Source organism: Vibrio sp. KUL80 (genome assembly GCF_059725495.1).
The window spans coordinates 1787467-1845137 of sequence record NZ_AP045842.1 but is presented as its reverse complement, the minus strand read 5'-3'; the positions used below and the strand labels follow the sequence as shown (position 1 = coordinate 1845137).

At 45.1% G+C, this 57671-nt stretch carries 56 protein-coding genes and 2 pseudogenes (1 of these 58 running past the window's edge); 27 read left to right on the top strand and 31 right to left on the bottom strand.

The annotated features are described in order from the left end of the window. The 3 genes from AC6I8U_RS24830 to AC6I8U_RS24820 form a co-directional block, all read left to right on the top strand. On the top strand, window positions 1-175 hold the 3' end of the coding sequence (locus tag AC6I8U_RS24830) for a hypothetical protein (RefSeq protein ID WP_498018918.1). Its footprint begins 458 nt before the window's first position; 175 of the gene's 633 nt are visible here — the last part of the coding sequence; the start codon falls outside the window, past its left edge; the stop codon is at window positions 173-175. Window positions 176-257: 82 nt separating this feature from the next. Further along, window positions 258-1046 (top strand): lipase family protein, encoded by a 789-nt coding sequence (locus tag AC6I8U_RS24825; protein WP_498018917.1) that lies wholly within the window; start codon window positions 258-260, stop codon window positions 1044-1046. 439 nt (window positions 1047-1485) lie between these two features. Further along, window positions 1486-2139, top strand: coding sequence for an EAL domain-containing protein (locus AC6I8U_RS24820; protein WP_498019655.1), 654 nt, complete (start codon window positions 1486-1488; stop codon window positions 2137-2139). Here AC6I8U_RS24820 and AC6I8U_RS24815 read toward each other — a convergent pair. After that, window positions 2136-2867 (bottom strand): hypothetical protein, encoded by a 732-nt coding sequence (locus AC6I8U_RS24815; RefSeq protein ID WP_498018916.1) that lies wholly within the window; start codon window positions 2865-2867, stop codon window positions 2136-2138. The genes AC6I8U_RS24820 and AC6I8U_RS24815 overlap by 4 nt on opposite strands. A 225-nt stretch (window positions 2868-3092) precedes the next feature. Between AC6I8U_RS24815 and AC6I8U_RS24810 the strand changes: the two genes are divergently transcribed. Genes AC6I8U_RS24810 through AC6I8U_RS24800 form a run of 3 tightly spaced genes read left to right on the top strand, consistent with a single transcriptional unit; the run spans window position 3093 to window position 4583 of the window. Next, complete coding sequence (locus AC6I8U_RS24810; protein ID WP_234496831.1) at window positions 3093-3785, top strand: AzlC family ABC transporter permease; 693 nt, start codon at window positions 3093-3095, stop codon at window positions 3783-3785. Then, window positions 3782-4102, top strand: a complete 321-nt coding sequence (locus tag AC6I8U_RS24805) for an AzlD domain-containing protein (RefSeq protein ID WP_042471481.1) — start codon at window positions 3782-3784, stop codon at window positions 4100-4102. The genes AC6I8U_RS24810 and AC6I8U_RS24805 overlap by 4 nt, the downstream gene beginning before the upstream one ends. Before the next feature lie 13 nt (window positions 4103-4115). After that, entirely contained in the window at window positions 4116-4583 is a 468-nt protein-coding gene (locus tag AC6I8U_RS24800) for a DUF3429 domain-containing protein (RefSeq protein WP_052412720.1), read from the top strand. 22 nt (window positions 4584-4605) lie between these two features. Here the strand turns inward: AC6I8U_RS24800 and AC6I8U_RS24795 are convergent, their stop codons facing one another. After that, window positions 4606-5013 (bottom strand): nitrous oxide-stimulated promoter family protein, encoded by a 408-nt coding sequence (locus tag AC6I8U_RS24795; protein ID WP_498018915.1) that lies wholly within the window; start codon window positions 5011-5013, stop codon window positions 4606-4608. Window positions 5014-5027: 14 nt separating this feature from the next. Continuing rightward, window positions 5028-5507: an NYN domain-containing protein gene (locus AC6I8U_RS24790; protein ID WP_498019654.1), complete on the bottom strand. Its 480-nt coding sequence runs from the start codon at window positions 5505-5507 to the stop codon at window positions 5028-5030. A gap of 128 nt (window positions 5508-5635) precedes the next feature. On the opposite strand from AC6I8U_RS24790, the gene AC6I8U_RS24785 reads away from it, so the two are divergent. After that, on the top strand, window positions 5636-6130 hold the full coding sequence (locus AC6I8U_RS24785; RefSeq protein WP_128650089.1) for a DUF4174 domain-containing protein: 495 nt from the start codon (window positions 5636-5638) through the stop codon (window positions 6128-6130). A 25-nt stretch (window positions 6131-6155) separates the two neighbouring features. Here the strand turns inward: AC6I8U_RS24785 and AC6I8U_RS24780 are convergent, their stop codons facing one another. Then, window positions 6156-6812 carry a potassium channel family protein gene (locus tag AC6I8U_RS24780; RefSeq protein ID WP_042471473.1) on the bottom strand — a complete coding sequence of 219 codons (657 nt, stop codon included), beginning with the start codon at window positions 6810-6812 and terminating at the stop codon, window positions 6156-6158. Between the two features lie 20 nt (window positions 6813-6832). Further along, window positions 6833-7351 (bottom strand): NUDIX hydrolase, encoded by a 519-nt coding sequence (locus AC6I8U_RS24775; protein WP_498018914.1) that lies wholly within the window; start codon window positions 7349-7351, stop codon window positions 6833-6835. A gap of 182 nt (window positions 7352-7533) precedes the next feature. On the opposite strand from AC6I8U_RS24775, the gene AC6I8U_RS24770 reads away from it, so the two are divergent. Together AC6I8U_RS24770 and AC6I8U_RS24765 are read left to right on the top strand one after the other, a co-directional pair. Next, the gene (locus AC6I8U_RS24770; RefSeq protein ID WP_498018913.1) at window positions 7534-8997 is read left to right on the top strand and encodes a DUF3943 domain-containing protein; all 1464 of its coding nucleotides are present in this window, start codon (window positions 7534-7536) and stop codon (window positions 8995-8997) included. A 157-nt stretch (window positions 8998-9154) separates the two neighbouring features. Further along, window positions 9155-9409 carry a putative hemolysin gene (locus AC6I8U_RS24765; protein ID WP_128650086.1) on the top strand — a complete coding sequence of 85 codons (255 nt, stop codon included), beginning with the start codon at window positions 9155-9157 and terminating at the stop codon, window positions 9407-9409. 114 nt (window positions 9410-9523) lie between these two features. Here AC6I8U_RS24765 and AC6I8U_RS24760 read toward each other — a convergent pair whose 3' ends face one another. After that, a complete protein-coding gene (locus tag AC6I8U_RS24760) occupies window positions 9524-10612 on the bottom strand; it encodes a ketoacyl-ACP synthase III (protein WP_498018912.1) in 1089 nt (362 codons plus the stop codon). Window positions 10613-10832: 220 nt separating this feature from the next. On the opposite strand from AC6I8U_RS24760, the gene trxC reads away from it, so the two are divergent. Beyond that, window positions 10833-11270 carry a thioredoxin TrxC gene (trxC, locus tag AC6I8U_RS24755; RefSeq protein WP_498018911.1) on the top strand — a complete coding sequence of 146 codons (438 nt, stop codon included), beginning with the start codon at window positions 10833-10835 and terminating at the stop codon, window positions 11268-11270. Window positions 11271-11298: 28 nt separating this feature from the next. On the opposite strand, the gene AC6I8U_RS24750 is transcribed toward trxC, so the two are convergent. Next, window positions 11299-12198, bottom strand: coding sequence for a helix-turn-helix transcriptional regulator (locus AC6I8U_RS24750; RefSeq protein ID WP_394151009.1), 900 nt, complete (start codon window positions 12196-12198; stop codon window positions 11299-11301). A gap of 98 nt (window positions 12199-12296) precedes the next feature. Here AC6I8U_RS24750 and AC6I8U_RS24745 point away from each other — a divergent pair, with 98 nt between their 5' ends. Further along, entirely contained in the window at window positions 12297-13679 is a 1383-nt protein-coding gene (locus AC6I8U_RS24745) for an MATE family efflux transporter (protein ID WP_498018910.1), read from the top strand. A gap of 77 nt (window positions 13680-13756) precedes the next feature. Here the strand turns inward: AC6I8U_RS24745 and AC6I8U_RS24740 are convergent, their stop codons facing one another. From AC6I8U_RS24740 to AC6I8U_RS24725, 4 genes are all read right to left on the bottom strand, one after another. Further along, window positions 13757-14671, bottom strand: coding sequence for an alpha/beta fold hydrolase (locus tag AC6I8U_RS24740; RefSeq protein ID WP_498018909.1), 915 nt, complete (start codon window positions 14669-14671; stop codon window positions 13757-13759). Between the two features lie 159 nt (window positions 14672-14830). After that, a complete protein-coding gene (locus AC6I8U_RS24735; RefSeq protein WP_498018908.1) occupies window positions 14831-18010 on the bottom strand; it encodes a response regulator in 3180 nt (1059 codons plus the stop codon). 121 nt (window positions 18011-18131) lie between these two features. Next, entirely contained in the window at window positions 18132-19007 is an 876-nt protein-coding gene (locus AC6I8U_RS24730; protein WP_498018907.1) for a YdcF family protein, read from the bottom strand. 9 nt (window positions 19008-19016) lie between these two features. Continuing rightward, window positions 19017-19415, bottom strand: coding sequence for an OsmC family protein (locus AC6I8U_RS24725; protein WP_498018906.1), 399 nt, complete (start codon window positions 19413-19415; stop codon window positions 19017-19019). Between the two features lie 127 nt (window positions 19416-19542). Here AC6I8U_RS24725 and msrB point away from each other — a divergent pair, with 127 nt between their 5' ends. Then, window positions 19543-20670 carry a peptide-methionine (R)-S-oxide reductase MsrB gene (gene msrB, locus AC6I8U_RS24720; protein WP_498018905.1) on the top strand — a complete coding sequence of 376 codons (1128 nt, stop codon included), beginning with the start codon at window positions 19543-19545 and terminating at the stop codon, window positions 20668-20670. Between the two features lie 123 nt (window positions 20671-20793). Here the strand turns inward: msrB and AC6I8U_RS24715 are convergent. Together AC6I8U_RS24715 and AC6I8U_RS24710 are read right to left on the bottom strand one after the other, a co-directional pair. Beyond that, a pseudogene (locus AC6I8U_RS24715) lies at window positions 20794-22098 on the bottom strand (TrkH family potassium uptake protein); the annotation flags it as partial. 59 nt (window positions 22099-22157) lie between these two features. After that, window positions 22158-22820, bottom strand: a complete 663-nt coding sequence (locus AC6I8U_RS24710) for a potassium channel family protein (RefSeq protein WP_498018904.1) — start codon at window positions 22818-22820, stop codon at window positions 22158-22160. Window positions 22821-23008: 188 nt separating this feature from the next. Between AC6I8U_RS24710 and AC6I8U_RS24705 the strand changes: the two genes are divergently transcribed. Continuing rightward, window positions 23009-24118 (top strand): mechanosensitive ion channel family protein, encoded by a 1110-nt coding sequence (locus AC6I8U_RS24705; RefSeq protein ID WP_498018903.1) that lies wholly within the window; start codon window positions 23009-23011, stop codon window positions 24116-24118. A 167-nt stretch (window positions 24119-24285) separates the two neighbouring features. On the opposite strand, the gene AC6I8U_RS24700 is transcribed toward AC6I8U_RS24705, so the two are convergent. After that, entirely contained in the window at window positions 24286-25125 is an 840-nt protein-coding gene (locus AC6I8U_RS24700; protein ID WP_498018902.1) for an isopenicillin N synthase family dioxygenase, read from the bottom strand. Between the two features lie 200 nt (window positions 25126-25325). Between AC6I8U_RS24700 and AC6I8U_RS24695 the strand changes: the two genes are divergently transcribed. After that, window positions 25326-25934, top strand: coding sequence for a DUF2238 domain-containing protein (locus AC6I8U_RS24695; protein WP_498018901.1), 609 nt, complete (start codon window positions 25326-25328; stop codon window positions 25932-25934). Here the strand turns inward: AC6I8U_RS24695 and cutA are convergent. The 5 genes from cutA to AC6I8U_RS24670 form a co-directional block, all read right to left on the bottom strand. Beyond that, window positions 25921-26244: a divalent-cation tolerance protein CutA gene (cutA, locus tag AC6I8U_RS24690; protein ID WP_042471445.1), complete on the bottom strand. Its 324-nt coding sequence runs from the start codon at window positions 26242-26244 to the stop codon at window positions 25921-25923. The genes AC6I8U_RS24695 and cutA overlap by 14 nt on opposite strands. Before the next feature lie 22 nt (window positions 26245-26266). Next, the gene (locus AC6I8U_RS24685; RefSeq protein ID WP_042471442.1) at window positions 26267-26518 is read right to left on the bottom strand and encodes a hypothetical protein; all 252 of its coding nucleotides are present in this window, start codon (window positions 26516-26518) and stop codon (window positions 26267-26269) included. A 2-nt stretch (window positions 26519-26520) separates the two neighbouring features. Then, complete coding sequence (locus tag AC6I8U_RS24680) at window positions 26521-28239, bottom strand: SgrR family transcriptional regulator (RefSeq protein ID WP_498018900.1); 1719 nt, start codon at window positions 28237-28239, stop codon at window positions 26521-26523. Between the two features lie 63 nt (window positions 28240-28302). Continuing rightward, on the bottom strand, window positions 28303-28488 hold the full coding sequence (locus AC6I8U_RS24675) for a DUF3389 family protein (RefSeq protein ID WP_498019653.1): 186 nt from the start codon (window positions 28486-28488) through the stop codon (window positions 28303-28305). 44 nt (window positions 28489-28532) lie between these two features. Beyond that, window positions 28533-28967, bottom strand: coding sequence for a hotdog fold thioesterase (locus AC6I8U_RS24670; RefSeq protein WP_498018899.1), 435 nt, complete (start codon window positions 28965-28967; stop codon window positions 28533-28535). Between the two features lie 97 nt (window positions 28968-29064). On the opposite strand from AC6I8U_RS24670, the gene AC6I8U_RS24665 reads away from it, so the two are divergent. The 4 genes and pseudogenes from AC6I8U_RS24665 to AC6I8U_RS24650 all read left to right on the top strand — a co-directional run bounded on the left by AC6I8U_RS24665 (window position 29065) and on the right by AC6I8U_RS24650 (window position 34534). After that, window positions 29065-29853, top strand: a complete 789-nt coding sequence (locus AC6I8U_RS24665; RefSeq protein ID WP_498018898.1) for a M48 family metallopeptidase — start codon at window positions 29065-29067, stop codon at window positions 29851-29853. Between the two features lie 239 nt (window positions 29854-30092). Beyond that, window positions 30093-31343, top strand: a pseudogene (locus AC6I8U_RS24660) (outer membrane protein transport protein). Window positions 31344-31365: 22 nt separating this feature from the next. After that, window positions 31366-33789, top strand: a complete 2424-nt coding sequence (locus AC6I8U_RS24655) for a VolA/Pla-1 family phospholipase (protein ID WP_498018897.1) — start codon at window positions 31366-31368, stop codon at window positions 33787-33789. A gap of 178 nt (window positions 33790-33967) precedes the next feature. Beyond that, entirely contained in the window at window positions 33968-34534 is a 567-nt protein-coding gene (locus tag AC6I8U_RS24650) for a PhnA domain-containing protein (RefSeq protein WP_234496856.1), read from the top strand. Between the two features lie 84 nt (window positions 34535-34618). Here AC6I8U_RS24650 and AC6I8U_RS24645 read toward each other — a convergent pair whose 3' ends face one another. Next, a complete protein-coding gene (locus tag AC6I8U_RS24645) occupies window positions 34619-35560 on the bottom strand; it encodes an endonuclease/exonuclease/phosphatase family protein (protein WP_498018896.1) in 942 nt (313 codons plus the stop codon). Between the two features lie 504 nt (window positions 35561-36064). Here AC6I8U_RS24645 and AC6I8U_RS24640 point away from each other — a divergent pair. From AC6I8U_RS24640 to AC6I8U_RS24630, 3 genes are all read left to right on the top strand, one after another. Further along, window positions 36065-37321 carry an aromatic amino acid transport family protein gene (locus tag AC6I8U_RS24640; protein ID WP_498018895.1) on the top strand — a complete coding sequence of 419 codons (1257 nt, stop codon included), beginning with the start codon at window positions 36065-36067 and terminating at the stop codon, window positions 37319-37321. A gap of 138 nt (window positions 37322-37459) precedes the next feature. Then, the gene (locus AC6I8U_RS24635) at window positions 37460-38896 is read left to right on the top strand and encodes a methyl-accepting chemotaxis protein (RefSeq protein ID WP_234496859.1); all 1437 of its coding nucleotides are present in this window, start codon (window positions 37460-37462) and stop codon (window positions 38894-38896) included. 262 nt (window positions 38897-39158) lie between these two features. Next, complete coding sequence (locus AC6I8U_RS24630) at window positions 39159-39371, top strand: TFIIB-type zinc ribbon-containing protein (protein ID WP_234496860.1); 213 nt, start codon at window positions 39159-39161, stop codon at window positions 39369-39371. Window positions 39372-39449: 78 nt separating this feature from the next. Here AC6I8U_RS24630 and AC6I8U_RS24625 read toward each other — a convergent pair whose 3' ends face one another. Together AC6I8U_RS24625 and AC6I8U_RS24620 are read right to left on the bottom strand one after the other, a co-directional pair. Beyond that, on the bottom strand, window positions 39450-40100 hold the full coding sequence (locus AC6I8U_RS24625) for an HAD-IA family hydrolase (protein ID WP_042471422.1): 651 nt from the start codon (window positions 40098-40100) through the stop codon (window positions 39450-39452). Window positions 40101-40224: 124 nt separating this feature from the next. After that, on the bottom strand, window positions 40225-40725 hold the full coding sequence (locus tag AC6I8U_RS24620; RefSeq protein WP_498018894.1) for a hypothetical protein: 501 nt from the start codon (window positions 40723-40725) through the stop codon (window positions 40225-40227). Between the two features lie 72 nt (window positions 40726-40797). On the opposite strand from AC6I8U_RS24620, the gene AC6I8U_RS24615 reads away from it, so the two are divergent. Next, a complete protein-coding gene (locus AC6I8U_RS24615) occupies window positions 40798-41277 on the top strand; it encodes a CreA family protein (protein ID WP_498018893.1) in 480 nt (159 codons plus the stop codon). A gap of 32 nt (window positions 41278-41309) precedes the next feature. On the opposite strand, the gene AC6I8U_RS24610 is transcribed toward AC6I8U_RS24615, so the two are convergent. Beyond that, complete coding sequence (locus tag AC6I8U_RS24610) at window positions 41310-42266, bottom strand: sensor domain-containing diguanylate cyclase (protein ID WP_498018892.1); 957 nt, start codon at window positions 42264-42266, stop codon at window positions 41310-41312. Between the two features lie 210 nt (window positions 42267-42476). Between AC6I8U_RS24610 and AC6I8U_RS24605 the strand changes: the two genes are divergently transcribed. Both AC6I8U_RS24605 and AC6I8U_RS24600 read left to right on the top strand, forming a co-directional pair. Further along, entirely contained in the window at window positions 42477-43784 is a 1308-nt protein-coding gene (locus AC6I8U_RS24605) for an inosine/guanosine kinase (RefSeq protein WP_498019652.1), read from the top strand. Between the two features lie 168 nt (window positions 43785-43952). Further along, window positions 43953-45701 (top strand): formate--tetrahydrofolate ligase, encoded by a 1749-nt coding sequence (locus AC6I8U_RS24600; RefSeq protein WP_498018891.1) that lies wholly within the window; start codon window positions 43953-43955, stop codon window positions 45699-45701. A gap of 80 nt (window positions 45702-45781) precedes the next feature. Here AC6I8U_RS24600 and AC6I8U_RS24595 read toward each other — a convergent pair whose 3' ends face one another. Next, on the bottom strand, window positions 45782-46408 hold the full coding sequence (locus tag AC6I8U_RS24595; protein WP_234496865.1) for an OmpA family protein: 627 nt from the start codon (window positions 46406-46408) through the stop codon (window positions 45782-45784). 145 nt (window positions 46409-46553) lie between these two features. On the opposite strand from AC6I8U_RS24595, the gene AC6I8U_RS24590 reads away from it, so the two are divergent. Both AC6I8U_RS24590 and bamJ read left to right on the top strand, forming a co-directional pair. Further along, window positions 46554-47177 (top strand): thiol:disulfide interchange protein DsbA/DsbL, encoded by a 624-nt coding sequence (locus AC6I8U_RS24590; RefSeq protein WP_498019651.1) that lies wholly within the window; start codon window positions 46554-46556, stop codon window positions 47175-47177. Between the two features lie 10 nt (window positions 47178-47187). Then, window positions 47188-47661, top strand: a complete 474-nt coding sequence (bamJ, locus tag AC6I8U_RS24585) for a BamJ family beta-barrel-assembly machinery protein (protein ID WP_498018890.1) — start codon at window positions 47188-47190, stop codon at window positions 47659-47661. 46 nt (window positions 47662-47707) lie between these two features. On the opposite strand, the gene AC6I8U_RS24580 is transcribed toward bamJ, so the two are convergent. The 3 genes from AC6I8U_RS24580 to AC6I8U_RS24570 form a co-directional block, all read right to left on the bottom strand. Continuing rightward, window positions 47708-48262 carry a beta-phosphoglucomutase family hydrolase gene (locus tag AC6I8U_RS24580; RefSeq protein WP_498019650.1) on the bottom strand — a complete coding sequence of 185 codons (555 nt, stop codon included), beginning with the start codon at window positions 48260-48262 and terminating at the stop codon, window positions 47708-47710. Between the two features lie 610 nt (window positions 48263-48872). Continuing rightward, the gene (gene helD / locus AC6I8U_RS24575) at window positions 48873-50933 is read right to left on the bottom strand and encodes a DNA helicase IV (protein ID WP_498018889.1); all 2061 of its coding nucleotides are present in this window, start codon (window positions 50931-50933) and stop codon (window positions 48873-48875) included. A gap of 143 nt (window positions 50934-51076) precedes the next feature. Then, window positions 51077-52624 (bottom strand): arylsulfatase, encoded by a 1548-nt coding sequence (locus AC6I8U_RS24570; protein WP_234496868.1) that lies wholly within the window; start codon window positions 52622-52624, stop codon window positions 51077-51079. 332 nt (window positions 52625-52956) lie between these two features. Here AC6I8U_RS24570 and AC6I8U_RS24565 point away from each other — a divergent pair, with 332 nt between their 5' ends. Beyond that, on the top strand, window positions 52957-54522 hold the full coding sequence (locus AC6I8U_RS24565) for an arylsulfatase (RefSeq protein ID WP_498018888.1): 1566 nt from the start codon (window positions 52957-52959) through the stop codon (window positions 54520-54522). 62 nt (window positions 54523-54584) lie between these two features. Here the strand turns inward: AC6I8U_RS24565 and AC6I8U_RS24560 are convergent, their stop codons facing one another. The 4 genes from AC6I8U_RS24560 to AC6I8U_RS24545 form a co-directional block, all read right to left on the bottom strand. Further along, window positions 54585-54830, bottom strand: a complete 246-nt coding sequence (locus AC6I8U_RS24560) for a DUF3297 family protein (RefSeq protein ID WP_112477983.1) — start codon at window positions 54828-54830, stop codon at window positions 54585-54587. Between the two features lie 145 nt (window positions 54831-54975). Beyond that, window positions 54976-55215, bottom strand: coding sequence for a hypothetical protein (locus AC6I8U_RS24555; RefSeq protein WP_498018887.1), 240 nt, complete (start codon window positions 55213-55215; stop codon window positions 54976-54978). A gap of 143 nt (window positions 55216-55358) precedes the next feature. After that, a complete protein-coding gene (locus tag AC6I8U_RS24550) occupies window positions 55359-56198 on the bottom strand; it encodes a histidinol-phosphatase (protein ID WP_498018886.1) in 840 nt (279 codons plus the stop codon). A 138-nt stretch (window positions 56199-56336) separates the two neighbouring features. Further along, window positions 56337-57620, bottom strand: a complete 1284-nt coding sequence (locus AC6I8U_RS24545) for a peptidoglycan DD-metalloendopeptidase family protein (protein WP_498018885.1) — start codon at window positions 57618-57620, stop codon at window positions 56337-56339. Window positions 57621-57671: the final 51 nt, after the last annotated feature.

Below are 57671 nucleotides of genomic sequence, written 5' to 3'. Positions count from 1 at the left end.
CTATATTAAACAAGGCGTAAGGTTATTGCCTTCAGAAACATCAATGAGTTCAACACTCTCCGAACGCTTTGGTGTTGTACCTAATTATGTGACACATATCCACCCACTGACTAAGCCTGGCTCCGGAGAAACGGTTCTCAAGTATGTTCAATTGTATGCTGTCACCACAATGTAGCTGCCTGCTTTCTTCGACATGTCATTAAACTTTCACTAAGGTTTTTCATAGTATTGTAATCTCATAGAAAACCGTAAAGATTGTGAAGAGTTTAAAACGCTACCAATACGAGAAATACGCTGTACTTTGTAACCTCGCTTATCCTAGAGTGTTTAAACAAACTCGCTATGGATTCGACCCCAACGGCCAACGAATTGTCTCGAATCGCTACGGTAAAACAGTCGTTCGTATTCTTTGGAGTAAAGACAAAGAAGAAGCCGTCATCGTAATTAAAGGCTCTCACAGTCTAACCGACTGGTTACTCACCTTTGCTATGTGGCAACGCAGTTGTAAAACATTTGGCTTGGACTATCGCATTCACGCCGGTTTTCACTATATTCTGAATCAAGAAAGCCAACCTGCTCACAAGAAAGACAAACTTGGGCTGACGCTTTTTGAGCGAACGATAAAGATCGCATCAGAGCTAATTGAAGACGGCAAGCGAATCACGATCACTGGCCACTCTTCTGGCGGCGCTATCGGTTGTGTCATCGCAGATGCACTAGAAACGGCATATCCTAAATCGATAAAACGGATTGTGACCTTCGGGCAGCCAGCCGTTGGAGGGCTCAAGTTTAAAAAGAATTTTCAGCTCGCCCACAAAACTTATCGAATATGCTGCGATCTCGATATCGTCACCTTTCTTCCCCCGCTTCCACTTATCTACTGGCACGTAGGAAAACTGCTTTGGCTCTACAATGGAAGGATTTACGAGAATACACCGACCGTTGTGCGTCTTGGGCGGTCGTTAGTGTCTTGGATAATTCGCCCCTTCTCTTACCACCTGATGAGCAAGTACATTCGGAACAAAGATTTTTTCGACGAACGCTGAAATGAGAGTTTCTTCAAAAAAATTGCATAAAAACAAATATTTTTAAATTTGTATTTAGATTACTAACATTTACGTGTTTTATATGATCTAACTCACTCAATATAGAGATAAAATGTTTAATAGTTCAAATTATCAATGATTGTGCACATTTTATGCTCTATTTTATAGATGAAATGTTGATCTGCGTTTCATTTCGCTAATGCCTTCCTAATACTGAACCTCAGTTCATTCACCAAACCGATTTGACTTGTCATCTAACCGTGACAAGATGATCACAACGTCAATATCAGTTTCCAAAAAGATGCTCCTTACTGAAAAACATCAATTTACTCAGTGTATTCGAACCGAAGAAAACGGTTGCTATATCGCGCAGTACAAAGACCTCACCCTCAAGAGTGTATTTCAACCGATATTTAGTCGTACGAATATTATTATCGGTATGGAGGCTTTAGTAAGGTTATTCGATAAAAACGGTGACCCGATCCCACCCAATTTGTACTTCCAAAATGAAAGCGTTTCTTTGGCAGATCAACTTAATGTGGATAGATTGAGCCGAGCGATCCATCTACGTAATTTTAGTATGTCGAACTATCGAGAGAGACTGATTTTTCTTAACTTCCTACCTATCTCTAGTGAGCGACTTGCCGCAGAAGGTATTCGTTCATCCTTGCTGATGTCCCGATTAAAGGCGCTACAAATCGATTGTCGACGAGTCGTTGTTGAGCTGGTTGAGCTTACTGCGTTTAGTTCCAAAACCCTGGCTTCAGCGGCAAACCACCTTACTAAAGAAGACTTTTTGATTGCTATTGATGACTTTGGGTGCAAAGAGTCGAGCCCGGAGCGTGTTGCCCAGGTAAAACCCAATATCTTAAAACTGGATAGACAACTGCTGATTGATTATATGGAAGGCACCAAAGAACCACTCCTTAATGGCATTAAACTGGCAAAAGAGTGTCACGCCAAGACAGTGATTGAAGGTGTAGAAACAGAACAGCAGCTTGAAGCGATGAAAGCGCTGGATATTGACTTCTTTCAAGGCTACCACTTAGCCATGCCACAAGCTCTACTTCCCCGTTTAAAGCTGGTTAGTTAAAAGCGTTTGCCAAGCATGAACGTAAAGCCTTCTCTCGTTTTACCGCTCTGAGCCATCAACGACGCCTCCCAGTTGTCGGTAAAGGCTTTTTGCATGCCTACCATTGTTGACCACCGGCTTGACGTTTGTTTAGCACTAAACCTGATATCGCCTAACTGTCCTTTTAGTTGTCTCTGATAATCTTGGTATTGGCCGCCGACCACAATTCGCCAACCACTGTCACCTATATTCAGTCCAATTAATGGCGTCACCACTAAGGCGTCGAGACTCACTCCGACACCAGAGACAGAGGTCGACACGTATTGAGCATCGACTGTGGTAAAGAATTGCTTATGTCCATACGCCAACGTGGTACCGACAGCGGTAATCGTTGAGGACGTTGCCATACCATTGATCTCTAAGCGCTCAAGGTTGCCATTCGAAAAATCGCTAATACCGATAGCTATGTCTGACGAGGTGACCGCTTTACCAATCATGGCGTTAAAACCCCAAAACGGAAGCACCCATACATCTCCCCTCACAGCAACAATGCTCGTTGTATTTGTCGTTTGGCTGCCGCCATTTGGCAATATATCGTCTACGGGCTCACCATCAATCTTAAAGTCCCCGAGCTGCATAAGATCTTCCTGTTGGTGGGTAAATAGAGAGATCCCAATTGGCTTTGGAAGCTTAATACCCATATCTCTCACGATCGCCAAAAAAAGGCAGTGTGCGACCATAATCTTCATCGTTAACACCGCTTTGGGTTTCATGCTCAGCAGATACTGACGACGTGGACATGCCTAAAAGAATGATCGAAGTAAGAGTGCGTAGCATCAGAGGGATACTCAGGTTGAAACAGGGAGCGAGATACTATCAAGGAGTCAGCGCGATTAATAATTCCGATTTTATATGCTCCAAGCCTTGAAAATCATTCAGTTAAATACAATCTATGTCACACAAGGAGTGTATTTATGGATAATTCTTCATCGCGTGTTGCGCGCGCCACCAAGGGATGTGTTGCCATGCTGCCATTGAGTTTGGCGGTCGTGCCCTGGGGCTTTCTTGCCGGTTCATTTGCTATTGATTCAGGTCTGACACCGCTCGAGGGGCAAGCGATGAGCGCGATACTCTTTGCGGGTGCAGCTCAACTCGTCGCGATGGGTATGATAAAATCCGGCGCGACGCTCCTTACCATGGTCGTGACCATATTCTTTATCACTTCTCGTCACTTCCTTTATAGCTTATCTATGCGCAGCCATATCAAAGATTTGCCGTTGCGATGGCGGCTATCTCTTGGCTTCTTGTTAACAGATGAGCTGTTCGCACTTTGCGGACACCATAAACCAGAGAAATTTGATAGATGGTATGCCTTAGGTGCCGGTCTTTCCTTCTATCTAATTTGGAACTTAGCGACGGTCGTTGGCATTATTATCGGAGCAAAGATCCCAAACCTTCAGCAATATGGTCTGGAGTTTGCCGTTGCCGCCACTTTCATTGCCATTGTTGTTCCTAACATTACCACTTTACCTATATTCCTTGCTGCTTTATCTGCTTTAGTATCGTCAGTGCTCTTCGCGGCTTTAGACATTGAGCTTGGTTTGGTGATATCTAGCATCGTCGGCATGACGGTTGGATACCTGTGTGAGGAGAAAATGAAGCGATGACGTATCTCGTAATTCTTGTACTTACCGCGATTGTTTTTTTAAGCCGGTACCTATTTTTGGAACCCAAAGTTCCTTTGCGGATCAGTAGCGGTGCACAGCGCTTTCTAGCCTATGCGAGTCCAGCCGTGTTGACAGCGATTTGGGGGCCCATCGTCTTTCTCCCGCACGGCGAGCTCGCACTGTCTGATAACTTGCCTTATCTATTAGCAGCGACCTTTGCGATTATCTTAGCTCGAATTATCAAAGACGTATTAGTCACCACCATAGTTAGCATCTTAGTGTTTCTCGTCTTAAACTTGTGGGTATTCGCAGCTTAATGATTGAGGGAACATGGAAAATCGGGAATCGACTAAAACCATCGCGTTGATGAGCTGGCTAGGTTATCTTGGGCTAGTTCCTTTTGCACTATGTATCGCAACATTTACGGCAAACGCCGACTTTATGGGCGTTAATACCAGACTGCTGTTCTTGGCGTACAGTGCCATCATTTTGAGTTTTCTGTGCGGTATTTTGTGGTCACACGCCCTCGCTTACGCGACACACAAGCTCTCCTTCCCTATTTTGCTTCTTAGTAACCTCATCTGTCTGATGGGATGGCTGGTGATTATCATCGCACCAGAGCAGTTTCGATTAGGCGTCGTCGTGGCGTTAGTCGGATATGTTTGCGTTTGGCTGGTCGAGAGAATCAAGCTTAACGCTTTAGGAGACGAGTTTCCTAAAGATTATAAGCGTCTGCGCAGCCATTTAACCGTGGGCGTGGCCGTTGCACATATCGTTGCTTTCGCCGGCGCCCACTAACATGAGGTTATTTATCTGAAGGCTAACTATCTGAAGACTGTTTATCGGAAGACTGAGCTTTACGGCGTGCTCGGTTAGACAAGCCCGCTTTCGGTTTTGGTGGTACTTCGCGGCGTTCATGTAGAAGATGTCGAATCGACAAAATCGGATGTGGTAGCAACATGCGCGGCCCTGCGTAGCGCATCACGGCTTTCATCTGCTGTTTTTCTTCTGGTTTGTAGCAGTGGATTGGGCATTTATTACAAGTCGGCTTAGACTCTCCATAAGGACAGCGATCCAACTTAGTTTCAGCGTAAACGAGGAGCTCTCGACATTGCTGACACAGCGTTGAGCTACCATGGTGTTGCTTGCAATAGATCTTCATCATAGCAGAAACCGTTTTGAACTCGGTTTCTAACTCACCCACTAAGATTTCACTGCTTTTCTTCATGACACCCTCTCAATCTACCCGCTAATCAGCAGGCTTGAGTCGATTGGAATAAATTGATCCGCAGCATCAATAAGATTGTTAGCGGTGAGTTGCTCTACCCCCACTACGGTTACTTGAGTTCCAAAACGCTGTTGGATGCGCTCAACTAAGATTTGAAAGTCTCCATCGCCAGAAACCAAAACAACATGGTCTACCGTTTGGGCCATTTCGAATACATCAAGCGCAATACCGACATCCCAGTCCCCTTTTGCGCTGCCATCAGAACGCTGGATAAAAGGCTTGAGCTGAACATCGAATCCTATTCCGCGAAGAATGTGGTGAAACTGCCTCTGTTTTTGATCTTGTGAAGCAATCGCATAAGCACGAGCGATTTCGATTTGACTACTCTCACTCACTCGAGCCCAAAACGCGTTGTAATCAAAACGGCCCGCGAAAGCTTGACGTGTTGTGTAGTAGACGTTTTGAACGTCAACGAATATGGCTGTTTTTTTCATAATCATGATATTGAATTTGCCTTGGCGGCAGTGTATCAAATTTATTGTCCTGAAGTGGAACTTAGTGAGACGAATCTCAGTGACTAAACTTAACGTATAACCTTTTGGTCGCTAGGTAGGAGGCAACTATGAAAGGTATCGTATTTATCGCAATCGCATCACTAGTCAGTGCCACAGCTTGTGGCTATCCAGAATACGCTAAAGAGGGGCATCAAAGCGATCCTCATGGATCTCAGTATCATGAAGGTCACCTCTATCATGGACTGTCTCATCGCAGCGTCATGTACTTTGCTCCTACCAAAGACGTACTGGTGGACGAGTTCTTACTCGGTACGCTAATTAACGAATGTGCGCTTGAAGAGCGTGACGTTGTCACTATGGTAATGACCAAAGATGGGTTTTCATCACCTGGGTGGGTAAAAGACACCTTTGACTACAGTAAGTTGGTTAAGATGTACGACATTAAAGAAGGTGACCACAAGGCAATACTCATTGGCAAAGATGGCACAGAGAAACTTCGTTGGGGTCCGACAACCAATTGGATTGAAATCAAAGATACTATTGATGCTATGCCAATGAGACAAGCTGAGATGAAGCGAGCAGCAAGCCGCTGCTCGATTTAGGATAAATGTGCACTAATAAAAAGCACTATGCGTCTTTTTGAGCTAGATGGCTGCTAACCAGGCTTGCGACCATGATTGCCAGATAGAAACTGCCCGTAATTGACTCGAGAAACACAAAAAACCTCGGGATGGCTAGCGCCGGAGAAATATCCCCATAACCAACGGTCGTTAAGGTAATGAAGCTGAAATAAATAACGTCGAACAAGTTATCCAGCCATGGCTTAGCCTCCAATCCATTAAACGGAGCTTCAAACAGTTCCAACTGAATGAGATAGATGAAAGCGAACGACAGCCCAAACAACAAGTAGACACAAATAGAACCAACAATCTGATTCAGCGTGACTTTTGTTGGCATCATCACTTGCTTCAGCGCAGAGTAAGTCTGGGCAAGCACGAAAAATAGCAATGAAAACAGGGTAACCAGAGACAAGTCGTAGTCATCAAACAGCGAAAACACACCTGAAATAACCGCAACCGTTATCATCACCGCATACCAAGAGCGGTAAAAGGTCTGTTTTCGGTGGACGCCAACTATCGAGGTACTCATACATAAGATGATCAAGGCAAGGACATAGTCCTGTGCGTCATCTTTAAACTGATGCACCATGGCGCTCATAAAAAATAGAACCAACAATGAGCCTAACAAGAAGAAAAAGTTGTCGTCTTTACTCATCAATTTCATCGAATGCATTCTCCCTAACGCTACAGCATCTCTTTGGCAATAAGATGCAACAGATACGTTTCTCGCTCGATACTCATGCCTTTTTTGTCGCTTTCTGCAATGGTTTTCTCGTTAAAGGCAATCGCATCGTGGATGTTGACCCATACAGGCTTCATTCCATTTTTCACTTCATAGTCTTCGTAAGCGGTCTGCCCTAACTCGCGGTCAACTTTACAAGAATAACAGAACGAAATCATATGCATAACATCAGCATCGTCTTTGTACCAAGGTCGAAACTCTTCGTAGATGCCAAACGGCTTGATTCCATGGATGTTCTTCGCGCCCGTCTCTTCTTCAAGTTCACGCACCATACCCGCAATTACGTCCTCTCCATCATCTAAGCCGCCACCTGGCAAAGAGTAATCGTGATAACGCTCTGTATAGAGTAGAAGAATGTCTTCACCATCAACAACGATCGCGCGCGTCGCGTTTCGTTTTATGATCGTTTTATCGTCTAGGTGAGAGATATCAGGGTGGATGGCAGTGGTAATTTGTCTCACAGTTTTACTCTTTAATGGTCTGTTTTCGTGAAGTTTACCACAAAAATATGAACTTACAGTTGTATGGCGTTTTCTAGTCAATTCGATTGCGACATATATTTATAGAAATGGTAGTATTGCCGACTTGCCCAAGCTCAGGTTAAGCAACTAATTCCGTATCAATCAAATAAATATAAATCACTATGAACCCAACGACTTCTTTTCTCGCTGCTGTTGCTCTTTGTTCGGCTTCTTATGCCCTAGCCGACGACTCATCAAGCGACTCAGTTTCAGAACAAGACTTACTCAATCAAGCGATTCGTTCCGATCAGATGATGACTGACAATGAGTTTCACTCAACTCAATCAGAATCACTGAATGCATTGGGATATCGATCGATTTCCACCAACAGCAGTTTTGAAGAGTTACGCCAAGACGATTCCATCAGCCAAGCAAACTTTTATGACTCCCCTTACCGTGTCTCGCTGTTTAATCCACAAAATGGCGAAGACAGTGAGCGCCTTTGGTCTCAAACTAAGTCTATTTTTGCCTACGGTGTTGGTGTGGCTGGTGTTTTGGCACTGATGCCAGAGTCCATCACCAACTGGGAAAAAGATGACATCAAGTTGATGAACAAATGGTGGGACAACGTTCGCTCTGGTCCTGTTTGGGATCGTGATGATCACGTTATCAACTACATTGGTCACCCTTATTTTGGTGGTGTTTACTATCAAGCGGCACGTAAGTCAGGCTATCGCCAATGGGACGCCTTCATGTACTCGACGCTAATGTCGACCTTTTATTGGGAATACGGTATTGAAGCATTTGCCGAAGTACCATCCATCCAAGACCTCGTTGTTACCCCGACGCTCGGTTGGGTATATGGTGAATGGGCATTTAATAAAGAGAAAGAAATTCGTTTACGTGGCGGTACTGTGTTCGGTTCCGATGCGCTGGGTTCAACTGCCCTATTTTTCTTAGACCCAGTTGATAGCCTAGGCCGCGGTGTAAACAACATTGCGGGTCGCGAAATCGTCAAAGCGGGTACTGGTTTTGTTGGCGTTCACTCCAATGTTCTAAGAAACGGCGAAGTAGAAACTAAATATCAAATGCAGGTTCAGTACGCGTTTGGTGCAGGCGAGACGGATGACAGCCTAAAACGACGTCAGAAGAAAAGCTATCATCAATACACAGACGATCCTGTTACATATGGAATTGTTGGTGTGAGTGCTGGTTTTGCTTACCCACAACTCGAGAAAGAACGTAACCTAAAGAACGACTTTGCCCCAGCTTTCACTCTTGGTCTGTATTTTACCAACCAATTGTCAGCACGCTTGGGTTACATGCAAGGCAACTATGAGTCGACCGTGGATAATCAGAAGCATATCTACGAAAACTACAGCTTCGATGTGCAGTACTACTTGTTTGCTGATAACGCGCTTAAGCCCTACATCAATGCGGGTGTGGGCGAAGCGATGTTGAATAAAGACCGTGACACCAAGAAGCTACAGTGGAACATAGGTACAGGCTTGCACTACACGCTCAATGCTAACTGGTCTATTCAAGCAGACTGGAAATACGCGTATCACCGTAATTCTGGAGCACGTGATAGTCTTTGGGGCTCGCGCCTTATCTACCGATTTGGTGAAGGTAACAAGCACATCTAATAGCAATGAGCTATCGAGTTTGTAGGAATTCTGGGAGCAACTAAGCAATGACAGCGATTATTCATCATAAAGTTGAATAATTTGACCGAATCAAAACACTTTTTATTAGAAATCTCCTACACTTAAGCAAAAGCCTAACTTCCAAATAGGAGAGATAATGAAAAAAGTACAATGGATGATTGGCGCTGTTGCAGTGGGCATTTTAGCAGGCTGTGCGAGTGAACCAGATAAGTATGATGTGGATGAAATCACGGTAATAAGTGATCCTGCTTACGTCTATTGTGTGGAGCAAGGTCATAAGCTTGAGCGCGTTACAGAAAATGGCAAGCGCGTACCATACTGCGTACTTTCTGAAGAAGAGCGCTACACGGTTTGGGATTACTACGAAAATCGAGATAAAGAAAGCAACTAATCGACGATTCATCTAATCGATAGTCAAATAAAAACGCCAGCATGCGCTAAGCCTGCTGGCGTTTTTTATCAGTTTAGAAGGAGCGCATCGCTGTGCGCCCCTCTCCTTGCAAACCTATTTGTTTGGTTTGTTTTTGCAATGTTCAATCGCAGTCGCCATCAGCTCTAATGCTGATTGCTCACATACCGGCAGTGCTGCGTCACTCGTTGCTACTGGAGTAACACGCTCACCCCATTTAATGTGTCCTGCGCCCCACGTCAATCCTGCACCGAATGCGGCAAGCAGCAGGTCATCTTGCGGTTTGATTCTACCTTGCTCGAGTGCTTCACACAGTGCAATTGGCACTGTTGCAGCAGACGTATTGCCGTAGTTTTGAATGTTCACAAACGCTTTCTCTTGCTCGATACCAGATAGGTCACACAGCGTTTGGATAATGCGGATGTTCGCTTGGTGAGGAATCACAACGTCGATATCATCTTTTGTCAGATTTGAGCGAGACAATACCGTGTTTGCCGCAGCACCCATGCCTTTAACCGCACGCTTAAAGATCTCTTTACCGATGAAATCGAACTCGAAGTAGCCATTGTCTGCCGCGAAACGCTCCATAGATGTACCAAATTTAGGTACAGCTAGGATATCTCGACCTTTGGCGTCACAACCGATTTGTGCGTCTTGCAGACCGACTTGGTTTTCTGTGCGAGTCAGTACAGCTGCACCAGCGCCATCACCAAAAAGAACTGCCGTGTCGCGCTCTGTCCAATCAATAAAGAAAGAAAGACGCTCTGCACCAATAACAATCGCGTTACGATAATTGCCCGATTGAATCAGCTTAGTCGCTGTTTCAAGACCATACACGAAGCCAGTACACGCAGCATTTAAATCAAACGCAGCCGCTGCAGGTACACCAAGGTTTTGTTGAACGCGAGAAGCCGTATTTGGAATGAGCGAGTCAGGTGAACACGTCGCGACGATGATCAGATCAACCTCTTCCGCTGTGATACCCGCACATGCCATTGCATGCTTAGCCGCTACCGTCGCCATGTCTGAAGTATTAACATGGCTAATACGGCGATTTTCAATACCGGTACGAGTACGAATCCACTCGTCTGACGTATCCATTACTGTGCTGAGATCATGGTTAGAGAGAATTGCTGGTGGAAGGCACTTACCCCACCCAGTAATTTCGGCGTAAAAAGTTGTCATTCTGTACCTATTTTCTTATAGTTTTCGCCAATCAAGATAAACAATTCATATCAATCACTAAGCATTCATAATGACCGACAATGTCTTGCTTATCTTGACTATAGAAGAGTGAGTATACTCACATTCCAGGGCTCAAAGAAGTCTGATTTCCAAAAATCCACGTTTCTATACGCAAGTCATTTGGGTACCAGAAAACTAGGGTATAGAAAGGAGAAAAGTAATGTCCACAATCAACACACTCTGCTCAAACTGCAATGGTCTCAACCGACTGCCAATCGATAGACTCTCTGAGTCTCCAAACTGCGGTCGTTGCAAAACTCCACTGCTAGATGGTCACCCTATTGAGGGCACTCTAGATAACTTTAGTGCTTTGATTAACAGTGAACAACCTGTCGTTGTCGACTTCTGGGCGACTTGGTGTAACCCATGTGTCGGGTTTGCACCTGTTTTTGAGCAAGTTGCTGAGGAGCGCAAAGGAAAGGTTCGCTTTCTAAAGGTCGATACCGAAGCACAGCAACAACTTGCGGCTCAGTTCCAAATCAGAAGCATTCCTACCATTATGGTGTTCAAATCTGGTCAACGTGTCGACATGATCAATGGCGCATTACCTAAAACCCAATTTGATCAATGGCTAAATCAAGCACTATCCAAGGGTTGATTTAGCAAAAGATAACTCGTCATTTTTTCTAGTGGGTCGACTTTTCTAACATACGTTTGCGATAAGCCGATGGAGAACAGCCGACCTGCTTGGTAAATCGATGGGTGAAGTTGAACGGGTCTCGATAGCCCAGTCGCTCTGCAATCATAGATACCGACCAATCATTATTCTCAAGTAGGTCGCAGGCTTTTTCCATTCTTAGGTTAATTAACCTCGTCCTCGGAGAGACACCGTAAAGCTGCTTACATATTCGAGCTAATTGCTCTTCGCTCAAAAACGCCTTATGCGCCATCGACTTAACGCTCCAAGGCAAGTGCAATTGACTTTCTATTTGCGCAAACAGTGCTTGTACCCTCACTGTTGAGTCTGTGGTTTGCGATTCATAGCCCGTTATCAATCGACATACTTCACTCACCAATAGTTTTCGATAACTCGAACGACCACCAATCTCCGCATACAACAAGGTCATTAACGCCCACATTCGCTCACAGCCGTTGAACGGCAGCACCTTTTGCCCTAAATCAGCAAACATCTGCCAACGTGGGCGATTCTTTGGTAGAAACCAAATCATGCGCCAATGACGATACTGAGGGTTTATTTCGAAACGAAACGCGCTGTTTGCTGGCAACACAACCACAGTGTAGGGCTCTATCGCCGTTACCTCAGTTTCTGTTATCAGAATACCGCCACCTTCTATGGTGAACAATATCGTGTGGACATCGACTCCCCCACGTTCAACATGATAGCTGTCAATGAGATTCGCCATACCTGACATAAAGATGTCTTCCGACGAAAACTCAGGCACATCGCTTGCCGATAGAAAGCGCTCTTCACACAGCTCAGATAAATGCACCTCATCCACCCATTCATTTTTGCTGCTAAATTGCTCAATGACGGATTTGCACAGGTTTTGTCTATTTTTGAACATGGTTTCGTAATACCGTTTTTCATATATTAGCGACGTTAATACCCCCACACTCTTCACGCGATTATTCAATCTCTAACTTACTGAATTAGGAGGCAGCTATGACAACTCAACACCATCTTAAGTCATCTAACGGTGTGGCTCAAAGTCAACTTTTATCCGCTGTCGTCAAGTTGGGGTTCCCAGTTGCTGTTCAAAGTGCATTAGTCGCAATTTTAGCGTTAGCGGATGTGCTTATGGTCAGTGACTTTGGTAAGGAAGCGACTGCTGCGGTGGGTATCGCCTCTAAATGGCACTTCGTAGCAATTATGATCATGGCTGGCATGGCATCAGCGAATGGCGTTTTGGTTGCTCAGTATTGGGGGCGCTCAGACAAGCGTAGTGCAAAAACCATCACCAAACTATCAATGATTTTTGGTGCGAAACTGCTTGTTCCTGTGACGTTTGTCATCACTGTTTTTTCCAGCTACATCATGATGCTGCAAACGACAGACACGAGTGTTATTGAGCTTGGTGCGACCTACCTGTGGTATGCGTTTCCAGTATTGATCTTGACTCACGTTGTCATCGTTGCAGAATCCGCAATGCGCTCTTCAGGTGACGCTGTCACTCCATTGGTGTTAGGTGCGGTGACGATTGTTATCAACATCGCACTGAACTTCTGGCTAATCAAAGGTGGCTGGGGTGTGCCAGCAATGGGGGTCGCAGGTGCAGCACTTGCTACCACCATTTCTCGCTTACTGCAGGTGTTGTTTATCTGGGGCTACTTAAAAGCACGTAATCACTGGTTGATGAGAGAGCAAGTACTGGATAACGCTACCCGTTTATGGGCGTCTTACAAATCACTTGCGATTCCAACAACATTGAATGCAGTATTATGGGCGATGGGTACCTTGATGTACCAAGTCATTTTTGGGCATATGGGGACGACAGAGCTTGCTGTCTTTAGCATGATGGGTCCATTTGAATCGCTCTGTTACTCTCTGTTCTTTGGGATCTCTGTTGCCTGTTCGATATTATTGGGTCAGTCACTGGGCAGAGACGAGTTTGAACAGGCGTTCAACATGTCAAAAACTTTTATCAAGGCGGTATTAGTGTTTGGTTTGTTGACAGGAGCGGGCCTACTCATGGGTCGAGAAACCATATTGTCGTGGTTGAATCTGACGACGCCAGAGCTTCACCCACTCGCCTCACCTGCAATGGTTATTTTGTGTTGTGCGATTTGGTTGCGCATGCTCAATCTAATCATCATTAATGGCATTCTAAGAGCGGGTGGTGACAACAAGTTCTGTCTAAGAATGGACTTTATCGCGATGTGGTGTGTCGGGCTACCACTTACTGCATCAGCTGCTTTCATTTTCGGATTGGAATTTAAACTGGTTTACACCTGTATGTTGGTAGAAGAAGTCGTGAAGTTTTCACTCTGTTTCCATCGCTACCTCAAGCGATACTGGATGAACAACCTCACACTAGCAACAGCTTAACGTTCTTCTCCCTAGTGATACGATAAAAAACGCCAAAACATAGCATGTGTTTTGGCGTTTCTTGTTACTACAATTCACTAAACATGATTGAGGTGTTCGATGATTCGTTTGTTCACCCTTTCATAGCATTCATACTGCAATGCGTGCCCTGCGTTTTCAAATACGCTATGAGAAGTATTGTCACCAAGTAATTGGACAACACGCTCTAGATCCGACAGGGGTATAACTTTATCGTCCGTTCCCCAAAGCACTAGTTTTGGAACCGAAAGCGCACCCACGTCTAGAAAATCTTCACTTGGATCTTTTGCAATTAGATGACGACCGGTGCTAATTACCGCACGGCTAAAGCCTTTGTATATCATCTGTTCACTAAACTTATCTGACCAAAACGGAAACTTGTCAGGTGCAACGAGATCGTTAGTCTGATTTGCCGGAAGTTTAGGTATGAACAAGGTATAGCCTAACCATTTTCCAATGATTGGCAGGGTTAGTGCTCCAATATCAATGGCTTGATTAAATGGTGCTAAGTAACCAACACTCAAAATTCTCTTTGGATACTGCTTAACAAATGCGGAGGTTATTGCCCCACCCATAGAGAGCCCTATGATATGAAATGGTTTGTTAGGTACAAGCAACTCTGTCAACTCTCGAACTTGTTCGACAAAAAGCGCTTTATCATAGTTAACCTTCGGACGACATGAATAACCGCGACCAAAAAGGTCAAACGTCAGAACACGATATCCCGCGTTCGCTATTACGGCGCGATTGTTATCCCACATATAAGACGGAGCTGAGAACCCGTGCACAAGCACGACTAAGGGCGCGTCAGGATCGCCCTCTAATTGGTAGTGAACCTTTCCTAACTTCAGTTCGACAAATCGACCCGGAGCTTCTGCACGATGAACATCGTCCAGTACGTATTTCTCCTTATTGATTAGGATTGGCAAAGCCAACAGGCAACATAGGGTTACTAGGAAAGCAACAGCAAGCATAGCGTATCTCAGTTGTTCAAAAGGAAGGTTACTTTATGAGGCTATATCTGATTTTCTAGCGTCCCCCCTAAGGTAACTATGCTGCGCCGACATACTAGACTAGAGTTCCCATAAAAAAAGCCGCCACGTAGTGTGACGGCTCTATATTAGATCTCTTAATCAAAGATAATTGCTCATTTCATGCAGCAACTTTTCTCGTCTAACAGGTTTAGGAACGTAAGCATCCATTCCCGCATCAAAGCACTTTTGAATGTCATCATCGACCACACTCGCCGTCAGAGCAATAATCGGCGTCGGAGTCATACCCTGCTGTTTTTCATACTCTCGAATATCTTGAGTCGCTTCAAAACCGTCTTTTACCGGCATCATACAGTCCATCAAAATCACGTCGTAGTTAACGTTGCTCTGGTATAGATCCAGCGCTTCTTGACCATTAGCTGCAATATCGTACTCAAAACCAGCCTTCGCTAAGTGCAGTGAGGCCACTTTTTGATTCACCAAGTTATCCTCAACTAACAGAATTCGCGACCCATTACTCACTGTAGCACTTGGTTTGCTCGAATTATCGCTCGCCTCTACAATGGTTTCTTTCGGAACGACAATTTCTTGAATATCTGGCGTTTGCTCTAGAACGCCATCTGACAGTTCTTGTTGCTTCATTTCAATTGCAGAAACGATTTTCTCTTTGAGGATTTCCGCCTTAAATGGCTTAGGTACATAATCGTCCATTCCACAGTCAAAGCATTTTTGTATATCGTCATCCACTACACTAGCGGTCAACGCAATAATTGGCGTACGAGCGATCCCCAGTTGGGTTTCAAGCTGTCTAATTTTTTCGGTCGCCTCGAATCCATCCATCACGGGCATCATGCAATCCATCAAGACAAACGTATAATTTTGGTTTTTCTCATACAGTTCAACCGCTTCCTGCCCATGGTTAGCAACATCGAATTCGCAGCCAATCTTCTTCAAATGAAGCGTGGCTACTTTTTGGTTTACGAGGTTATCTTCAACAAGTAGTACTCGAATACGATTATCGACCTCTTTGCTACCCACAGAAGCATAGACCGCACCTTGCGACAAAGACTTACAGCAAGCCTCCAGAGATTTCAGTAGTCGATTACCGAGCAGCGGATAGGTAATCAGCGCGCAGATGTTTCGACCAAAATCTTTATTAGCACTATCAAATTGCCTGATAAGGCAAATAGCGGTGCCTTGCCCATTAATTTCTGCAAAACGTTTACTGTCTTCTTCTGAGTCCACACCGCCGCCATCTACATAGATGAGCAATGTCTTAGTACTTGCATCAGTGAGGCTCAACTCATTTAAAGATTGAGAGACACGATCAACGCTCAATCCATAGAACTGCAGATCTCGTTTGATTCGCTCTTCGTAGACACTCGAGTTGCACACCATCACCAACTCGTCGTAAATGAGAGGATTTCTGTGTTGATAGTCATGCTCATCGATAGCCAAAGACAGTGTAAAGTAGAAGCGGCTACCTACACCTTTGACTGAATCAAGCTGGATCTTACCGCCCATCAATTCGATTAATTGCGTACTGATTGCCAGACCTAAGCCAGTGCCACCAAACTGCCTTGTAGTGGAGTCATCTTCTTGAGCAAATGCTTCAAAGATTTTTGACTGTCTCGCCTTGTCGATACCTATACCAGAATCCTTAACCTCAAACAGTAAGTTCGCCATATTCTCAGATTCGCCCTGGTACTGAACACCAATGGTTACGGTACCTTCTTCAGTGAACTTCACGGCATTGGACATGAAGTTCATCAAGACTTGGCGCATTCGGTGATCGTCTGCCAAGACCCTGAAAGGAACTTTAGAGTCTATATCAACGTTGAGTTCTATCCCCTTCTCTTTCACTTTAGGTGCTACGATAGACGCAATGTCATAAATGGTTTCACGAATAGACGTTGAATGCGGGTTGATCTGCAACATGCCAGATTCAATCTTAGAAAAGTCCAGAATGTCATTAATCAAGCTAAGCAGAAGATGTGAGGACGTTTCTATCGTGTCGACATAGTCTTTCTGAGTCGCGGTGAGATCGGTATCCGATAGCACTTCTGAAATGCCAATGACACCGTTGAGCGGTGTTCGAATCTCATGCGACATGTTAGCCAAGAAACTACTCTTCGCTTTACTTGCTTGAATCGCGTTTTCCTTAGCTTGCTCGGCATCTTCTTTCGCCTCAAGAAGTCGCTTCTCTCCCTCTATACGCTCATGCGTCAAGCGCTCTACCTCTTTAGCAAATCGGCTTAATTCATCTTTACCGCCAATTTTACTCGTTAGTGAGATAGCCTGATTGTCATCTTCTTGCTCTAAAAATTTGAGCACCAACCCTAGGTTTCTAGTGACACGAAGCGCTAGATTCACACCAATGACAATCAGCATTACGGTGAGTAGTGATACTACCGTCAAGAAACCCATGCGTTGCTGTTCAAAACCAGCGACTAGAGTGCGGATTTCCTGACGTAGTTGTTCTTCGATAGACAGTGAAACGCCTTGGATCAGATTAGAGCGCAGGTTTAATGCATCAATTCCCGCTTTAATCTCAGCACTACTTAAAGATGCGACACCCTCGCTACTAAGCAATACGTTTCTGAACATACTGCTCTCTTCGAAAGCAGGATTTGAAAATGAATCAAGCAGAAGGTTCACCTGCATAGGATCGGCGTTAATGGCGACGAAACGCTCAACGAATAACTGTTGGTTTTGTACCAGATTGGCGATCTCTTGCTTATTCAACTCGTCTGTCGCTTCTCCAGATTGATAACTTTGAATCAAAGCGCTCGTTTGCCAGATTTCTTCATCGGCCCAAAAAACCAACCACTCGAGCTGCGAAAGTGCCACCATATGACCATCCACGACCGGAAGAACGGCTTTCGCTGGCGACTTTTCAATAATCATTAATATCTGTTTATAGGTATCCACCTGCCATTCTACGAGTTCTTGCTTTTCGACATAGTCTGCCGCTTCAGCGACGGAAACCACACTCTCTTGATAGTCGTCCAACAACCCTGAAAGCCTAACCGCTTCATCTGATGGAAATATCTCAGCGCCCAATACTTTCAACGACTCTAGTGAGCTTGTGATATCGACTACATCTGATGTTGGTCTTGCGTCATTTGCCTTAGATTGGACATCAGAAAGCACTTCTGAGTATCTGACCAAACGCTCTACTTTCTCTAGATCAGCAAGTTGGTTATTGAGGGACGTGATTTGGCGAGATGCGAGGAAAACAATTAATGCTAGTGGCAATAAAACCAGCAACAACATTTTGTGTTTTACTGACAAGTTGTTCCATAACTCGAGTTTGTTCATTCCGTTGCCCGATATCCATTACGACAAAAGTTTAGATATAGTAAGTCTAGGAAAACTATTGTTTTAGTCGAACTTATTGAGTGAATAATTTATAAATGAGTAGAACAAATAGAGATAGGTCTCACTTCCACCACTTAACTGACTGATCTTGCTCAGGATCAACATAGCGATTGAAGAAGGTAAGCAGAGTATCCAACAATGGAAGGTGCTCGTATACACAAGTTGCTGACTGTATATTTGCGGAGTTACCAACGAGTGCTCTAATAATAGGCATCTGCCCAATCAATAATAGGCACTCTTTGTTATTGATATCTAATATACCATCTATTCCATCAAGTGCAGTTACTGCGATTTCATAGGGTTTAGAGATGAGTTCTTCGATCGGTTTCGTAAACACATTGTTCATTTGCCCTTCTAAGAAGACCCTATATATGGTCAATTGATCGATGAGGACAAATAGTTGCCCTGAGAGGCATTTATGGGGATATGGGACAAGAATGTGATCTTGAGTCTCATAAGACAAGTTAATTGTCAGCCCCGCTTCACCACAACAGTATTCAAGGTGTTTTAGAAGCCCTTGCTCATCAAGAAGTTTTTGAATGGTAAAGACTCGCTTCAAATGGTAATCACTCGAAAGCAAAGTGACATTTAACGGTTTATTAGTGCTAGCCAAGCCACTATCTATGAGCTTTTCCGCTAAGTTCCGAATGTTCTCTACCGTGTTTATCGACTCATCTTCAATGATTAGCGCACCAATTAATTCTTGTTTCACTAATGGAAGCAACTCGAGAAAGCGTCGATGCATTGCCTCCGCTTCAGACAGCGATTGCCCGTTGGTTACACCACCACAAAACGCGACTATGGTATTAGAAAGATCCTGTGTCATTGCCCTATCGACGAGAGCTTGAACGCGAGATTCACCCTCTGGCGTCAGAGCATCCTTGTTCAGGCGCTTACCTAATACCACGATGAGATGTTCGAAATCCCTTTCGTCCACATTCTTTCCTTATGCGATTTCCCAAGAGTGCGTCATCTTCACACCCTCACCCAGCATCAAGCAAACTGAGCAGTATTTTTCGAGCGAGTCCTTAGTAACCTTATCAACCAATGCCTCATCCAAGTTATTGCCTGAAACAACAAAATGGATGTTAACTTCAGTAAAGATTCGAGGTGCTGTTTCACGTCTTTCCGTTGTTAATTTGGCTGTGCAATCAGTGACATCTTGATTCGCAGATTTCAGACCATCAACAACATCGACAGAGCTACAACCACCAGCAGCCATTAGTACCATTTCCATAGGACTTGGCGCTGTCTCGCCCCCACTGCCATCCATAACAATAGAATGACCCGACTGAGATTGACCTAAAAACTTGAATCCTTCGATCCATTTCACTTCCGCTTGCATATAAACCTCCAAGTGGCAGATGAGAATATTGATAAGGATAGTAACCCGACAAGTAGCGAATTTGAAATTTTTAGCGCGTTTGTTGTGTCTTATTAGGAAATTAGACAATCAAGTCTCAGGAGTAACTATGACCAACCTAGCCAAACTCATATTGTCGTTACTGATCGCCGTTCCCGTCATTTTCGGGTTGACCAGCCAATCTGGAATGGCTGACGATAACAAAACGCAACCAGCACAACCACAAGTGGCAACGCTTGCAGGAGGGTGTTTCTGGTGCACTGAGTCTGACCTCGAGCAGTTGAAAGGCGTCGTAGACGTAGTATCAGGTTATGCAGGCGGTCAACTCGAAGAGCCAACCTACAGACAAGTGGCAAGTGGACAAACGGCTCACATTGAAGTGATCCAAGTAACTTTTGATGCGGCTGTTGTCAGTTACGAGGAAGTGCTTGACCACTTCTTCAGACACATCGACCCTACTGACGACAAAGGTTCATTCGTTGACAGGGGACCACAGTACAGACCGGCAGTCTTTTACCATAACGATGAGCAAAGACAGGTGGCCGAAACGTTTATGGCTGAAATAGACAAATTAGGCGTCTTCAAAAAGCCGCTGGCAACAGAGCTTATAAAGTACGACACCTTCTGGCCTGCAGAGGATTACCATCAAGATTATTACAAAAAGAGCAGCTTGAAGTACAAGTACTACAGATACAACTCAGGCCGAGACCAGTACTTGGATGATATATTCGGAGATGACCGCAAGGACAACCCTATCACACTCCGTCAGATGATTGACCGTCAAGCAAACACCAAAAGCTACACGCGACCAACGGACAAAGAAATAAAAGCGACGCTCACTGAGCTCCAGTTCTATGTGACACAAGAAGATGGTACCGAGAGACCGTTCGACAACAAATATTGGGATAACAAGCAAGATGGTATTTATGTCGATGTCGTCACTGGCGAGCCGCTGTTTTCGTCAACAGACAAATACAAATCGGGAACTGGTTGGCCGAGCTTCACCAAGCCAATCGATGAACGTTACATTGTCACCACAACGGACTATAAACTGATTTATCCACGCACCGAAGTACGAAGCCGATTTGGTGATTCACACCTCGGTCACGTGTTTAAAGATGGCCCTGAGCCAACGGGCCTACGCTACTGTATGAACTCTGCCGCGATGCGATTCGTCCCTAAAAATCTTCTCGCGCAGCAAGGCTACGAAGAGTTCCTACCTTTGTTCGACAAGTAAGTTCGGCAACACGTACCTATGCTGCAAGCGTGGCGCTGACAAAAAAACTTGAACGCACGCGACACCTAACGATCCTTCCGGGTGTCGCGTTTTCTTTTACAGCGCCAACTTATCTATTTTCCGCTATCCCGTTAGCACATTATCTTCTGGGTATTTTAATAAGGTGGGCTTTGGACGAGCCAACATATAAGCCAAAGTGAGTGGCCCTATTCGTCCAATAACCATGACAACGATCATGATCCACTTACCGTGGTCATTCAGTTCAGCGGTTAGCCCCGCGGTTAAGCCTACGGTGGCAAAAGCAGAAATGGTTTCAAACACCACCTTGTCGAATGCGGCGTTTTGCGTAACCATAAGAAGAAACATCGCAAGCGTCAGTATTGCACCACTCACAACAATGATGGCCAAAGATCGTGTCACCGTCTGCCAACTCACAGTGCGGTTGAACATCTCAACATATTGCTTTTGTCTTAAAAATGCCCATGTAGCATAAAACGCAACGGCAAAAGTCGACACCTTTATACCCCCGCCAGTCGATGTGGAACCGGCGCCAATTAACATCAAAATGATCATCACTAGCAGCGCTGGCTGCCCAAATTTTTCTAAGTCAACGCTGTTGAAGCCCGCAGTTCTGGCACTTGCCGATTGAAAGAATGCAGACAGCCATTGACCATCTAGTGTCAAAGCGCCTAACGTTTCTGCATTGCTTCGCTCAAGTAAAAAGAACATTAAGGTTCCGCCAAACAGCAATAACGGTGTCGCGGTTAACATGACCTTTGTGTGTAGTCCTAAGCGAGCGAACCCTTTATGTCCATTCTGTGCAACATCACTAACCACAGTAAAACCCAAACCACCGAAAATAAACAGGCTCGATAAAACAAGTAGTACAACCGGGTCCGAAGCGAAGCTCATCATGCTGTCTGAAAATAGCGAAAAGCCTGCGTTATTAAACGCAGAGATAGAATGGAAAACGGCGTAGAACAGCCCCTGATTCCAACCCATCTCAGGTACCCACCTAAACGCAAGAATCGCTACGCCGACTGCTTCTGCAACCAATGCAAGGATAATGATTTTCTTAACCAAGCCTTTTATGTTTACTTTTCTATCCTGACCCAACGCTTCTTGCGCTAAAGCCTGCTGTTTCAAGCTCAATCGAACGCCAAACATATACAATAAGACCGCTGATAGGGTCATTTGGCCCAGCCCGCCAATCTGCATCAAAAGCATGAGCAGGATTTTGCCGGATAAGGTAAAGTGCTGGCCTGTGTCCACGACTCCCAAACCAGTCACACTAATCGCAGAGGTCGCTGTGAAAAAAGCGTCAGTAAAACTGAGTCCAGTCACCGAAAAGACCGGAAAAGTTAACAACAAAGCAGACGGAATTAGCACCGCAAGAAAGCTAGCAACGATTAAATAAGGCTCTGATGGCATTGGGAGTCGGCTGTTTCGTTTCAGAGGATACAGCGCTCCTCGTTGAAAGCGTCGGCTCATGATTCTCTTATCTTCTGGTAAAGCTCTTTCTCGGGTCCGGCAACAATGATCATGTCGCCCATTTCTAATACTTGATCACATGAAGGACTTGGGTTGATATCTGGTCCTCGTTTAAACCCAAGAACTTTTATGGTATCCGAGCGACACAGATTCACCTCGCCCAAGGTCTGCCCCATTAACTTACTGCCGACGACAATCTCTGTAAGCGCCATACCACTGCCAAGTTCGTTGAACGCAAACACTCGATTGTCCAGCATTCTCTGAGCGACACGAACGCCCATGTCACGTTCAGGCATAATGATCTTATCAGCGCCTATTTTCTGAAGAATCTTAAACTGGAACTTATCGTTCGCCTTGACCCAGACTTTTTTAACCTTGGCTTCTTTCAAAACAAGCGTTGTGAGAATACTGGCATTGACGTCATTACCAATGGATACCATCACCATGTCATATTCATTTAATCGAAGCTCTGACACCGTATCTTCAATGGTGCAATTTGCGATAATGGCTTGAGCTACATAACCAGACACTTCTTTCACTCGATCTTCGTTGATGTCTATAGCGAGAACCTGAGCTCCTGCCTCAGAAAGCTCCCTGCAAATTGTCATCCCAAATCGACCTAAACCAATCACTGCGTATTGCTTTGTCACTGCTTTCATACCTGTACCTAATGCGTGTTTTGTTGTCGCGATGGAGGGCTTATCATCGCGCTCTTTACTATTAAATATGGTATGGAAATGTAATCTTGCCCAAAAATTCAGTAATATCTGATAATTACATAATCTCATTTGAGTTCTAAACTTGAACAGTAGAGATAAAACCGCTCAACAAAAGGTGCTCTTCAACTATGAATAGTTCGATGGATTTACTCCAAAACTATATTCAGTCTTTCGGTTATGACTGGCTAAGCAATGTGCTACTCATTACTACCGGTAGTTTTTTCCTGTGGGTGATCTGGAAAGTGATCTATGGGCGTCTTGAGGCACTAGCAGATCGTACTCAATTGGCTTGGGACGACCTGGTTATTAAAGCCGTAAAGGCACCAATCAGTATGCTCATCTGGGTTTGGCCCGCCACCGTTTCGATTGGGTTGGTACTCGCCACTCACTCAGATGACGATGTTGTGTGGTTAGGTAAGATAGATTTAATTTTAGTTATCTCTACATTTATCTGGATATCCCTTCGCCTGATCTCGAATGTTGAAGCTCATGTACTCGACCAAAAAAAGCGCGATGAGACAACCGTTCAGGCCATAGCGAAAGTTGCTCGCCTGTTTTTTGTCACCATCGGCATTCTTACCATCATGCAGGCGCTTGGATTAAGCCTCTCGGGTCTTCTGACTTTTGGTGGTGTCGGTGGTTTGATTGTTGGTTTGGCGGCGAAAGACCTGCTTTCCAACTTCTTTGGCGGAATGATGATCTACTTCGATAGACCCTTTAAGGTCGGTGATTGGATTCGCTCTCCTGATCGCTCTATTGAAGGTACCGTTGAGCGAATTGGCTGGCGCATGACAATTATTCGAACTTTTGATAAGCGCCCGCTATATGTGCCAAATTCCGTGTTTAGTAACATCGTGGTAGAAAACCCATCACGTATGTTAAACCGCAGAATTTACGAAACCATCGGACTACGCTACGACGACGGAGATAAAATAGAAGGGATTGTTGATGAAGTGAAAGCGATGTTGGAGCAACACAAGGATATCGACGCAACTCAAACACTGATGGTGAACTTCGATGCATTCGGTCCATCTTCCCTTAATTTCTTTGTTTATACCTTTACCAAAACCGTCAACTGGGCGCGTTATCATGAAGTGAAGCAAGATGTACTACTCAAGATAATGGCGATTATTAAAAAGCATGGTGCTGATATCGCATATCCAACGCAAACTCTGAAAGTGGACCCGATTGCGATGGCACGTGATGCTGAGCAGCCGGTTGGGATTGTGGAACGGTAATGTGGTGTGTTGAGATCGCTTGGGGTAGATCCCTGCCTGCGCAGGGATGACGTAACAGTTGGCAAGGATGACGCTATAATTGGCATGTATGCCGCGAGAATTGGACGGCAGGTGTAGGACGCTAATTAAAGTAGGAAAGGGCTCGCATGAGCCCTTTTTGATGTTTACTAGATTACGCCAAGCTCACGCAGACGCTCCATCAAGTAACTGTCCGCAGTGTACTTTTCTGATAGAACAACTTCTGGATTTGGGTGAAGAAACAAAGGTAGAGAAATGCGAGATGTCTCTTGCTTCGCTCCCGTTGGGTTGATGACTCGATGGGTGGTCGAAGGGAAATATCCGCCGCTGGCTTCTTGTAGCATGTCGCCAATGTTGATGATTAAGTTGCCAAAATCACAAGGTACATCTAGCCAGTCACCTTCTTTGCTCAAAACTTGCAATCCAGGCTCGTTCGCCGCCGGTAACACTGTTAGTAGGTTGATGTCTTCATGCGCTGCCGCACGAATAGCACCAGGTTCCTCTTCACCGGTCATTGGTGGGTAATGAAGTACACGGAGGAGCGTCTTTTCGCTACCATTGATCATTTCCGATAAAGCAATGGAAAACTTCTCTTGAACATCTGCTGGGGCATGAGCTTCCACCCAGCCTAGCAACTCCTGAGCAAAGCTATTCGCTTTATCGTAGTAATCCAGAATCTGTTCTTTCAACTCTGGAGGAATCTGTCCCCATGGGTAGACATGAAAGTACTCTTTAATGTCCTTCACGCTATGACCTTTCGCTACTTCCGATACGCTCGGTGGAAAGTAACCGTCTTGAGTCTCAACATTAAATTGATAGGCATCTTTATCTTGTGACATAAAGAACTGATACCAGTTCTCATAAATCGATTCGACGAGTTCTTGAGGGATTGGGTGATTTTTAAGAACACCAAAGCCTGTTTCGCGTAACGAAGTGACAAATTGCTCGGCTGCATCGGGTGCCTGATAATCAACAGTTTCTAATTTCATGACTTTACTTTCTTGTCGTTATGATTTGGTGCAGATGTTAGAAAAAAGTTGGCGGTTTTTCAAAGAAACTGATGTAGAGCTTTGTAATAAAGTCACTCTTTTGTGCACTTGATCGCTAATTAAACATATTTAGTAATTGAACGGTGTTTTATTATTCTTATACTATGCTTTATCACACATTCTTTGGCTGAATGCTAACTATGAACTACCCAACTTCGCGACGTTACTGCCCTATACTCACTTTCCTCACTGGCTTTTACTGTCTGGTGTTTGCCTTTTCTGCGATCGCCCCAAGCTCACGAGCAGTATGGGTGGCCGAGATTATTCCCGCCGTCGGTATACTTGTACTTATTTGGGCGGTCTCTTGTAAGTTTCAGTTCTCAAAGCCTGCATACATACTCATGTTCATTTGGCTCTGTTTGCACACTATTGGCGCAAAATACACCTTCGCCGAAGTGCCGTTCGATTGGTTCAATCAGATGATTGGTTCAGAGAGAAATAACTTTGATAGAGTCGCCCACTTCTCCATAGGTTTGTACGCCTTCCCAATTGCAGAGTACGTTTACCGCAAACAGGTGATGAACAAACTTCCGGCGATGATGTTTGCTCTGTTTGCAATTATGAGTTTAGCGGCGGCTTATGAGATCATTGAATGGTGGTACGCCGCGCTTGCGGGCGGCGATGAAGGGATTGCGTTTTTGGGGTCTCAAGGCGATATCTGGGATGCGCAAAAAGACATGCTATGCGACACTTTGGGTGCCGTAACCGCTTTGATTCTATTTGGGCTAAAGACCCCTAGTAAGGATTAACATGTTGTTTTAGCCAATTGAGATACGGTCGATAGCCCGCCTCAATTGGCAATGCCACTATTTGAGGCACCTCATAGTCGTGATTGGCAATAATGGTTCGCTCAAGTCTTGAGTAGGCTTCATTGGTCGATTTGATGATAAGCATGACCTCTTCGTCATGGCAGATTTTTCCATCCCAGACGTAATGACTTCCAATGTTTTGAGTTTGGATACATGCGGCGAGTCTTGATTCCAGCAGGACTTCTATCAATTTGTTGGCTTGCTCGTCTGTTGCTACGGTCGTCAATACTGTGATTGCGTTTGATTTCATCGAACCCTTTCCTTTTGATGCCCTATTTCATCCGAACCTTGCCACCTATCATCTTGATAGCTGGCGCTCCCCTTATCAGGGTGTCTCTACCAAATACACTCTCGCAATCAGGACACACACCCAGCGCACTGGTGTAGTCTTCCGTTATACGCTCTTTAAAACACTTAACAAGCGCCCCTTTTCCACCTTTGCGATAGCGATACAACTTACATCCACACTTAGCACAAAAGATATTAACGGCTTTAGAGGGTGCTTTTTTATTTGGTTTTGCCATGATTACTCAGAGACCTCTAAGTTATCAGGCTTGACCCATACTTTACTAAAATCAAACCAACCTAGCGCGTTGCATTTCGCGTTTTGCAAGCTACCGCAATGATCTTTACTGATACCTAGCCAGCAATGGAATAGAGGTATCACCTGATAACCCTGCACCAGTTGCTTGCCAATCTCTTGTGCAGGAAACTTAACGTGAGCTTGGCTGCGCCACGCTGTGACTAAATCAGACCAAGCACTAAAGTCATCGCCCCTCGCCATTTTCTCAATATCGCTGTAATCCAACAACCATCCTGCTAAGGCATCTTCTCGGTTACTGGCTATTCCCATAGGTCGAATCCAGATATCCACCTCTTCGTGACTTGGGGACTCTACTCCATATCGAATAAACTTGGCTCGAATCCCATCTTGTTTTAACAGCGTATCAATCGCCTGTGATATCTCTGGGAACGTCGGGTGCTCTGAGTAATAAGCGATACGGATCTCTCTATCCAACTCATGCTCTGCTTTGTTTTCCGCCGACTCATCAGAGGATAGTGGCTGATGATACCAGCCAGGTTTGATGCCATGGGCAGGCACTATCCCTAATTCTTTAATCGTCGTCTCCTTTAACATCCGGAAAATATCGAGTGAGTTAAGTCTTCTGGACAAGTAACGAGCCCAAGCATCATGCTGGGCGATTCCCGAAACGCGGTTTAGAAGCAGGTAAGTACAACCAGGGTCGAGGTCGATGCCGTCTTGAATATCGGAGCGCGCGCCCGCAATAGGGTCTGCAAGACTTGGGAAAACCAATGAGGAATGGACTTCATCGACTACCCACACCTCAACGGTATCAAGCAGTGGTCGATAGCCAAAATAGCCATCGAATGCTGTCAAAATAAGTCGTTTGTCATTGTTGGTGGTGACACTATAGGGACCCGTGCCAATTGGATAACGATCAAAGTCTTCGCCACGCATAGATTCTGGAGGCAAAACTTTAGCTGCGTTCTCCGCAAACAGTTGAGGTGCACGGTGATCAGGCTGGGCGAAATAAACATCAATCACCCATGGAGATGGCGTGTCGACTTTCTCTAGGTGACGAAATAAATTTTTAGTTTTGAGTGATTCGATACTAGAAACAACATGCTCAAGTTTTAGTAGTTCACCATTGTGAAAGCGAACACCCGGCCGGATATAAAAGCGCCATTGAGTATCACTGACTTGTTGCCAGTGATGAGCAAGATCTGGCTGTAGTTCGTCATTTTCATCGAACTTAGTCAACCCACTAAATACTTGGCGTGCAATGTGTATTTCGGAGCGACGCATCGGCTTTGCCGGATTTAGCATCGAAAGAGGACGATAGTAAGGGAGACGAATCACCTGTTTACCATCAGATTGAGACACACCTAAATAGCTTTGGATAACACTTGAAAGTCTATTGGCATCTTTATCGAGCACATTTAGCGCATGACCGATACGCCCCTCTTCAAGGTAACGTCTTGCTAAAGTCTCGCTTACATCGTTACGATTTTGCTTGAAGATGAGCTTCGAAAGCTTACCGCGCCCCGCAGCTGGGTGCCATTCTATCCATCCCTCTTCTTCCAGTTTATTCAATACAATTCGAGCGTTACGGCGGGTACAAAACAAAATTCCGGTCACATCATCGAGTTGCGTGTCTGCATCTTGACCAGAGAAGTGTTCAAATAATATTTCGAATTGCTTTCGAAGACGAGGGCTGCTCATAAAGAGGAAAATCCATTATTGCTGTTGGAATTTAGTTTCCTCTTTATCGGCAAAATTAGCAAGTTACAAGCGCAATATCTCGAGCCCGCACTCAGAAGAAATGGCCTCTATTTGTTCGACTGTATCGAGCTTTACTGACCATTTACATTCCGCTCCATTTGCGGACAACACACAAGCTGGCAATATCAGCTGAAGAGCATCTACTTGAGCTTGGAGTGTGACTTGACCTTGCGTTAAACGAACGACAATCTAGTGAGGCGTGGCAATCACTTTACCTTGGGAAAAGTCGACGATCATTGTTTTGCCTTCTTTTGCTTTTTCACGGCAATCGTGAGTCGACTTGTGCAAACAAGTCGCTGCTTTTCATCCGTAATGTCAATATGCCAAACCTGCGTCGACACCCCTAGGTGCACGGGGCGAGCCGTGCCGATCACATGACCAGAGCGCATCGCTCGAATATGGTTTGCGTTGATATCGAGTCCAACGCAGTAGTGGTTTTCATCCACACAGTAGTTTGCTGCTAGCGAACCAAGAGTCTCCGCTAACACGACTGAAGCCCCGCCATGCAACATCCCAAGTGGCTGATGGGTAAAGCTGCACACAGGCATCGTTGCCGATAAGGTGTCGTCGGTAAAATCGGTGTATTCGATTTGAAGATGCTCCATCAGCGTGTTCTTAGAAGTGCGATTAAGCGACTCTAATGACATATTCTTCTTCCAAATACTCATCGATAAATCCTATACTTAAGTGATTGAATGATAAGAATGATGCCTGTAGTTTTTGCGAATGGCAAACATCTCACTAAAGGACAAGGGAGTCTCTACAATGAAACGTTGGACAAAGGTGTGTTGCGCCGCTGCGGTTACCGCGGCTTTAGCGGCTTGTTCGTCGTCTCCAACTGGGCGTGGCCAAATTATTTTGTTCTCTGATGCACAAATGAGTCAACTCGGTGCGCAGTCATTTGAACAGATGAAACAAGAGCAAAAAGTTAGCACCAATAAACGTATAAATGAGTACGTTCAGTGCGTTGCAAAAGCGATAACCGATCACGTGCCACCTCAGCCAGAGTTTGCAGAATGGGAAGTGGTAGTATTCGATTCAGAACAAGTGAACGCCTTTGCTTTGCCCGGCGGAAAAATCGGTGTTTACACTGGGCTACTTGATGTTGCCGTTAATCCAGATCAACTAGCGACAGTCATCGGTCATGAGGTTGCTCACGTGCTCGCCGATCACAGTAACGAACGCCTGTCACAAGCACAGTTAGCTAATACAGGGCTGCAAGTTACCAGCGTAGCTTTAGGGGGCTCTCAATATAAAGACGTGACCATGGCCGCACTAGGGGTAGGTGTTCAATATGGTGTTATCCTGCCCTACGGGAGAACGCAAGAATCAGAAGCAGACATTGTTGGTTTAGAGCTGATGGCCAAAAGCGGATTCGATCCCTATCAAAGTGTTGAGCTCTGGAAAAACATGGCTAAAGCCTCAGGTGGAAACCAACCACCAGAACTACTCTCTACCCACCCGTCACACGACACTCGCATCAACGATTTAAAGGCTAAAGCAGACCAATTGCCTGCCTACGATATTAACCACCCTACGTGCAAGAAAGCCTAGACTTCCATCTACTTGATATAAGAATGCATCTCAAATCATAAGGGCAGCCAAAAACTGCCCTTATCTCCTTATCCCTGTTTGTGACAACGCATAATATGCGAGTTGTAGCATTTTTGACCTTTTTCTCTTTGATTTTACGTATTCTTTACATATATTTAACAACAGGTCTGACAAGTCGTACCCTACGCTATTAAAGATACGGCAGTTTAGAACCCCTCCATTTATTAAAGGATGACTAAATGAAAAGAAGAATGCTGTTGACGCCAATAGCGCTTGCTGTTGCTGCCCCCTCCTTGTTTGCCGCAGGATTTCAGGCAAACGAACACTCAGCCTCAGGTCTTGGACGCGCTTTCTCTGGTGAAGGTGCTGTTGCCGACAATGCAAGTGTACTTGCGCGCAACCCTGCTGCGATGACTTTGTTCGATAAGGCACAATTTTCTGGCGCCATTTCTGTCGTTGACCCTCAAGTCGATATCACGCAAACATCTCCAGTAAATCAAACGTCTAAAGACGTCGCACCGACTCAGTTGGTGCCTGGTGCGTACTACATTAGCCCTATCAATGAGCAATGGGCGTGGGGGATTGGCCTATTTACTAACTACGGTGTCGCGACAGATTACCCTGATGGTATTTATGCTGGTGACTTAGCTGGTGATACGTCACTCATCACCGTAAGCCTCAACCCTAACATTGCCTATCGAATTAATGATTCTTTCTCAATTGGTGCCGGAGTCAACCTAACGCACGCTGAGGCAGAGTTAACTCGACATAAAGGCGGCTTAGCACCCGCGTTTGGCAGTAACAATCCTTCAGAGAACCTCATTGGTCTCAAGGGAGACACCTTTGGCTATGGTTGGAATATCGGCGCTTTGTACGAAATCAATGATAATAACCGTTTGGCACTCACCTACCGTTCGTCGGTCGATCTTGAGTTCAAAGATGGTGAATTCTCTAGCTATGACTCGGGCATTGCGAATGCTCCAACCGTCGACGGTCGTCTTGACGTCACTCTTCCTTCTATTTGGGAGCTGTCCGGTTACCACAAGTTCGCAGAGAAGTGGGCGCTGCATTACAGCTGGTTTAGAACCGAGTGGAGTAGCTTTACCGAGCTAAAAGCGACCTCGCCTGATTGTAATGATGGCACCGCCGGTCAGTGTTTCTTCAAGAAATAAGACTATAGCGATAATGACCGCTACTCAGTTGGCTTTACCCACTACCTAAGCCAAGACTGGACCATACGTGCAGGCTTTGCTCTTGATAAGAAAGCGGGTAAAACTACACTCAGCATCCCTGATACAGACCGTTATTGGTACTCGGCAGGTTTCACTTATCAGTGGAATCCAAAGCTGTCGTTTGATGCGGGTATTACCTATATCCATGGTAAACCAGGCTCATTTACTGAAGAAAATGCCGCTGGAGAAGTGTTGACGTTTGACGCTAAATCTTCCGCTGCCATCGGTGCTCTTCAAGTGAACTATGTATTCGACTAATAGCCAGAGAAAGGATTCAACAATGAAAAAGACTTACCTTGCGACTGCTCTATCTGGCGTACTGCTACTAGCAGGCTGTGGTGGAGATGCCGAACAAAGTGGCGAAGCAACCCTTCCAACTTACGAAAGCTACATTACTGAGTCACTCGCTCAGCCAACCAAACTTCAATTCGTTTTGCAGGGCGCAAACGCGACTGTTCCGGTTCCCAATAATCTGCTGATCAACACATTAGATGGAACGCTTGAAATTCCAACAGGCGGAGATGATGCACTATCCAATCCACTCGCAGCCATGGGACAAATGGACGGCTGGTCAACAACGGCCAACCTAACCATACCATTTGATGGTTTACTCGATGCGACGACAGCTGCCGCATCGGTTACGATTATCAAACTCACGGATAAATTGACTGGCACACCGCTTCCAGAAAAGACACTAACTTACGGCGTGGATTATGTCGTCAACACCTCTGGTGGCAACCTTATCATCACGCCACTTGTAGACTTTGAGGCATCATCTGAGTACATCATTGCGGTAACCAATAGCCTAAAAGACAGCACATCGGCCTCTGTGGGTATGTCGCAGAGCTATGCTTCTTTAAAATCCACATCACGTATTTACGAATCTGGAAGTTTGGCATCAGCTCAACAACTTGTACAAGGCGTTGAAGCTCTTATTCAAGCAGGAACTGGTGGTGCGGTACCAGCACAGGACATCGTCTACTCTGCATGGTTTACTACCCAGTCTGTGGGTGAAACGCTGTATGCCACGAAAGCGATGTTAGCTCAAGCACAGAGCGACGACTACACCTACAGCACAATTTGGAAAGAAGGCGCAAACCCGAATAACGCTGCCGTAGATACCATAGGTCAAATGACCTTTGGCGACAGTGATGATTTCGCCGTTATACTCGCCGCCGATGATAACTTTACTAAGTACATTTCAAACGAAACAGTGCGAAGCTTTGTTATCTCTCAGTACACTACAGCTACTCCCGGTACAGTAACGGTAACCAAAGGTACAGTTAATCTACCCTACTATCTAGAAACAGGTGCTGATTGGTCAACTCAGCCTTTTGAATCTGGCTCAACGAGCTTGGCGATTGTGACCAACACTATTACTGACAACGAGGCGGAGCAAACTCACTTTGCTGAACAGCTCGTTAGCTATAATATTGACCCAGCAGAGTTTTTTGCCGATCCCGCTTCTAAGCTTCAGGATATTTTAGGGCTTACCTTCACCAAGGTCGACGGCTCCCGATATGACACGGATAGAATCATCACACAGTACTCACCAGTCCCTGTTGTGAAATCGGTCGAGGCAGTTAACTTCCTACTCTATACTCCGACGAATCCGACGGGCGCACTTGATGGTCTTGTGATTTATCAACATGGCATCACCTCAGCGAAAGAGAACAGCTACTTCTTCGCCAACAACTTGGTCGCCAATAACTACGCCGTCATCGCAATTGATGCTCCTATTCACGGTGAGCGTAGTCTTGATGACCAGCGCTCTGCGAATACCAACGTGTTGGCATACATGAATTTGTCTGTACTCCCGGTAGCTAGAGATAATATTCGTCAGTCTATGTTGGACCTGATTACACTTCGTATGGCGTTGGGTACTACTCAAGCAGCAGGTGACTTAACCACTACATCGCTGGCAGTATTACCGTCATTGGCAACCACACCACCTAGCTTCATTGGTCACTCGCTAGGCGGGATACTTGGCGTCCCCACTGTCGCGCAAGCTAATAGAACGCTCAATTCAGCTGCAGATGCATTTTTCTCATTTAAGAATGCTTCTTTTGTAAATGCAGGCGGTCAGATCTCGAACCTATTGTTGGGCTCAGAGTCGTTTGGACCTGTGGTAACCCACAACGTCGCGCTAGCGGCAGGTATTGGGTATGACACTTTTGTCGCAGGCTGTGGGACTCCGAGTGAAGCAGACTATGAGAAAAACTGCTTGGAAGCTTTTGAAGCCGATAATCCAAGTAACTACGCGAAGCTTCTATCAACCAATGCTCAATTCGGATTTGCCGCACAAACCGTGTTGGACACAGCTGACCCGTATACAAACGCCACCGTATTGAAAGATGTGGCGACACCTGTATATATGGGCCAAGTGCTGAGCGATGCTACGGTACCAAACAACGTACCTGGTCCTATGCCTGGCACTACGGTTAGCAAGTATGTCTTACCATCACCACTCGCGGGCACAGAGCCATTAGCGGCGAAACTAGGTCTTACTGACATCACGGCTTCAAGCGGAGCTGGTGCGAAAACGACACCGTTCGTTCGCTTTAATGATGTTGGTCAACACTCAACCTTTGTGTTCCCACAAGGTACTGCAGATGCAGCACATCACGCGGAGATGCAAACTCAAGTGGTAACGTTTGTTGATGCGAACGCTGCCGTGGTAACTAACACAACTGTTCTTGAGTAATAACATTCAAACCATTATCAGCACGGCTTCGGCCGTGCTTTTTTATGTCCATGATCACACTTTTCCTTAAAACCATGTATAATGCGCGGCTATCAATCCAGTGATACTAAAATTAAGTACCACATCATCTTAACCATCAGTTCAAAAACTGCTGGTCATATCAAAATAAGGTATCTGTATGTCTATTGAAGCAACCATGCTTGAACGCTGCGAAAATAAATGTGAACTTTGTGCTGCTGAAACTGCTCTCACGCCATTCGCTGTTGCCCCTCATACACAAATCACGGTTGATCATGCGATCATGCTTTGCGACACATGCACAAGCCAAATCGAAAACCCAGAGACAATGGATGTAAACCACTGGCGTTGCCTAAACGACAGCATGTGGAGTCAAGTAGCGCCTGTTCAAGTGATGGCTTGGCGCCAACTTAAGCGTCTATCTGCTGAGGGTTGGGCTCAAGACCTCGTCGATATGATGTATATGGACGAAGAAGTGGCGAAATGGGCAGAGCTTGGTCTAGACGAAAATATCGAAAAACCTCGTGATGTAAACGGTGTAGAACTTAAGAAAGGTGACGACGTAACTGTTATCAAAGACCTTCCAATCAAAGGTTCTTCACAAGTTATCAAGCAAGGTACTGTTATTCGTGGTATCAGCGTAAACCCTGACGATCCGAAGCACGTTCAAGGTCGCGCCAACGGTCAAGCAATGTATGTTATTGCGGAATACTGCCGTAAGAAATAACCGCTACCATACGGATATAAAAAAGTGACCTTTACGGTCACTTTTTTACTTTCTAGCGAACACAAAAACACATCTAATAGCGCTCTATTCAACGTTCAGCACCGTCAAAATCGCAGCGTGGTCTGATCCCTGTATCTCCTTTACTCGCTCTCGCGAGCAAATCGGTGAATGTTGAACATCTTCATTCTTTACCCAAAGATGGTCAATGGCTGCGACAGGGTAGCTCTTCATCCCCCACCTTTTCACAAACAAAGGCCAACTACCTACAGGTTGGGTGGAATAATCTGAGAGCGTTTGGTCAAACCTACGGGTAGTACTCGCTAAATTAAAATCCCCTAACACTAAGTTAAACGTCAATGGAGAGCGTTCAACGAAAGATCCTATATCTTGAATCAACGCATTACGCTCAAGCCATAAGACCTCACTTCTCGGTGACGGAGGATGTGCGGCGACAACAAAGACATCTCTTAGATACCGAGTTTGCCATATTACATTGACTATCGAATGCCCGGCTGCCGAAGTCCTGACATTCATACCATACACGGGCGAGCGGCTCATGATCATGAGTCCATTGGGATACCCTATCCTTCTCTGTCCGCCAAACCTATATGGATAGAGGTTATTGAGTGAGGTTAGCTGCTCGCCATGTTTTGGGGTGACTTCTTGGAGTACAACTAGGTCAGGTTTGGCTTCACGCACATAAGTGATAAGCGTATCCAGCGAAGTGTTCTCATAAAAGACATTGTACTGAAGCACAGATAGAGTCTTCGACTCACAAACTTCTGACTGTAGGAATCTCTGCCCATTTATCCCGACTAAAGTACTCAACGAAGTGAGAATCATCACTACGGTAAGCAGTCCTTTACGAGCGATTAGAGATACTATTCCGAGGGAAGCATAATATATTGGAAGTACAGAAAGGAAGGCCGCTAAGTTTTCTAGTTGCCATGACACTTCAAAGAATCGAATGTATACCGCAAGCGTAAGAGGAAGTACTGCAGCCAACAGCATTAGTGTTTTCAGCAAATTACTCCCTCAACGTCAAACAAATCCTTCTAATTCATTAGGATAGACGAAAACTGTACTCTTGTCCGCCTATTGTTCGACTGTACTACCAACAGAGCTTAGATATCTTCATCCAACTCAGTGGTTTCCAATTCGGCGAGCACCAAACCAATTTCCATTGCGTCTAGCCACTCTAATTCTTGTTCATTGTTTTCTCTTTCCATAGCTTTGCTCCTGATACATCTCTAGATAGAGACAGATTAGCCACGCTATATGACATCTCTGAGAAACCCAAGAATCTCTCGTTAATTCCTTGAGCAACATCATTGTTAATCGTTTGCTACGAGCACACTCCACCATCCGTAAATAAATCCTTACACCGCTATAAATAAAATGATACAAAGCACTTGATCGCTAGTATTTATCACTGCATAATCGCTGCATTATTAGTTCATGCATCTGAAATGTGTCTTAAATACGCTTATCAAATGCTGAACAGCCCCAAATCGTAAAGATATATATACAATGAAATCAAAAGTACTCGGAAGCACCCTCATTATTGCAGGCACAACAATTGGTGCCGGTATGCTTGCGCTACCTATCGCTTCAGCCGGCATAGGCTTTGGAACATCAATTCTATTGATGTTCGGGTTATGGGCGCTGATGGCGTATACCGCTCTGTTGATGATTGAGCTGCACCAATACGCCGACCACTCAGCAACGCTTCATACCCTCGCGAAACAGATCCTCGGCGATAAGGGCAAATACATCGCAAGTTTTGCTATGCTGTTTTTGTTCTATGCGCTTTGCGCGGCCTATATTGCTGGCGGCGGTGGTCAGTTTGCAGATCGTCTGGAAATGGTTTTTGGGGTGTCTCTCTCCCCGACTCTAGCTACTTTGATCTTCACTTTGATCGTAGCGCTGACTGTGACCATAGGTACACATGCGGTAGACAAGTTAAACCGCGTACTTTTCACCCTTAAGCTAATTGCTATGGGAAGCGTTCTATTTCTGCTAGCTCCAAACGTTACTCAGGGTTACCTAACAAGCCTACCTATGCAGCAAGGGCTCATTGTTGCAGCAATTCCCGTTGTCTTTACCTCATTTGGTTTTCACGGAAGTATTCCAGCTATTGTTAACTATCTAGAAGGCGACACCAAAGCGCTTCGCAAAGCCATCGTTATCGGCTCAAGCCTTCCGCTCGTAATCTACGTATTTTGGCAGTTGGTGACGCTGGGAGTGGTGCAGCAGGAGACGCTCGTAGAAAATTCGGGACTATCCAACCTGATTACGCTGCTTTCCAGTGCGGTGCATGTAGAGAAGTTAGCGACTATCATTGGCGTGTTTGCCGATCTAGCGCTTATCACATCATTCTTGGGCGTAAGTCTTGGACTGTTTGAATACCTGCGTGACTTAGGTAGCAGCAAGGTAAATGAGAAAAGTTCAGCCAACACCTTCTCTAAACGAGCGATAGCAGCTCTAGTGACGTTTTTACCACCGCTTTGTTTCGCCCTTTTCTACCCTCAAGGTTTCATTATGGCACTTGGCTATGCGGCAATAGCGCTAGCGATTCTCGCAATCTTCTTGCCTACAGTGATGATCGCTAAAACTCGTAAAGTCGCAGTCAACGCTAACCAAGGTTCATTAAAAACCGAGCAAGGTACAGTGCATTATCAAACTGGTGGTGGTCAGGTTGCACTTTACGGTGCCATGTTAACGGGTCTAGTGATCGTTACCGCTCAACTGCTTGTTACCTTTGGAGTTTTGCCTAGTCTGGGATAATTTAGTGATCGCCATCACAATAAGTATGAATCGACATAAAGTAATTACATAAAAAGTCGATATCATACACACTACTAAAGCCCCTGTAGGGGCTTTTTTATGTCTATTCAAAATAACAAAATCACTCACGGAGTCCCCATGAGAGAAGTACAATTCAGAAAAATCGATGCGCTCTTTATTAAAATGTCGATCAACGACAAGCTATGGATCGCTTTTGCACTCTTTTTTGCTGCACTCACCTACTCGTCTGTCGCTCGATATCAAGACACCATTTCACAAATGGAAGCTAAGGCAATATCTAACGTTGAATCAAGCCTAACCGCTTATATTAAGTCTGCAGAATCCATGGGCGATATGACTCTATTGAGTAAAATGGGTGTGTCGGAAGGATACGCGCAACCGTCTAGCATTAATAACGGCGTGGTCACAGCAAATGTTCGTGCTAACAGCGGCCAACACTACTCTATGAGTGTGCCATCTAGCGACAATATGGCTGAAGCAAAATCTGATGCCCTAGTTAGCTTGGCATTGACTTATCTGTGGTTGGTTCCGTTTGGTATCTTCAGTTATTGGCTAGCCACCTTCCTCGGCGGTGCGTTATACACGCTTTACACCACAGTGAACAAAATCGCGGACGGCGATCTAACCTCTCGCTTAAACTTTGTAGCTGGTCGTGATGAATTTGGCACTATCGGTGTAGCTTTGGACCAAGCAATGGACACACTGACTGAGCTTGTTACTACAGTAAAAACATCTGCAACTAGCTTAGAAGAGACCGCCTCGTCTTTCCACGAAGAGATGGCTCGCAGCAATGGTCAAATCAACAATCAGTATGCGTCTTTAGACTCTGTAGCAACAGCTATGGAAGAGATGACAGCGTCAGCACAGGAAGTCTCAAACATCTCTTCTCAATCCAACCAGCAAGCGGAAGAAGACACCAAACAAGTTGAGATGAGCTATCAGCGTGTTCAACAGGCGATTCAAGATATCAATCAGTTGTCAGCCTACATCGAAGAGGCATCACATTCGGTAGCGGCGCTAAACGACAATACAACTCAGATCAACGAAGTCATCACGACGATCAATGCCATCTCGGAGCAAACCAACCTACTAGCGCTTAACGCTGCTATTGAAGCTGCGCGTGCCGGTGAGCAAGGTCGAGGTTTCGCTGTTGTAGCAGATGAAGTTCGCACACTAGCAAGCCGCACTCAAGCCGCTACAGTTGAAATTCAAGCGATGATTGAGAAACTTCAATCAGAGAGCCAAAACATTGCTGAAATCACACAACAAACCGTTGAGCAAGCAGAGTCGAGCAGTAGTCTAATCGGTGAAATTGGAAGTGATGTAAACTCAATTGCTGACTCTTCTCGCGCCGTCATGGATATGAGTACTCAGATTTCAACATCAGCGGCAGAGCAAAGTGCTGTTGCTTCAGAAATCGCAGCCGAACTCAGTGACATTCGAACTCAATCCGCAACGATTCGTGAGGTAGCGGAAAACAGTGAGATTGGTGTTGCAAACCTATCGAAGGCAACAAAAACACTGAGCGAAGTATTATCTCGTTATAGAACGTAAACAACTCTGATTTGTTTCCGGAATAGACCAGCCTTGCTGGTCTATTTTTTTGCATACCCTCGATTCTTTTATCATTTTTCACCAAGGAATTTATAAAACCACCCGTATAACATTCGGGTTTTATTTAACGTGCAAAACCTAACGCTACCATAAGTGATATTTGTCGCATTACATTGGCAAAATATTGAGTTATTCAAGAGAGATGCGCTGAATAGTATTACAATTTAAGAACAAGACTCGTCCTGCTTACTAAAGGGGTTTTATGACAAAATCAAAATCGTCCCATCAACCACTTGGTCTTTGCCCTGTGTGTGGCTCAGATGAGGGACTATTGTCGGAAGACAGTGAAACCTTTATATGCGCAGACTGTGGCTACTATACCCAACAATTCTCACATCATAGTTTACTCGTTTACCAAGAAACGACTGCTCAAAAACACATCCCAAGTATCAAACACGTCCAGCTGATCCACTAGAGCTGCGAATGTTTGTTTCAAGCATCACAGGGATCAATGTCGGCTCTTAAACCGAATTGACCCTACGAAAATAGAAAATTAATCGATAGATTCTATATGTTTAATGACGTCACTCATGGATGTTAAACACGTCGAGGCGCTCTGTTTGTAATCACAAGACAGAGCAAAATGAATGGTCTGTATGCCCGCAGCAACGCCCATGTTGACACCTTTAGAAGTATCATCGATGTATAAGCACTGATCAGGTAGAAAACCCATCATAGTGACCGCATACTGCAGAAGGTCAGGTTCTGGCTTCCAGCTGTTCGCATCGAAAGCAGAAATAATCCCATTCTTAAAACGCTCTTCTAAACCAACTGTCGCCAGCATTTTCTGAGCTTTATGAGTCGGACTATTGGTGACAACACAGTACTCAATTCCGGAACTATCCAAGTAATCCAGAAGCTCTACCGCGCCATCCATGGGTTTGAGTTTCTTTTCAAAAAGCTGTTCGGTTTGTTCACGATAGATCGGCTCAAGTAAATCAAGAGAGACATGACTACCCGCTAAAGATTGAGCAGAAGAAAGCACATCTGCGATTTTGCCACCAGAGAAATTATCTAACACCGCCTCTAATCGAAGAGTAACGCCGACTTGCTTGAAAGTCTCTACTATCGCTTCACAGCAAAGTCGCTCACTATCGACTAGAGTTCCATCACAATCAAACAACACACATTTAATACCTGACATGACGTTTCCACGACCTTTTATACTTAATTCTCGTCAAATATTAATATGGTTTTCCGCCCCAAACGTAGATGGAATCGAAAGTTTGACGCTTTCAAACGACGAATCCGCGAAACTCAGCCATTGATCACCGTTTTTCTAGCCAAATCTGCGAATTTGTTGCAATTCCAACACTTTGTATTAGAGAAGCTGCAAGCAAATCGCTATCAATAAAACAAACTTCATTGTCACACGTTATGTCTGAGATAAGAGTTGTTTCACCTTCTTGGCATAGCATGGCTGCGGCAATTGGATTCCCATTTAGGAAGCCGAGATAAAGGGAGTGAGCAGGTTCAACAATAATCTGAGTTAGAAACTCTACAATCAGCTGCTGATGTTTTTCGTTTGCCCATCGTTTGGATTGGAGAATCGAAAACATAATGGTTAAGCGATGAAAATCAACCAAATGCCATTCGATGTCAGAGGCGCTTTCATGGTCTGCTTCTAAAGGCTCTAGATGACAACTTGATTGCGCCTCTAGATAAAGATCACGTCCTTTTAAGCTCTCTTTTGTTGGATAACCACCCTCGACTTGGCTCGCCAGCCACTGGTTTTTATTATTTTGTAGACGCGTGGCTATATCTTTCATATCAATCCTATTCGATTTTTTTGGTAACCTTAGTTATGGTATATAAAAGCCTAATTTAAAAAGGAAACCTTTATGCTTAAAAAGCTTATGCTGGTCCCACTAGCCACCCTAGCCCTCTATGGCTGTGGTGATAAGGAAGTGGGCGATGTGTCGTTGGGTATGTTCACATTAAAAGATATTAAACTCAACACTCTTAACGACCCTATCGTCACTGGCGTAACCTGCCATGTGGCTAGTATTGAAGCGGATCTCAGCCTTTCCGACCCGAGTGACAGCTCTATTTCTTGCCGCCAAACCGGTGAAATAACGCCAGAGATGATTGCAGAGATCGATAAGTCAAAATCAGGCGAGATTGTCTTTAAGAAGTCTAAAAGTATCTTTTTCAAAAGTATGAAAGTTCGCAGGATATACGATGCCGACAATCAAACTCTGATGTATCTTTCTTACTCAACAAAAGAGACGTCGGGAAGCTTCAAGCACAGCCTATCGACCGTTCCTCTTTGGGGCACCAAGGCATACACAACCAAACCGATTGAACTAGAACAGCAATAAACGAATAGAGCCAACGACACACATCGTTGGCTCTATTCTTTACTCAAGCATGCTTCAAAATCTTGGCACCGAGAGCAACTGGCAATTTGAGAATGCGTTTCGCAATGTACCAGCGTTGCATTTTTCTGATCACGATTGCGTTTCACCGCCATCAATGCCCCGTCAGCCTTAGCCATAAACAACCCTTGATTGCTCTCTGAAAGCTGAGAGACACCCAAGCTAATGTTGATCGTGAATTCTTCACCGTCTTCTGACAAAAAGCTTTGCTTTGCCATCGACGTTCGCAGGCGCTCTGCTAGCTGAAACGCACAAGCTAATGTAGTGTGTGGCAATAACAGCGCAAACTCATCCCCACCAAAGCGAAAACACCCATCCTCTTCTCTTACAGAAGTCAGCATAACCTTACCAACTTGTTGTAGAACATAATCACCGATGCTATGACCATACTTATCATTGATAGATTTAAAATTATCTACATCAAGCATGATAAACGACAGAGGTTTACTGTGCCTTACATGCGAGGCGATCTCCTTTTTCATTTGCAGCTCAAGATAACGGCGATTGAATACACCCGTTAGAACATCTCGAATCGCTAAGTATTCGAGTTTGTCATGCTTCGCTATCGAGTCTGAAATATCAATAGCAAGGCCGAACACCCCGACTACCCGACCTTTATCGTCATAAATTGGCGTTTTTAGATTCTGAAAATGACGAACGTTTCCATCAAGATCTGTGTTCTTTTCAACCTGAGAGATGGACTCTCCCGCAAGGACTTTTCGATCATGCAGCAACAGCTCATGGCATACCGTCAAGTCGAAAAACTGAGAGTCATCACGCCCGACAATTTCCTCTGCTGACTTTTCAAAAAGACGTGCCACTGCATCGTTGACATAGGTGTACTTGAGGTCTTGGTCTTTCACAAAAAAATAACAGTCGAGGCGACTCAGAACCGCTCGTATTTCTGCAATGCTGAGATTATCAATATTCATACGACCCACCTCATTATAAACTCAGTTACATATTAGTATCGCATATAACCTTTTCAACAAAGTGGATACACATTGCACTTTACGACATGGAGTGAGCTGTTTTTCGCACTTTTGCACTGCTACAAATCACAAATTCAATGTAATTAGATGAAACAAAAATTGCAGCATTGTGATATTATGCCCGCAAATTTTGATCCGCTAGCCTTTACTATGAAATTCCCTGGACAACGCAAGTCAAAACACTATTTCCCGACCAGTAAGAAAGATCTTTCTGTGAGTCAGGCGCAATCAGCGCCAAAACTATACCGCCCAACAATTGTTGGTGTCGGCCAAACAATCGTCGACATTGAAGCACGTGTTGATGATGACTTCCTAGCTAAATACGATTTAAGTAAAGGACACTCACTCGTACTCGAAGAGAGCAAAGCGGATGCTCTGTATGCCGAACTTGTGGAAAAAGAGCTAATTACACATCAGTTCCCCGGCGACACTATAGGTAATACTCTTCACAACTACTCAGTTCTTGCGGACAGTAAATCTGTCTTGCTAGGCGTAATGTCTAAAAACATTCAAGTTGGGTCATACGGCTATCGTTACCTGTGCCGCACATCGTCGAGAATGAACCTAAACCATCTACAGACGGTTGATGGTCCTATTGGTCGCTGCTACACACTTATCACTGATGACGGTGAACGCACCTTCGCTATCAACGAAGGTGAGATGAACCAGCTTCGACCAGAGAGTGTACCTGAGTCAGTGTTTGACAAAGCATCTGCACTTGTTGTTTCTTCTTACCTTATGCGTGGTAAACCTGAAGATCCGATGCCTCAAGCTGTTGCTCGTGCCGTTGAAATTGCAAAGCAGAAATCTGTACCAGTCGTTCTTACTCTGGGTACTAAATGGGTTATCGAAGGCAATGAGAAGTTCTGGCAAGACTACATCAAAGAAAACGTCACCATCGTTGCGATGAACGAAGAAGAAGGTGAAGCCTTGACCGGTTTCGCCGATCCTCTAAAAGCCGCTGACAAAGCACTGGATTGGGTTGATTTAGTCTTGTGCACCGCGGGTCCAGAAGGCCTCTACATGGCGGGCTACTGTGACAACGTCACACTAAGAGAGACAACACACGAACTTATCTCTGCTGACGAGTTTGCAGACTTCAACAAGTTTGAATTTAGCCGAGCGATGAGAAAAGACGAGTGTTCTGATCCGCAAAAAGTTTACTCTCACATTGGTCCTTACCTAGGCGGTCCACTAAAGATCAAGAACACCAATGGTGCAGGAGATGGTGCACTGTCAGCATTACTGCATGACATGACTGCAAACTCATTCCATAGCAAAAATGTACCAGACTCAGACAAGCATGTTGCGCCATGTTTAACATATTCATCACTCTCTCAAATTTGTAAGTACGCAAACCGAGTTAGCTACGAAGTGTTAACCCAACACTCACCTAGACTCACCCGTGCCCTTCCTGAGAGAGAAGACAGCTTAGAAGAAGCATACTGGGATCGTTAATAAAAAAGGGCTTCGGCCCTTTTTTGTTTTTAAAACATACAAATAACAGGAGGCTGATTACTTTTAGAACAGCCCTCTGAATATTTAACTTTACAAAGCATTTTTAACCAGTATTATCTCGACGCAAACGTTTTCCTCATTAATTTTGTGGCTTTTTAAGGACCGTTAATGCTATCTGATATCGATATCTGTCGTACGACGTCACTCTCTGCTATTTCTGACATTGCAAAACAAGCTGGTCTTCTTGACCACGAGTATCACCCGCAAGGATTTCACAAAGCGAAAGTGACACTGGATGCGGTCTCGCGCCTAAAAGACAACCGTGATGGTAAGTTGATTGTCGTTACCGCAATCACGCCTACCCCATTGGGCGAAGGCAAAACCGTCACCACCATTGGTTTATCTCAAGGCCTCAAGAAGCTAAACAAGTCCGTAATGGCATGTATCCGTCAGCCATCTATGGGCCCTATATTTGGTGTTAAAGGCGGCGCAGCAGGCGGCGGCTATTCTCAAGTTGCACCAATGGAAGAGCTAAACTTACACCTAACAGGCGATATCCACGCCGTGACTGCTGCTCACAACCTGGCGGCCGCGGCGATTGACGCGCGTATTTACCATGAACAGCGTCAAGGCTTTGAAGCATTTGAATCTCGCACTGGTCTTAAAGCGCTTAAGATTGATAGTAAAAACGTGGTATGGAAACGCGTTGTCGACCACAACGACCGAGCCCTACGCATGGTTACCGTCGGTCAAAACGAAGTAAACAAAACGATCAATGGCTACGAGCGCCAAGATGGCTTTGATATCTCTGCAGCATCAGAGTTAATGGCGATCCTTGCCCTATCGAAAGATTTAAAAGATCTTCGTACCCGCATTGGCAAGATTGTTGTTGCCTACTCTATTGACGGCACACCTGTGACCACCGAAGACCTACAAGTAGCGGGTGCAATGGCGGTTAGCATGAAAGAAGCGATTGAACCAACGCTTATGCAAACGCTAGAGGGCGTACCGACACTTATCCACGCAGGTCCTTTTGCAAACATCGCTCACGGTAATTCATCGATTATCGCGGATAGCATCGCCACAAAACTGAGTGACTTTACGGTGACAGAAGGTGGTTTTGGTTCTGATATGGGCTTTGAGAAGGCTTGTAACATCAAAGCTTCTGCGACGGATAAGAAACCTGATTGCGCAGTGATTGTAGCAACGCTTCGCGGTCTGAAAGCAAACTCTGGTCTATATGATCTTAAGCCTGGCACTCCTATCCCAGACAGCATCTACGGCGAAGATACAGCGGCATTAAAAGCTGGTTTTGAAAACCTGAAATGGCACATCAACAATGTGGCAAAATACGGCGTTCCTGCTGTCGTGGCGATCAACCGCTTCCCACAAGACAGTGAGCAAGAGCTTGCGCTACTACAAGAGTGGGTCGAAGCACTAGACAGCAACTGCCAAGTCGCTATCAGTGAAGGTTTTGCTAAAGGTGGTGAAGGCACAGTGGCTCTTGCTGAAAAAGTCATTGAAGCATGTACAACTGACGCGAACTTTAAACCTCTATACACAGCAGAGCAATCTATCGAAGAGAAGCTCATGACCGTGTGTGAGGTGGGCTACGGTGCGGCTCGTGTAACCTTGTCTTACCAGGCTCAGCAGCAACTAGAAATCTACAAGAAACATGGATTCAATAACCTAGCGGTTTGTCTTGCTAAAACACCACTTTCCATCACTACTGATGGCAGTGTGAAAGGTGCACCAACTGGCTTTGATGTCGTTATCCGTGAGTTACGCTTATGTGCGGGTGCCGGTTTCATCTATGCACTTTGTGGCAATGTAATGACTATGCCGGGTCTTCCAGACAAACCAGCATTTATGAGCCTAGATCTCGACGACGAAGGCAACATCGTTGGTCTTAGCTAATTAGCGTTAAGCTTGCTGAAATACTAAAAAAGCGACGGTTCTCCGTCGCTTTTCTTGTTTCTAAGATTAAGAGTTTTACATCACTGGGCAACAATCAAGGTCAGCTCTACACGACGATTGCATGCTTTACCAAATTGAGTCGTATTCGTACACGCAGGAACGTACTCACCATACCCTCTGGTATAAATCATCTGTCTTGGTACGTTCTTTCCAATCAAGGTGCGTTTCACTGACTCAGCTCTTTTGTCAGACAGCGAATCATTCAAGCGAACAGTACCCGTGTTATCCGTGTGCCCACCAATCACCACGTCTACACCCTGTTGACGAGACAAGAAACTCGCCAGTTGCTCCAACCACATTGCCGACCCATCAGCAACATTCGCAGAACCCGTATTGAAATGGATTTTTTGTTTTAGGCGAATCATGACGTAGTCACCAGGAATGAGTTCATAATCCAGCCCTTGATTCACAAGATAGGTTTCCAACTCATCCCAAGAGTGACTTCGATATTGACCATTTGGCCCGCCAACCTTAGCAGTCGACATGATAGGAGCATCCGCCCACTCTGGGTGCATGACGTCGTGCTCACTGCGGGGCGCTGTTTCTAACATTTCTGGAAACATCTTACTCGTTGTCTCGGACACTGAACTGCATCCTGCGAGTACAATCGCAGAGGTTAACCACACCACTCGCTTTAGCATTAACATCGCCAACTCCTAAATCTCAATCATGCTGTTTATATCGACCAAAACAGCGAAACCTTTACAAAAAATCTTTCGCTTATTCCCCTCTTGTGCGGCCTACTCATTCAACGTTAAACTCTCTGCATCCAATCCATTTAGAAGCATTATGATGTTAAAAACATTTTCTAAGTCTCTTGCCATTCTCGCACTCGTTGCATCTGTAGCTGCTTGTAGCGACTCTTCAACGCCAACCGAAGGCAAACAGTACCGTACCTTAGATGCCAATCTATCTACTTACCGACTACCTCAAGTAACGGAAGTGTTCTCTCTAGGATGTGGTCACTGCCGTAACCTTGAGCCAATGCTGCCTGAGCTAGAGTCTAAAATTGATTCCAAATTGGGCAAAATGCATGTCATGTTCAATGATAGTGCGAAAATTGCTGCCATGATTTTCTACACAGCGGTCATGCAATCCGAAGGTGGCAAGGTCCCTGCGGATATGAAAGACAGCTTGTTTGCACTTGTACAAGACCGTGAACTTGATGGAGCCGCAAAGAAAGCCGAGCTCGACCGTATTTTCGAGTCTCGCAACATGGTTAGCCCATACGCACTCGATGAAGCTCAGCAAGAGCAGTTGTTCACCTATCTAGAGCAGGCTGAAGCGGTGTCTATGGAAGCGCAAATTAACGCTGTACCTACCTTCATCGTTAACGGCAAGTATGAAGTCATGATTTCTGGCCATCAGGGAATCGATGAGATTGCTGAAACTATCAACTATCTAAAAACAAAATAAAGGAACACTCGTGTCTAAAATTCTAATTCCTATTATTGTTCTGCTTCTGGCAGCATTTATGATTTACCGTACTTGGGGTAACAGCAAAGCCGCCGAAGAGAACTTTCAGCAAGGACAAGCATTCCTACTCGAAAATGCAAAGAAAGAAGGCGTGATCACCACGGAAAGTGGTCTGCAGTATGAAGTGCTTAAGAAAGGTGAAGGCACTGAAAAGCCGACAGCAACGAGCAAGGTAAAAGTGCACTATCACGGTACGCTCATCGACGGTACTGTATTCGACAGCTCAGTCGATCGCGGTACACCAATCAGCTTTGGTTTGAATCAAGTCATCAAAGGCTGGACGGAAGGTTTGCAGTACATGTCAGAGGGCGATAAGTTCCGCTTGTACATCCCTAGCACGTTAGGCTATGGCAAAAGCGGTACCGGTCCAATCCCACCTTCTGCGGTATTGATTTTCGATGTTGAGTTACTTGAAATTCAATAATTTCTAAAAAAACGCCCCGTCATTTGAATGAACGGGGCGTTTTTGTTTATGCCGGATAAAACTCAAATCCAGATTCTGTTACTAGGTAGCAATCCATCCCAGCAGCATGAGCGGCTTGAAGCCCCAGTTGGGTATCTTCAAATACCACACAGTTCTCGGGCGTCTTACCCATTTTTTCTGCCGCTATCACAAATGTATCTGGGTTTGGCTTGTGGTTTTCCACTTCTGTTGCTGTGACCACGCACTCAAAATCATCAAGTACGCCCGCTTCTGTCAAAAGTCGAATTGCCGAATCTCTCTGGCTTCCAGTACCGATAGCCATGGGTTTAACATCTATATGTTGTTTGTACACTTCGAACGTATGCTCAATGATTTGTCCCTCAAAAGGAAGCGTTGTGAAGGTCCTCATCTTAAATCTCGACACTTCAGCTTGGTCTAGATTAAGTTGGTAACGCTTATTGACCTCGCCAGTAATTTTATAGCTCGGCATTCCACCCAATGAATGTAACCACGCTTGGTCATACGGAAACTGAAAATTCTCAGCCGTAATCTCCCATGCTTTGTCATGATTAGGCATGGTATCTAGCAAAGTGCCATCCATATCAAAAATTATTGCGTCATACTTTTCCAGCTGTAACAAGACGTTAACTCCTTCGCTGTCGGTTCAAAATCGATTATCGAGAAAAATCACTAAAGAACGGCGTTCCATTACCGATATTTATATCAATATGGGAACACATTCGTGTATTTAATATGCGGTCGATTCCATTTTTTTGTTTGTAATGGTGCTAATAGAGACTAGAAATCAATAGCTTGCTATATTGCGCGACCCAAAGGGGCGTCGACAACAAATAATAACAAAACTTGCATGATTTCGTCTTCTCCCATTGAAGACGTTTAGGTAAGGATACAGAAAGAATTAAGGTTCAAAATGAAGATAAAGCATCAACTTATCATTCTAGGGGCTCTGTCTCTTATGGCGATTCTCGCGGTACTGGCAAGCAGTACTTAGATAAGTTCACCAAAAATGCTGTACTCTTCTTAGATCAAAAACGACAACTCGATCAGACACTGTCTGAATCTGGTGTAAACCTACCAAACCTACTAGAACAAGAGCTTGCCAACTATCGCGGCACCTTTACTCGCCTTGTCACAGCGTACAAGCAGCTCGGATTGTCACAGCAGTTAGGATTGCTAGGGCGACGAGCGCCTTACTTTTTCACGATAACCTGTTCATGCTCCATGAGTTCTCGAACAAACGGCGATGGTGAGGATTGGTAAGTCACCCAAACCTTCACTTTGGCTCGAGTCATTGCCACATAAAACAAACGTCTCTCTTCTGCATGAGGGTATGTATCGGTGCCAGAAGTCAGCGCATCGTTGAGGTGAACAAACTTACGCTTCGCTGGGAACTGCCCCTCATCAGCATTAACAATGATGACAAAGTCAGCTTCTTTACCTTTACTGGCGTGGCAAGTCATGAAGTCGAGCGATAGATTTGAGAATCGCTTGCGCCAATCGTCGAAAAGCTCAGGTTTGTGGTAATGGTTGCGACCCAACAACAGGACTGATTTATTCACCTTTGCTTTACTATTGAGGTCATCTAGGATTTTTTCAACGCGGTTACCGTGCTCTACTACCACCGCCTTTTGTTTAACCGACTTATGGCTCTTTATCTCCTTGGTGAGCTGCGTTGGATTAGCCTGAATGAAGTCTGAGGAGACCTCAAGCAGCTTGTCACTAAATCGATATGTCGTGTCGAGTAAATGAATAGAAGAATCAGGAAAGCGTTGGCCAAATTCTGTGGTCAGATCCACATCAGACCCCGTGAACTGGTATATCGACTGCCAATCATCCCCCACAGCAAACAGTGATGCCGTATTACCCTTCTGTTCACACAAAGATTGCACGAGAGCAAGTCTATCCGGCGAGATATCTTGATACTCATCGACCATAATAAACTTCCACGGTGATGAAAATTTACGAGACGAAACACGTTTCGTGGCATTAGTAATCATCGAGGTAAAATCAATTTGATCGTTGTCTTTGAGCATTTTTTGCCATGCTTGATAGCATGGCCAACAAAGCGCAAGCTCACTATTTAAGCGAGTGTAATCTGCCTCATCGATGATTTTTTCCTGAATTGCCTTTTTGTTTAAACCGGTGGCGATAAGCTGATCAAGTTGCTGTTCCAGCCACGCGATAAGCTTAGGGTTCTCACTTTGACTACCCAGCTCTTCATCGCCCTTCAAATACGCAATAGGCCACTTAGATAAATGTTTTTGCCAACGTTTAAAGTTTGTCGGTGTCATCCAATGCTTTTTGAGCCACTCAATACACCAACCTGTTTTTTGTGACGATTCCGTTGCCAATGGCGAAAGCTTCGGAGGCTGGATCTCCGTTTCTTTGAGGATTTGGAGACCAAGCTGGTGAAAGGTCAGCACAGAAATCTCATCCGCGGTCTTACCCAGTTTTCGCTCAAGACGATCACGCATTTCTTGCGCGGCTTCGCGTCCAAATGCCACCAGCAAAATCTGATCGGGTTGCGCGAGATGACTCTGCAAAAGATACGATACTCTCGCCATCAATACGCTTGTCTTGCCCGACCCCGCACCAGCTAGAATAAGGTTTTGATCGTTGTTGTGCAGCACCGCCAACTGTTGTGAGTAGTTCATGGGTGAGGATTCAGATTGTGAGAAGAAAACTTGCCAGTTCTCCCGCTCCTCTTCCAACCAATTCACGTTTCTTTCTTGCAAAGCATGGGGAGCATCCTCAATCCAAGGAAGCAGTTTTTGAATTCGGTTCGGCATAGTGCGCATTGCTTCCGCAATCGACATATTCATCTCAAGAAACTGGCTGTCTACTTCAGTAACCCAATTGTTCATCATCGATTGAGGAAGAAACTGCGGTAATGTTCGCAGGCGATTGAGCTCCTGCTCCCATTTAGGTAGGTAGGTTTTCAGAAGCGCACATTGCTCTTGATGCCAGCTTTGATATACAGATACCGCATGCTTGGCAAAGCGTTGTGCTTCTTGCCAAGGTAAGCCTTGCACAACCCATTGAACTTGTTTGTTGTCAGATTCATGCGCGTGAACCGTGATAGAAGACCATATGAGCCCTCTTTTCACACTGAGCTTGCCACTCCATTCACAAAATGGAATCCGCACTTCTGCCCTCACAGAGTGAAGCACCAAACAATGTTGTTGCAGTTCGATAGTGCGAAACTCGTGTTGAGTGAATATTTCAGCAGTCGGAGTAGCGGTTAGCAGCATGATAAATCTGAATAGCGTTGTTGTGTTTTATGTTTGTAGTCTACTGTATCGCAAGGCTAAATCCATCCAAGTTTATGTAATAAGTGTGAAAAAGAATCCAAATAAAAACGCTCCCTGTTCGTGGGAGCGTTTGTCACTATTGATTACTTGTTGGTTGGAGTCTGAAGCTTATCCATCACTTCATCTAAGTTGAAGCTGGCTGCTTTTTGCCTTGGCGGGAACTCTTTGAAGGTTTCTAAGAACTTACCTACGTACACCTGCGCTGGTACTAGCAGGTAAACCCTATCCAGCATCCAGTCATAGTATGTGTTCGAGGTAACGTCTGCGACTTCATATGGATCCATTCTCAAGTTAAAGATCTTAGGAACTCGCAAAGTCACAAAAGGTTCTGCCCAGATACGAAGTGTGCCCTCTACGCGCTGCTCCATAAAGACCACTTTCCAGTTGTTGTAGCGAAGCGCGGTAAGGTCACCATCATCAGAGAAATAGAAAATCTCTGCTCGTGGAGACTCTTCTGATTCACCAGTTAAGTATGGAAGGAAGTTGTAACCATCAAGGTGAACCTTAAAGTTCTTATCTCCCGCTTGGTGACCTTTGAGGAGTTTTTCTTTCACATCAGGCTCACCCGCCGCTGCCAAGAAGGTTGGTAGCCAATCCATATGATGCATGATGTTATTAGACACTGAGCCTGCTTCGATTTTCCCTGGCCACTTAACCATGGCTGGAACTCGGTACGCGCCTTCCCAGTTGGTGTTCTTTTCACCACGGAATGGCGTCAGACCTGCATCTGGCCAAGTGTTCATATGAGGTCCATTATCGGTTGAGTAGAACACTATGGTGTTATCCTCAATACCGAGCTCGTCGACTTTTTTGAGTAGCTCACCAACATGGTTATCATGCTCAATCATGCCATCAGCATAGAAGCTGATCCCTGATTTCCCTAGGTTGCCTTCTTTAACGTGGGTACGGAAGTGCATTCGAGTCGCGTTCCACCAAACGAAGAATGGCTTCTTCGCCTCAACTGCGCGATCCATAAAATCAAGCGCGGCTGATAGCGTCTCTTCATCTACGGTTTCCATACGTTTACGAGTGAGCGGACCGGTATCTTCAATCTTGCCGTCCGCGTAAGACTTAATGACGCCCCTAGGGCCAAACTGTTTACGGAACTCAGGATCTTTTGGATAGTCGACGTTTTCAGGTTCTTCCTCAGCGTTCAAGTGGTATAAGTTACCAAAGAACTCATCAAAACCGTGATTGGTCGGTAAGAACTCATCTTTATCACCTAGGTGATTTTTACCAAATTGACCCGTCATATAGCCATGCGGTTTGAGCAGTTCAGCAATAGTTGCGTCTTCTGCTTGCAATCCAAGATCTGCGCCTGGAAGACCAACTTTACTTAACCCTGTACGAAGTACACTTTGTCCGGTAATAAATGTCGAGCGTCCTGCCGTACAGGATTGTTCCCCATAATAATCTGTAAACATCATGCCATCTTTTGCGATGGAGTCGATATTCGGCGTTTTATAACCCATTAAGCCAAATGTGTAAGCGCTGACGTTTGATTGTCCGATGTCGTCACCCCAAATGACGAGGATATTGGGCTTATCCTCAGCATAACTGCTTGCTGAAACACCAATTAACGCGGTAGCCAATACAGCTAAGCTCCGCTTAAACCTTGTAGTCGTTGTCATGTATACCTCTACGTTAGTTGGTTGCGTCCTGCCCATTAACGTATAGTCGCAATCATGCATAACCTCCACTAAACAAAGCCCTTTTCTTAGATCCTACCTCACAGTTCCATGGGTTGTAATTGAGAATATTGTCACACTCTCTCAAATGATATAAACAGCGTTTCTCCTCTGTATAAGCCACTGATTTTATTACCCATGCAATACCAATATAACTTTCTTTTATAGTCTCTATAAGACGACTTTGCCCCTAGCCTGACCTAAAGTGCCGAGCATACAGATACCGTCAGGTGTCTCGTTCAAATCCAATAAGTTAAAAGACGATGGAGTCTAGAATGGCGAACCACTTAAGTAAGATTGCAATGGGCGTAGGCCTAGTTGCTACATCTTCGGCAGCAGTCGCAGCAGACCAACCAAACATCCTAGCGATTTTTGGTGATGATGTTGGTTACTGGAATATTAGCGCGTACAACCAGGGTATGATGGGCTACGAAACCCCAAATATTGACCGTATTGCTAATGAAGGTGCACTATTTACGGATCACTATGGACAGCAATCATGTACCGCAGGGCGTGCGGCATTCATCACTGGTCAAGAACCATTCCGTACTGGTCTACTGACCATCGGTATGCCTGGTTCTACACACGGTATTCCTGACTGGGCTCCTACTATTGCAGACTTGTTGAAAGAGCAAGGCTACATGACTGCTCAGTTTGGTAAAAATCACCTGGGTGACCAAGATCAACACCTTCCTACTAAACACGGTTTTGACGAGTTCTTCGGTAACCTTTACCACCTAAACGCGGAAGAAGAGCCAGAGACTTACTACTACCCGAAAGACCCAGAGTTCCGTAAGAACTATGGCCCACGTGGTGTAATCAAATCTTACGCTGATGGCAAGATTGAAGATACCGGTCCCATGACTCGTAAGCGTATGGAGCACGCAGACGAAGAGTTCTTAGAAACCTCGTTGGCGTTCATGGAAAAAGCAGTCAAAGCTGACAAACCTTTCTTCATCTGGCACAACACCACACGTATGCACGTTTGGACACGTCTACAAGAGAAATACCAAGGTAAATCTGGTATCTCAATCTACGCTGACGGTATGTTAGAACACGACGACCACGTCGGTATCTTGCTAGACAAATTGGATGAGCTGAAAATTGCTGACAACACTATCGTTATCTACTCTACCGACAATGGCGCAGAGACAGTAAGCTGGCCTGATGGTGGCGCGACACCATTCCATGGAGAGAAAGGTACAACATGGGAAGGCGGTATGCGCGTTCCTCAATTAGTGCGCTGGCCAGGTGTTATTGAACCAGGCACTCGCATCAATGAAATGATGGCTCACCAAGACTGGTTGCCAACTCTGCTTGATGCCGCTGGCGTTCCTGATGTGAAAGAAAAACTCGCTGAAGGCTATAAAGCTAACGGTAAAGATTGGCGCGTACATATTGATGGCTACAACTTTAGACCTTTCTTCGAAGGTAAAACGGACGAAGCACCTCGTGAATCACTACTTTACTTCACTGCAAATGGTGAGCTAAACGCGGTTCGTTGGAATGATTGGAAACTACACTTCGCGACACTAGAAGGTAACATCACTGACGCGGTTCGCTTCTCTCCAAACTGGCCGAAGATCATTCACCTTCGTGCGGACCCATTCGAGAAAGCACCACACGAATCAGGTATGTACCTGCGCTGGATGGCAGACAACATGTGGTTGTTCGTACCAATTCAAGATGTACTGGGTGACTTCTTCAAGACATTGCCTGACTACCCAATGCAGCAAGGTCAAATGATGAACCCTGCCGCAATCAGCTACCAATCTCTTGGTCTGCAAGGCAAGATGAGGCAACTTGAGCAGCTTCAACAACAAGTTCAGCAGATGAAGTAATCGAGTTGGATGAAAGATAAAAAAAGACCAGCCTTTTGGCTGGTCTTTTTTTTTGTGGCGGATTAAACGTAGTACGCTTCAACCGTGCCTTTAAGTTTGATCAACATTGGTTGACCCCAACGGTCTTTTGCCTTTGGAGAAGGGATTTTTACCCAACCTTCGCTGATGCAGTATTCTTCAACGTCTGTGCGCTCTTTACCATTTAGGCGAATGCCGATTTGGTGTTCAAAACACTCAGCCACGTGGTGTGGGCTACGTGGGTTGCCTGATAGATGATCTGGTAATTCTGGCTTTGCGTTGTCGCTCATGGTGATAACCTGAATGAGTTAGTGAAAAGTGGCTTATTGTAGTCAATAGACTCTATCGCCTCAACAAGTCTCTGCGCATGTGTCGATATTTTCGTCCTCAACGCCAATCTAACTTATAGAAATGCTCTATGTTGCCTAAGAGAAATCAATCGAGATAGTCCTCGACGGTTTTTGTCCCACATACTTCGCACACGCGATGACAAGAGTAAGCGTGTGTTGAGGTCATCAAACCACCGAATACCCAGCCTTTGAGCAAGTTTGCGACAAACGCACTACTATCCTGTGAATGTGCCCCTTCCGCTAGCGCAGGTTTTTCTACAAGTACCACAATGTGTTTCGTTTCCGCACAACATACACTGCATACGCAGTTTTCAATCCTTTGCATGATGGCGCTCCTGATAACCAAGTCGTTGATTTGGGCTCGATTGTAAATCAACCAAGTCGCAAACTATGTTAACCAGGTAGCATATTTAGGCAGAGTTATTGGCTAAATATCAAACAACGCCTTAGACAACAGTTAAACGCGCATTAAAGCACGACATCAGTCCAAACACCGTTCAAGAGAATTCTTTGCGTGTCATAACCAAGGCGTTTTAACAGTCCTTGGCAATGTTCATGGTGTACACCTAGATGGTGGGGAGCATGCGCATCCGCGTTTATTTGGATGGGAATATTGCGTTGTTTGGCTTCTTCTAACAGCCAAGGTGATGGGTAAACATCATCGGTTGCGCCTCTCAGCATACCGCCATAGTTTACCTCGAGTATTACACCGGATTGTGCAACCGCTTCCAAGGCATTAAGTGCAAGTTCTTTGTACCAATCCTCTGACTCATCGAAAAAACCCAAAGCCTTGTTGTGTTTTTTAATAAGGTCGAAGTGCCCCAAGATATCGAATCCCCCAAGCTCACACAACTCAGTGACTCTTTGATAGTATTTCGTGATCATCGAACGGGCACTACCGCCATGAACTTCATTCAGAAGAACTAAAAACTCGTCATGAGGACCATCCACACTGAGCATTGGGTATCGGTCATTCGGCGCTTCTAAGGTGTGTACTGAGCCAATTTTGTAATCGAGTGGAAGTCTTTCCCATCGCTGGTTGCTGGGTGTCGTCACCCCAGGAATAAAGTCGAGTTCCAAGCCAAGGTGGACCTGCGTTTCGGCATGGCCTTTCAGTGCGCTAATTTCTTCAATATACGCATCTAGCTTGTCAGCGTGCATGCAGAAATCATTATCAAAGGGGAGCGGTGCATGAGAGCTAAAGCCAACAGAAACAAACCCAAGACGGTTTGCTTTTTCAAACATCTCCTGAGGAGACCCTTTTCCGTCACAATAGTGACAATGCATGTGGAAATTGCTTAGTAACATCACTTCTACCATCAACCTACTCGACCAAATTAAGATTAATAGTAACGAGCTTGATTCATGTTAGAAAGAAAATTAAGCGCTTAATCTTAAACATTTATTGCTTGTTGAGACTAAGCGCTGATCGTGCAAAAACAGCCCCTACACTCCACTATCTTTCGGTGAGGTATCCTGATTTGCCATGCGTTTATTGGCGACTCGACGGTCAAAATCAGAAATGCGAGCTAAGAACTGTTGTTTCTCTTCTTTTGAAATAGAGGTAGCCAAAGGAAGGTCGACCGTGAGTGGGTTTACCGCTCGGTTACGTACCAACACTTCAAAGTGGAGATGTGGCCCAGTCAATCGCCCTGTTGCACCAGATAACGCAATTTTCTGACCACGCTTTACATGCTGCCCTTGTCTTACCAAAAACTTAGACAAATGTAAGTAACGTGTGGTGTAAACACTGTTGTGCTGAATGACCACATATTTACCAGCATAAGGATGATTGCGGATAGCCGTTACAACACCATCACCTGTTGAGTAGATTGGCGCACCCACTGGCGTTGCGAAGTCGGTACCGTTATGGGGGGATATTCGTCCTGTCACTGGGTGCTTACGTTTGGGGTTGAAGTGGGATGTTACGCGGCGATATGCCTTATCTATAGGATAACGATCAAACGCTTGCTCTAAGCTGTTTCCATCGCGGTCATAGAAGCGCCCATCTTCGGCCAAAAACGCTGCGACCTCTCGGTTGCCTAATTTAATGGAAATCCCTTGAATTTCAGCGTTACCCGTTGGGTGATTACCTAAGTACTGGTGGTTAACTAAAATCTCGAAACGATCGCCGGCACGCAGTTCCCTAGCAAAGTTAACTTTGTCTCTCAGTACTTGAGTAATATTAGCAATCTGTCTCGTTGATAGACCCGCTCGATGTGCAGACGTTGAAAAGCTTCCGTGAACTTCACCAGAATACAGCGTTTCTTTCCATTCCCCCTGCTCTTCTTCAAAACGATACTCAAACGAACCATCCGATTCTTTAGTGTAGATCGCGCGCTCGACCAAACTCTCGTGGAAAATCATCGACATTAGTTGATTAGATTCCGAGTCGATAATGAGCTCGAGGTGATCGCCAGGTTTGATCGTATCAAGTTTTAGTACATTCAGATCAGCTTCGAGAATATGTTGAAGCGTCGAGTACCCAAGGTTCCATGATGAGAAGATGGTACTTAAGGTATCCCCCACTTTAACAAAGTAGTGAACACGAATTGGATGCTCTTTTGTTTGCTCAAGATTTGAAGAAGAATCCGAAATTACCTTGCCTTGATAAGGGGTTACCTTTATTGCAATAGGCTCTGGTGAAGGCTCAGGCAAAAAACTGATGAAAGAAGCGGAAGAGAGAGCGATGACTGCGATAGTCAACAGAATAGGACGAACAAGCTTCATAATGATGATACGGAAAACGACTAATTGTTATGTTATAACATTATCATCAAC

Excerpts from the sequence above, each read along its gene's own strand:
- AC6I8U_RS24820 (WP_498019655.1), top strand. The coding sequence starts at position 1,486 with ATGGAGGCTTTAGTAAGGTTATTCGATAAAAACGGTGACCCGATCCCA.
- AC6I8U_RS24815 (WP_498018916.1), bottom strand. The coding sequence starts at position 2,867 with ATGAAGATTATGGTCGCACACTGCCTTTTTTTGGCGATCGTGAGAGAT.
- AC6I8U_RS24810 (WP_234496831.1), top strand. The coding sequence starts at position 3,093 with ATGGATAATTCTTCATCGCGTGTTGCGCGCGCCACCAAGGGATGTGTT.
- AC6I8U_RS24805 (WP_042471481.1), top strand. The coding sequence starts at position 3,782 with ATGACGTATCTCGTAATTCTTGTACTTACCGCGATTGTTTTTTTAAGC.
- AC6I8U_RS24800 (WP_052412720.1), top strand. The coding sequence starts at position 4,116 with ATGGAAAATCGGGAATCGACTAAAACCATCGCGTTGATGAGCTGGCTA.
- AC6I8U_RS24795 (WP_498018915.1), bottom strand. The coding sequence starts at position 5,013 with ATGAAGAAAAGCAGTGAAATCTTAGTGGGTGAGTTAGAAACCGAGTTC.
- AC6I8U_RS24790 (WP_498019654.1), bottom strand. The coding sequence starts at position 5,507 with ATGAAAAAAACAGCCATATTCGTTGACGTTCAAAACGTCTACTACACA.
- AC6I8U_RS24785 (WP_128650089.1), top strand. The coding sequence starts at position 5,636 with ATGAAAGGTATCGTATTTATCGCAATCGCATCACTAGTCAGTGCCACA.
- AC6I8U_RS24780 (WP_042471473.1), bottom strand. The coding sequence starts at position 6,812 with ATGAAATTGATGAGTAAAGACGACAACTTTTTCTTCTTGTTAGGCTCA.
- AC6I8U_RS24770 (WP_498018913.1), top strand. The coding sequence starts at position 7,534 with ATGAACCCAACGACTTCTTTTCTCGCTGCTGTTGCTCTTTGTTCGGCT.
- AC6I8U_RS24765 (WP_128650086.1), top strand. The coding sequence starts at position 9,155 with ATGAAAAAAGTACAATGGATGATTGGCGCTGTTGCAGTGGGCATTTTA.
- AC6I8U_RS24760 (WP_498018912.1), bottom strand. The coding sequence starts at position 10,612 with ATGACAACTTTTTACGCCGAAATTACTGGGTGGGGTAAGTGCCTTCCA.
- trxC (WP_498018911.1), top strand. The coding sequence starts at position 10,833 with ATGTCCACAATCAACACACTCTGCTCAAACTGCAATGGTCTCAACCGA.
- AC6I8U_RS24750 (WP_394151009.1), bottom strand. The coding sequence starts at position 12,198 with ATGTTCAAAAATAGACAAAACCTGTGCAAATCCGTCATTGAGCAATTT.
- AC6I8U_RS24745 (WP_498018910.1), top strand. The coding sequence starts at position 12,297 with ATGACAACTCAACACCATCTTAAGTCATCTAACGGTGTGGCTCAAAGT.
- AC6I8U_RS24740 (WP_498018909.1), bottom strand. The coding sequence starts at position 14,671 with ATGCTTGCTGTTGCTTTCCTAGTAACCCTATGTTGCCTGTTGGCTTTG.
- AC6I8U_RS24735 (WP_498018908.1), bottom strand. The coding sequence starts at position 18,010 with ATGAACAAACTCGAGTTATGGAACAACTTGTCAGTAAAACACAAAATG.
- AC6I8U_RS24725 (WP_498018906.1), bottom strand. The coding sequence starts at position 19,415 with ATGCAAGCGGAAGTGAAATGGATCGAAGGATTCAAGTTTTTAGGTCAA.
- msrB (WP_498018905.1), top strand. The coding sequence starts at position 19,543 with ATGACCAACCTAGCCAAACTCATATTGTCGTTACTGATCGCCGTTCCC.
- AC6I8U_RS24710 (WP_498018904.1), bottom strand. The coding sequence starts at position 22,820 with ATGAAAGCAGTGACAAAGCAATACGCAGTGATTGGTTTAGGTCGATTT.
- AC6I8U_RS24705 (WP_498018903.1), top strand. The coding sequence starts at position 23,009 with ATGAATAGTTCGATGGATTTACTCCAAAACTATATTCAGTCTTTCGGT.
- AC6I8U_RS24700 (WP_498018902.1), bottom strand. The coding sequence starts at position 25,125 with ATGAAATTAGAAACTGTTGATTATCAGGCACCCGATGCAGCCGAGCAA.
- AC6I8U_RS24695 (WP_498018901.1), top strand. The coding sequence starts at position 25,326 with ATGAACTACCCAACTTCGCGACGTTACTGCCCTATACTCACTTTCCTC.
- cutA (WP_042471445.1), bottom strand. The coding sequence starts at position 26,244 with ATGAAATCAAACGCAATCACAGTATTGACGACCGTAGCAACAGACGAG.
- AC6I8U_RS24685 (WP_042471442.1), bottom strand. The coding sequence starts at position 26,518 with ATGGCAAAACCAAATAAAAAAGCACCCTCTAAAGCCGTTAATATCTTT.
- AC6I8U_RS24680 (WP_498018900.1), bottom strand. The coding sequence starts at position 28,239 with ATGAGCAGCCCTCGTCTTCGAAAGCAATTCGAAATATTATTTGAACAC.
- AC6I8U_RS24670 (WP_498018899.1), bottom strand. The coding sequence starts at position 28,967 with ATGAGTATTTGGAAGAAGAATATGTCATTAGAGTCGCTTAATCGCACT.
- AC6I8U_RS24665 (WP_498018898.1), top strand. The coding sequence starts at position 29,065 with ATGAAACGTTGGACAAAGGTGTGTTGCGCCGCTGCGGTTACCGCGGCT.
- AC6I8U_RS24655 (WP_498018897.1), top strand. The coding sequence starts at position 31,366 with ATGAAAAAGACTTACCTTGCGACTGCTCTATCTGGCGTACTGCTACTA.
- AC6I8U_RS24650 (WP_234496856.1), top strand. The coding sequence starts at position 33,968 with ATGTCTATTGAAGCAACCATGCTTGAACGCTGCGAAAATAAATGTGAA.
- AC6I8U_RS24640 (WP_498018895.1), top strand. The coding sequence starts at position 36,065 with ATGAAATCAAAAGTACTCGGAAGCACCCTCATTATTGCAGGCACAACA.
- AC6I8U_RS24635 (WP_234496859.1), top strand. The coding sequence starts at position 37,460 with ATGAGAGAAGTACAATTCAGAAAAATCGATGCGCTCTTTATTAAAATG.
- AC6I8U_RS24630 (WP_234496860.1), top strand. The coding sequence starts at position 39,159 with ATGACAAAATCAAAATCGTCCCATCAACCACTTGGTCTTTGCCCTGTG.
- AC6I8U_RS24625 (WP_042471422.1), bottom strand. The coding sequence starts at position 40,100 with ATGTCAGGTATTAAATGTGTGTTGTTTGATTGTGATGGAACTCTAGTC.
- AC6I8U_RS24620 (WP_498018894.1), bottom strand. The coding sequence starts at position 40,725 with ATGAAAGATATAGCCACGCGTCTACAAAATAATAAAAACCAGTGGCTG.
- AC6I8U_RS24615 (WP_498018893.1), top strand. The coding sequence starts at position 40,798 with ATGCTTAAAAAGCTTATGCTGGTCCCACTAGCCACCCTAGCCCTCTAT.
- AC6I8U_RS24610 (WP_498018892.1), bottom strand. The coding sequence starts at position 42,266 with ATGAATATTGATAATCTCAGCATTGCAGAAATACGAGCGGTTCTGAGT.
- AC6I8U_RS24605 (WP_498019652.1), top strand. The coding sequence starts at position 42,477 with ATGAAATTCCCTGGACAACGCAAGTCAAAACACTATTTCCCGACCAGT.
- AC6I8U_RS24600 (WP_498018891.1), top strand. The coding sequence starts at position 43,953 with ATGCTATCTGATATCGATATCTGTCGTACGACGTCACTCTCTGCTATT.
- AC6I8U_RS24595 (WP_234496865.1), bottom strand. The coding sequence starts at position 46,408 with ATGTTAATGCTAAAGCGAGTGGTGTGGTTAACCTCTGCGATTGTACTC.
- AC6I8U_RS24590 (WP_498019651.1), top strand. The coding sequence starts at position 46,554 with ATGTTAAAAACATTTTCTAAGTCTCTTGCCATTCTCGCACTCGTTGCA.
- AC6I8U_RS24580 (WP_498019650.1), bottom strand. The coding sequence starts at position 48,262 with ATGGATGGCACTTTGCTAGATACCATGCCTAATCATGACAAAGCATGG.
- helD (WP_498018889.1), bottom strand. The coding sequence starts at position 50,933 with ATGCTGCTAACCGCTACTCCGACTGCTGAAATATTCACTCAACACGAG.
- AC6I8U_RS24570 (WP_234496868.1), bottom strand. The coding sequence starts at position 52,624 with ATGACAACGACTACAAGGTTTAAGCGGAGCTTAGCTGTATTGGCTACC.
- AC6I8U_RS24565 (WP_498018888.1), top strand. The coding sequence starts at position 52,957 with ATGGCGAACCACTTAAGTAAGATTGCAATGGGCGTAGGCCTAGTTGCT.
- AC6I8U_RS24560 (WP_112477983.1), bottom strand. The coding sequence starts at position 54,830 with ATGAGCGACAACGCAAAGCCAGAATTACCAGATCATCTATCAGGCAAC.
- AC6I8U_RS24555 (WP_498018887.1), bottom strand. The coding sequence starts at position 55,215 with ATGCAAAGGATTGAAAACTGCGTATGCAGTGTATGTTGTGCGGAAACG.
- AC6I8U_RS24550 (WP_498018886.1), bottom strand. The coding sequence starts at position 56,198 with ATGTTACTAAGCAATTTCCACATGCATTGTCACTATTGTGACGGAAAA.
- AC6I8U_RS24545 (WP_498018885.1), bottom strand. The coding sequence starts at position 57,620 with ATGAAGCTTGTTCGTCCTATTCTGTTGACTATCGCAGTCATCGCTCTC.